Origin of the sequence: Lactobacillus sp. 23-2, assembly GCF_044902225.1 — a bacterium.
Taxonomy (GTDB): domain Bacteria; phylum Bacillota; class Bacilli; order Lactobacillales; family Lactobacillaceae; genus Lactobacillus; species Lactobacillus absianus.
The window spans coordinates 1-45,863 of record NZ_JAOQBX010000008.1 but is presented as its reverse complement, the minus strand read 5'-3'; the positions used below and the strand labels follow the sequence as shown (position 1 = coordinate 45,863).

39 protein-coding genes and 1 pseudogene are annotated in these 45,863 nt (G+C 52.1%); 24 read left to right on the top strand and 16 right to left on the bottom strand.

Annotation, left to right across the window (positions count from 1 at the left end):
- Window positions 1-2,861, top strand: a 2,861-nt coding sequence (locus OCH80_RS04800; protein WP_404538383.1) for a glycoside hydrolase family 70 protein, incomplete at its 5' end; no start/stop codon positions are given.
- A 92-nt stretch (window positions 2,862-2,953) separates the two neighbouring features.
- Here OCH80_RS04800 and OCH80_RS04795 read toward each other — a convergent pair.
- The 5 genes and pseudogenes from OCH80_RS04795 to OCH80_RS04775 all read right to left on the bottom strand — a co-directional run.
- Window positions 2,954-4,148 (bottom strand): annotated as a pseudogene (locus OCH80_RS04795) (ISL3 family transposase); the annotation flags it as partial.
- 374 nt (window positions 4,149-4,522) lie between these two features.
- Window positions 4,523-6,811 (bottom strand): SEC10/PgrA surface exclusion domain-containing protein, encoded by a 2,289-nt coding sequence (locus OCH80_RS04790; RefSeq protein ID WP_404538380.1) that lies wholly within the window; start codon window positions 6,809-6,811, stop codon window positions 4,523-4,525.
- A gap of 142 nt (window positions 6,812-6,953) precedes the next feature.
- The gene (locus OCH80_RS04785) at window positions 6,954-7,640 is read right to left on the bottom strand and encodes a glycerophosphodiester phosphodiesterase (protein ID WP_404538378.1); all 687 of its coding nucleotides are present in this window, start codon (window positions 7,638-7,640) and stop codon (window positions 6,954-6,956) included.
- Window positions 7,641-7,778: 138 nt separating this feature from the next.
- Window positions 7,779-8,432: a histidine phosphatase family protein gene (locus tag OCH80_RS04780; RefSeq protein WP_404538375.1), complete on the bottom strand. Its 654-nt coding sequence runs from the start codon at window positions 8,430-8,432 to the stop codon at window positions 7,779-7,781.
- A gap of 27 nt (window positions 8,433-8,459) precedes the next feature.
- On the bottom strand, window positions 8,460-9,125 hold the full coding sequence (locus OCH80_RS04775) for a matrixin family metalloprotease (protein ID WP_404538372.1): 666 nt from the start codon (window positions 9,123-9,125) through the stop codon (window positions 8,460-8,462).
- Window positions 9,126-9,290: 165 nt separating this feature from the next.
- Here OCH80_RS04775 and helD point away from each other — a divergent pair, with 165 nt between their 5' ends.
- The 4 genes from helD to OCH80_RS04755 all read left to right on the top strand — a co-directional run bounded on the left by helD (window position 9,291) and on the right by OCH80_RS04755 (window position 14,088).
- Window positions 9,291-11,582 (top strand): RNA polymerase recycling motor HelD, encoded by a 2,292-nt coding sequence (gene helD, locus OCH80_RS04770; protein ID WP_404538369.1) that lies wholly within the window; start codon window positions 9,291-9,293, stop codon window positions 11,580-11,582.
- Window positions 11,583-11,970: 388 nt separating this feature from the next.
- On the top strand, window positions 11,971-12,612 hold the full coding sequence (locus OCH80_RS04765) for an amino acid ABC transporter permease (RefSeq protein ID WP_154548543.1): 642 nt from the start codon (window positions 11,971-11,973) through the stop codon (window positions 12,610-12,612).
- Window positions 12,613-12,625: 13 nt separating this feature from the next.
- Window positions 12,626-13,258: an amino acid ABC transporter ATP-binding protein gene (locus tag OCH80_RS04760; RefSeq protein WP_404538366.1), complete on the top strand. Its 633-nt coding sequence runs from the start codon at window positions 12,626-12,628 to the stop codon at window positions 13,256-13,258.
- A gap of 2 nt (window positions 13,259-13,260) precedes the next feature.
- Window positions 13,261-14,088 (top strand): amino acid ABC transporter substrate-binding protein, encoded by an 828-nt coding sequence (locus OCH80_RS04755; RefSeq protein ID WP_154548547.1) that lies wholly within the window; start codon window positions 13,261-13,263, stop codon window positions 14,086-14,088.
- 187 nt (window positions 14,089-14,275) lie between these two features.
- Here the strand turns inward: OCH80_RS04755 and OCH80_RS04750 are convergent, their stop codons facing one another.
- Both OCH80_RS04750 and OCH80_RS04745 read right to left on the bottom strand, forming a co-directional pair.
- The gene (locus OCH80_RS04750; RefSeq protein ID WP_302187437.1) at window positions 14,276-15,028 is read right to left on the bottom strand and encodes a LiaF domain-containing protein; all 753 of its coding nucleotides are present in this window, start codon (window positions 15,026-15,028) and stop codon (window positions 14,276-14,278) included.
- Window positions 15,029-15,116: 88 nt separating this feature from the next.
- A complete protein-coding gene (locus OCH80_RS04745) occupies window positions 15,117-15,689 on the bottom strand; it encodes an SGNH/GDSL hydrolase family protein (RefSeq protein ID WP_302187436.1) in 573 nt (190 codons plus the stop codon).
- Between the two features lie 93 nt (window positions 15,690-15,782).
- Here OCH80_RS04745 and coaA point away from each other — a divergent pair, with 93 nt between their 5' ends.
- A complete protein-coding gene (coaA, locus tag OCH80_RS04740; protein ID WP_206988606.1) occupies window positions 15,783-16,700 on the top strand; it encodes a type I pantothenate kinase in 918 nt (305 codons plus the stop codon).
- 51 nt (window positions 16,701-16,751) lie between these two features.
- On the top strand, window positions 16,752-17,309 hold the full coding sequence (gene efp, locus OCH80_RS04735) for an elongation factor P (protein WP_404538360.1): 558 nt from the start codon (window positions 16,752-16,754) through the stop codon (window positions 17,307-17,309).
- A 61-nt stretch (window positions 17,310-17,370) separates the two neighbouring features.
- Here the strand turns inward: efp and OCH80_RS04730 are convergent, their stop codons facing one another.
- On the bottom strand, window positions 17,371-18,285 hold the full coding sequence (locus OCH80_RS04730) for a proline-specific peptidase family protein (RefSeq protein WP_404538357.1): 915 nt from the start codon (window positions 18,283-18,285) through the stop codon (window positions 17,371-17,373).
- Between the two features lie 50 nt (window positions 18,286-18,335).
- On the bottom strand, window positions 18,336-19,400 hold the full coding sequence (locus OCH80_RS04725; protein WP_404538355.1) for a hypothetical protein: 1,065 nt from the start codon (window positions 19,398-19,400) through the stop codon (window positions 18,336-18,338).
- A 139-nt stretch (window positions 19,401-19,539) separates the two neighbouring features.
- Here OCH80_RS04725 and OCH80_RS04720 point away from each other — a divergent pair, with 139 nt between their 5' ends.
- The gene (locus tag OCH80_RS04720) at window positions 19,540-21,171 is read left to right on the top strand and encodes an ATP-binding cassette domain-containing protein (RefSeq protein WP_404538352.1); all 1,632 of its coding nucleotides are present in this window, start codon (window positions 19,540-19,542) and stop codon (window positions 21,169-21,171) included.
- 240 nt (window positions 21,172-21,411) lie between these two features.
- Complete coding sequence (locus OCH80_RS04715) at window positions 21,412-22,158, top strand: PAS domain-containing protein (protein WP_404538349.1); 747 nt, start codon at window positions 21,412-21,414, stop codon at window positions 22,156-22,158.
- 229 nt (window positions 22,159-22,387) lie between these two features.
- Here the strand turns inward: OCH80_RS04715 and OCH80_RS04710 are convergent, their stop codons facing one another.
- Window positions 22,388-23,218 (bottom strand): aldo/keto reductase, encoded by an 831-nt coding sequence (locus OCH80_RS04710; RefSeq protein WP_404538346.1) that lies wholly within the window; start codon window positions 23,216-23,218, stop codon window positions 22,388-22,390.
- Window positions 23,219-23,363: 145 nt separating this feature from the next.
- Here OCH80_RS04710 and OCH80_RS04705 point away from each other — a divergent pair, with 145 nt between their 5' ends.
- Both OCH80_RS04705 and OCH80_RS04700 read left to right on the top strand, forming a co-directional pair.
- Window positions 23,364-24,254, top strand: coding sequence for a DNA/RNA non-specific endonuclease (locus tag OCH80_RS04705; RefSeq protein ID WP_404538343.1), 891 nt, complete (start codon window positions 23,364-23,366; stop codon window positions 24,252-24,254).
- A gap of 86 nt (window positions 24,255-24,340) precedes the next feature.
- Window positions 24,341-24,868, top strand: coding sequence for a GNAT family N-acetyltransferase (locus OCH80_RS04700; protein ID WP_404538340.1), 528 nt, complete (start codon window positions 24,341-24,343; stop codon window positions 24,866-24,868).
- Here OCH80_RS04700 and pepI read toward each other — a convergent pair.
- Window positions 24,865-25,746 carry a proline iminopeptidase gene (gene pepI, locus OCH80_RS04695; protein ID WP_404538337.1) on the bottom strand — a complete coding sequence of 294 codons (882 nt, stop codon included), beginning with the start codon at window positions 25,744-25,746 and terminating at the stop codon, window positions 24,865-24,867. The two genes, OCH80_RS04700 and pepI, sit on opposite strands and share 4 nt — an antisense overlap.
- Before the next feature lie 81 nt (window positions 25,747-25,827).
- On the opposite strand from pepI, the gene OCH80_RS04690 reads away from it, so the two are divergent.
- Both OCH80_RS04690 and OCH80_RS04685 read left to right on the top strand, forming a co-directional pair.
- Window positions 25,828-26,745 carry a magnesium transporter CorA family protein gene (locus tag OCH80_RS04690; protein WP_404538334.1) on the top strand — a complete coding sequence of 306 codons (918 nt, stop codon included), beginning with the start codon at window positions 25,828-25,830 and terminating at the stop codon, window positions 26,743-26,745.
- 65 nt (window positions 26,746-26,810) lie between these two features.
- Window positions 26,811-27,752 (top strand): serine hydrolase, encoded by a 942-nt coding sequence (locus OCH80_RS04685; RefSeq protein WP_154548596.1) that lies wholly within the window; start codon window positions 26,811-26,813, stop codon window positions 27,750-27,752.
- A 134-nt stretch (window positions 27,753-27,886) separates the two neighbouring features.
- On the opposite strand, the gene OCH80_RS04680 is transcribed toward OCH80_RS04685, so the two are convergent.
- Window positions 27,887-28,120 (bottom strand): hypothetical protein, encoded by a 234-nt coding sequence (locus tag OCH80_RS04680; protein ID WP_404538331.1) that lies wholly within the window; start codon window positions 28,118-28,120, stop codon window positions 27,887-27,889.
- A gap of 157 nt (window positions 28,121-28,277) precedes the next feature.
- On the opposite strand from OCH80_RS04680, the gene OCH80_RS04675 reads away from it, so the two are divergent.
- The 3 genes from OCH80_RS04675 to OCH80_RS04665 all read left to right on the top strand — a co-directional run bounded on the left by OCH80_RS04675 (window position 28,278) and on the right by OCH80_RS04665 (window position 34,770).
- Complete coding sequence (locus tag OCH80_RS04675; RefSeq protein WP_404538328.1) at window positions 28,278-28,856, top strand: TetR/AcrR family transcriptional regulator; 579 nt, start codon at window positions 28,278-28,280, stop codon at window positions 28,854-28,856.
- A 14-nt stretch (window positions 28,857-28,870) separates the two neighbouring features.
- Complete coding sequence (locus tag OCH80_RS04670; RefSeq protein ID WP_404538325.1) at window positions 28,871-33,436, top strand: MMPL family transporter; 4,566 nt, start codon at window positions 28,871-28,873, stop codon at window positions 33,434-33,436.
- Between the two features lie 131 nt (window positions 33,437-33,567).
- Window positions 33,568-34,770: a zinc ribbon domain-containing protein gene (locus OCH80_RS04665; protein WP_404538322.1), complete on the top strand. Its 1,203-nt coding sequence runs from the start codon at window positions 33,568-33,570 to the stop codon at window positions 34,768-34,770.
- An 84-nt stretch (window positions 34,771-34,854) separates the two neighbouring features.
- Here OCH80_RS04665 and OCH80_RS04660 read toward each other — a convergent pair whose 3' ends face one another.
- Window positions 34,855-36,240 (bottom strand): NAD-dependent succinate-semialdehyde dehydrogenase, encoded by a 1,386-nt coding sequence (locus OCH80_RS04660; RefSeq protein ID WP_404538320.1) that lies wholly within the window; start codon window positions 36,238-36,240, stop codon window positions 34,855-34,857.
- Window positions 36,241-36,449: 209 nt separating this feature from the next.
- Here OCH80_RS04660 and OCH80_RS04655 point away from each other — a divergent pair, with 209 nt between their 5' ends.
- Together OCH80_RS04655 and OCH80_RS04650 are read left to right on the top strand one after the other, a co-directional pair.
- On the top strand, window positions 36,450-37,121 hold the full coding sequence (locus OCH80_RS04655; protein ID WP_404538317.1) for a type 1 glutamine amidotransferase: 672 nt from the start codon (window positions 36,450-36,452) through the stop codon (window positions 37,119-37,121).
- Between the two features lie 21 nt (window positions 37,122-37,142).
- Window positions 37,143-37,646 carry a nucleoside 2-deoxyribosyltransferase gene (locus tag OCH80_RS04650; RefSeq protein ID WP_206988576.1) on the top strand — a complete coding sequence of 168 codons (504 nt, stop codon included), beginning with the start codon at window positions 37,143-37,145 and terminating at the stop codon, window positions 37,644-37,646.
- A 124-nt stretch (window positions 37,647-37,770) separates the two neighbouring features.
- Here the strand turns inward: OCH80_RS04650 and OCH80_RS04645 are convergent, their stop codons facing one another.
- Both OCH80_RS04645 and OCH80_RS04640 read right to left on the bottom strand, forming a co-directional pair.
- On the bottom strand, window positions 37,771-38,631 hold the full coding sequence (locus OCH80_RS04645; RefSeq protein WP_404538313.1) for a helix-turn-helix domain-containing protein: 861 nt from the start codon (window positions 38,629-38,631) through the stop codon (window positions 37,771-37,773).
- Window positions 38,632-38,698: 67 nt separating this feature from the next.
- Window positions 38,699-39,487, bottom strand: coding sequence for an alpha/beta hydrolase (locus OCH80_RS04640; RefSeq protein WP_404538310.1), 789 nt, complete (start codon window positions 39,485-39,487; stop codon window positions 38,699-38,701).
- A gap of 236 nt (window positions 39,488-39,723) precedes the next feature.
- Between OCH80_RS04640 and OCH80_RS04635 the strand changes: the two genes are divergently transcribed.
- From OCH80_RS04635 to OCH80_RS04610, 6 genes are all read left to right on the top strand, one after another.
- Window positions 39,724-40,329 carry a TVP38/TMEM64 family protein gene (locus OCH80_RS04635; protein WP_404538307.1) on the top strand — a complete coding sequence of 202 codons (606 nt, stop codon included), beginning with the start codon at window positions 39,724-39,726 and terminating at the stop codon, window positions 40,327-40,329.
- Entirely contained in the window at window positions 40,329-40,841 is a 513-nt protein-coding gene (locus OCH80_RS04630; protein WP_404538463.1) for a GNAT family N-acetyltransferase, read from the top strand. The genes OCH80_RS04635 and OCH80_RS04630 overlap by 1 nt, the downstream gene beginning before the upstream one ends.
- A gap of 242 nt (window positions 40,842-41,083) precedes the next feature.
- Window positions 41,084-42,391, top strand: coding sequence for a serine--tRNA ligase (gene serS / locus OCH80_RS04625; protein WP_404538304.1), 1,308 nt, complete (start codon window positions 41,084-41,086; stop codon window positions 42,389-42,391).
- A 157-nt stretch (window positions 42,392-42,548) separates the two neighbouring features.
- Window positions 42,549-43,100, top strand: coding sequence for an RNA polymerase sigma factor (locus OCH80_RS04620; protein ID WP_404538301.1), 552 nt, complete (start codon window positions 42,549-42,551; stop codon window positions 43,098-43,100).
- 18 nt (window positions 43,101-43,118) lie between these two features.
- On the top strand, window positions 43,119-44,015 hold the full coding sequence (locus tag OCH80_RS04615) for an RsiV family protein (protein ID WP_404538298.1): 897 nt from the start codon (window positions 43,119-43,121) through the stop codon (window positions 44,013-44,015).
- A 186-nt stretch (window positions 44,016-44,201) separates the two neighbouring features.
- Window positions 44,202-44,387: a hypothetical protein gene (locus OCH80_RS04610; protein WP_404538295.1), complete on the top strand. Its 186-nt coding sequence runs from the start codon at window positions 44,202-44,204 to the stop codon at window positions 44,385-44,387.
- A 70-nt stretch (window positions 44,388-44,457) separates the two neighbouring features.
- Here OCH80_RS04610 and OCH80_RS04605 read toward each other — a convergent pair whose 3' ends face one another.
- A complete protein-coding gene (locus OCH80_RS04605) occupies window positions 44,458-45,354 on the bottom strand; it encodes an ROK family protein (protein ID WP_404538292.1) in 897 nt (298 codons plus the stop codon).
- Window positions 45,355-45,863: the final 509 nt, after the last annotated feature.

Genomic DNA, 45,863 nt, shown 5'->3' with positions numbered 1-45,863 from the left:
TTGGCAGCAATGGTGACGCAGTAACTGGCTTACGTCATTACGGCAAGAACAAGCTAGAATATTACGGCGCGGACCACGTTCAATATCGTAACCGGCCTTATCAAGAAGGCAATAAATTCTATTACTTCGGTGGTAACGGTGACGCAAGGGTCACCATCCGTGGGGCAATTGAAAACGGCAAGCTTAATATTTATGATCTGCGGACAAACAAGCTTATTAAGCGCCTCGACGCTGGTACTTGGGATAACTTAGCCTATTCGATGGATGCCAACTCCATTAACAATATTGATGGCTACCTTAGCTACAGTGGTTGGTACCGACCAATTGGAACAAGCCAAGATGGTAAGAAATGGTACAAGACCGGGGCTGGTGACTGGCGGCCAATCTTGATGTATGCATGGCCAAATAAGGATGTTCAGGCACAATTCATTAAGTATTTTGTTAATCATGGTTATGAGAATGCTAAGTATGGATTAACAAAGGCATCGGTAGCAAAGCTTAATAAGGGCACAGATGCAACAGTTCTTAACACGGCAGCACAAAATCTTCGTTACGTAATTGAAAAAAGTATTGCTACTAATAAGGGAACGGGTAAGTTAGCAAATGACATTAATGGTTTTGCAGCTACTATTCCTGAACTATCGGCTTCATCTGAATTATCAGTACAGAGCGTGCCAAATTATAAGCCTAATGAAAGCGGAACTGTAGATGACGATCAAGTAATCTTCGTTAATAATGATTCAAAAGATCAACGTAGAGGTAATACTAGTTACGCTGATAGTAAGTATCGCTTAATGAACCGTACGATCAATAACCAAACTGGTAATGATAATAGCGATAACAGTCCTGAGTTATTGGTCGGAAATGATATTGATAACTCTAATCCGGTGGTACAAGCTGAGAACCTTAACTGGGAATACTTCTTGTTAAATTATGGTAAGCTGATGGGTTATAACCGGGATGGTAATTTTGACGGTTTCCGGATTGATGCTGCTGATAATATTAATGCTGATGTGCTCGACCAGATGGGACAATTAATGAATGATATGTACCATATGAAGGGTAACCCGCAAAATGCTAATAATCACTTAAGCTATAACGAAGGATACCATTCAGGTGCTGCCCGGATGTTGAACAAGAAGGGTAATCCACAATTGTACATGGATTCTGGAGAATTCTATACTTTAGAAAATGTCCTCGGACGTGCTAACAATCGTGATAATATTGGTGCTCTGGTTACTAATAGTATTGTTAACCGGCAAAATGACGTTACGGAAAATGAAGCTACTCCAAACTGGTCATTTGTCACTAACCATGATCAACGCAAGAACTTGATTAATAGGTTAATTATTAAAGACCATCCTGGCATAGCTTACATTATGGGATCAGCATATAAAGCAGAATATGCTAACAAAGCTTGGCAAGAGTTTTATGCTGATCAAAAGAAGACCGATAAGCAGTATGCTCAGTATAACGTTCCAGCACAATATGCAATTCTTCTAAGCAACAAAGATACTGTACCGCAGATTTACTATGGTGATCTTTACAACGAAACTGCACAATATATGCAGGAAAAGTCGATCTACTATGATGCAATTACGACGTTAATGAAGGCACGGAAACAATTTGTTAGCGGCGGACAAACAATGACCAAGCTTAGCGATAACTTAATTGTAAGTGTTCGTTATGGTAAGGGCGTTGCTAATGCTAATAGTGAGGGTACTGATGCTAATAGTGAGGGTACTGATAGTTTGAGTCGAACAAGTGGAATGGCAGTTATCGTTGGTAACAATCCACAAATGGCAGAGCAAACAATTTCTATTAATATGGGTCGTGCCCATGCTAATGAGCGGTATCGTAACTTGCTTGACACAACGGATAATGGTTTAACATATAATGCTGATGGTGCTGAAAATCCAGAGACCTTAACAACTGATGATAATGGTATTTTGAAGGTTACTGTTAAGGGATACAGCAATCCTTATGTAAGTGGATATCTTGGTGTGTGGGTCCCAGTTGTTTCTGGAAATCAGGATGTTACTACTAATGCCGCCACTGTTTCAGCGGATAGTAATAAGATCTTCGAATCTAATGCTGCACTTGATTCTCATATGATCTATGAAGACTTTAGTTTGTATCAACCTGAACCAACAAGTACAGAGAATCATGCATATAATATTATTGCCAAAAACGCTGCGCTCTTTAACAACCTGGGAATCACTGACTTCTGGATGGCCCCTGCTTACACACCGTTTGGTATGAGTCGCTATAACGAAGGTTATTCTATAACTGATCGCTATAACCTAGGGACTAATGCTAATCCAACCAAGTATGGAAGTGGTGAAGAATTAGCAAACGCGATTGCCGCTTTGCATAGCGCTGGCTTAAAGGTTCAGGAAGATATTGTTATGAACCAGATGATTGGCTTTTCCGGTCAAGAAGCAGTAACGGTTACCAGAGCTAACAATCGTGGAACGCAGCTTTACGTCAATGGTAAGACATATGCTAATCAAATCTACTTTGCATACACAGCCGGTGGTGGAAACGGACAGGAAACTTATGGTGGTAAGTATCTGTCAGAGTTACAGTCCAAGTATCCTGACTTGTTCACCACAAGGGCCATTTCTACCGGCGTAGCTCCTGATCCAACTACTCATATTACTAAGTGGTCTGCTAAATACCAAAACGGTACATCAATTCAAAATATTGGAATTGGTTTAGCTGTGAAATTACCTAATGGCTATTACGCTTACCTGGATGGTGGTAATAACGATAAGTTTAAGACGACCCTTCCAGAACAGATGGGATCGAGTGATTACTATGTTCAACAGGAATTAAAAAAGCAGGCTTTCCGAAGCTGATTACGACAATATTACACTACGGAACCTAAAAGAGTGAAAAACTGCAATTTATGGGATTTCTTCGGCTCTTTGTCAAATCTTACTGATGATTGTCAAGGAGTGTAAATAAATTTAATGAGAGTGCTGAACAGCTTCTAGCCGTTTGGCGCTCTTTTTTAGTGAAATGAGATTCTGCTCCAGTCTGATTCGTTTCAGAAGGTGGGTGAAGTTGGAGTAGCCGTATGCCGTGCGCTCAATCTGTTTGATTTTGCGGTTGAGGCCTTCCAGGCAACCGTTCTAGAAAGGCAGCGTAGCGCCATTTAGAGCAGCCCTAAAGCTCCTTCTGAAGCTTCTGATAGTGGTTCTAAGCTGCGGACAGTATTGTCTAGTATTGCCGCTAAGCAATTCTTCTATCTTTTCCGGGTCCTTGTATTTTAACGCGTACATGAAGTCCTGCATGAAGTTGTAGATGTTTTCCAGAGTCTCATCACATTGAAGCCCCTCGCTGACAATCTGGGACTGGGTGTAAGGTGCTCGAAGGCTTCTGTTGTAGACTTGGTTCGTTCCTTCCAACTCTTTGTACTTTTTCAGATAGAGCTTCCAGTGGCTCTTAAGGAGCTTGTATTCTCTAGAAGTCTTATCCATTTCCTTCATGACTTGCACTCTAAAGCCAGTAAAGGATCTGGTCACCATTTGAACCATGTGGAAACGATCAACGACGACCTTAGCGTTTGGAAAGAGCTCTCTGGCAAGGGAGTCGTAATAGCAGTTAAGGTCAGTGCTTACCGTTTTGACGGCCTTTCTGGTCGTTTCTGGGAATTGCTCAAAGTACTTTCTGATAGTGCTCTTAAAGCGGTTCTGCAGAATAACTACGATCGTGTGCTTTTCGCCGTCTTGACAGATGAAGTGCAGCTTTCGGCCGACGCCTCTGAATTCGTCAAAAGCCAGGTGTTCAGGCAGGGAGTCAAATGATGGGGTAAACTGAGCGCTGCACTCGTCCAGACATCTTTGAACAGTGGTGACCGAGACGCTGTTTTCCCTGGCAATACTGGTCATAGAACGGTCTTCGGTAAGCCCGGATATGATTTTGCGCTTGACAGCGTTAGAGATGTGGCAGTGCTTTTCGACAATGTTAGTGGAAAGATAACTGTATTCTTGGCAGTTCTTACAAAAGATGCCGTGCTTTTTGACTTTGATAAAGACGGGTTTGCTTGCATTGGCGGAAATATATGGGATAGTGACGGTCTTGAAGCCATTATAGATAAAGTTGTCGGACTCGCAATTAGGGCAGACGTTGAGCTCAGCCAGGGTCTTCAATATCGAGGAATTCTTTAATATAATTAGTGTTGAGGTTCATAGAGACCAGCTTTCTATACTTATGAGAATTGTGGAAGATGATTTTAAGTTTGATAGCGAGGCCTATGGGCCTCTTTTTTATACTATTAAAACAAAAAATTCTTACCGATGGACAATTGATGTTCACCAGTAAGAAAAATTATAGAGCCTAAAAAATAAGCGCTAGCGCTTTTTAGAGGAGCAACTAAACCAACTATGGCTTAGTTGCTCTTTTTGTTTTAAAAAGCAAAGTCGGTCAGTCAGACTAATGAAAATAAGTAGAGACTAAAAAAACTATTCCATGCGTGGAATAGTTTTTATTTATACAATATCAGCTTTTGAATAGACTAACGGGTCTTGACCGTCTTAGCCTTTGACCAAGCAGAGTAGAAGGTCTTTCCGGAAAGCTTGCGGTAAGAACGAAGCTGTACGTAGTACTTCTTTTTGCTCTTTAAGCGGGAAATCTTAACTTTCGTTGCCTTGGTGCTCTTAGTCTTAGCCTTCTTCATTGATGAAGCCGTGCTATAGCGGATTTGGTAGCCAGAAACGGACTTGGCTTTTTTCCAGCTGCCTACAAAGGCCTTCTTGCTGCCCTTGAGGCTGGTGAACTTGCTGCTTGCGACAACTACTTTCTTAGACTTTTTAGCCTTCTTGATCGTTTTCTTAGGTGCCTTGGCTTTCTTAGTTGGCTTCTTAGTAGTAGCCTTCTTGCTTTGAGCAAGAGCTAAAACAGCCTTAGCGTGGGCCAGTTGCTTCTTTTCGTAGGCAAGCTTCTTGCTGAGTGATGCAACCGATGCAGTCAGCTTTTCTTGCTTCTTCTTTGCTTCATTGTATGCCTTCTGAGCAGTTTGGAGCTTTTGTTGTGCACTGCTTGCGTCAGCCTTTACCTTATCCCAGTTGCTTTGGGTATTTGCTGCTTCTTTCTGAGCCGCTGCTAATGCGGTCTTGCAGTCATTCAGTTTGCTTTGAGTAGTTTTAACCTTCTCATTTGCTGCTTGCAGAGCAGCTTGCTTTGCCGGCAACGAGTCCTTGGTTTCCTTGATCTGTGACTGAAGCTTTGCCGTGTCAGTAAGCTGTTTCTGCAAGGATGCAACAGCGCCTTGATCGTCACTGATCTTCTTTTGCAGATCACTGATTTGATGACTGAGTTTTTGATTTTCAGTTTGCGTTTGATCAAACGCGCTTTGAGCACTTTTGACGTCTTTGTTGGCTTGGTCTGAATCAGCTTGAGCCTTTTGAGCAGCTGCTGCAAGTTCATCTTGGCTCGGCTTGACAACTTCCTTGGTGTTAAAGCGACTTGGAACGTTAGTAGGGTTGATTGTCAAAAGGCAGACGTAGAACTTGTCATCCTGGGTGGTTACAGCAACTGAGAAGTAACCATTGTTGTTGATGATGTTGTTATAATCAGTTGGATTAGCCAGTTCCTGTGTTACCAAGTCAAAAGCTGCCTTGGCAATTTCGCTCATCTTGGTTGTCCCGAATTCATATGAGTTATATACGTATCCATTGATAATCGAAATGGACCGACTAGTAACTTGTCTGTTGGCAGCAATGTCATATCCAGTGACAGCATACTCATCAAGGCCCATGATGCTTGAGGCTGACTTGATTGCGTTGTACTTTCTAAAGACATAATTGCTGCTTTGGTATTCTTGCGTGTAACGCTTAGCAAATTCAAGTGAACCGTCAGTGATAGTCAGCTTGCTGGTTGATCCAACTTGAGACTTGACGGAATCAATTAAGCTCTTTACGTAGAAATCCAAACGCTTTTGATCTGTTTCGGATAAGGCAGCAGGATCATCGTAAACGGTATCGTTTTCATCACCATCAGCAAATGGATAAGTGTGGCTGTTTACTACATCTTGCAGGTCCTTTTTGGCAGTATCCCAGTCAGTTGACTTGCCAGTAACGTAGTCAATGTAGCTTTGCGGAAGGGCCAAGCTTTCATTAGTGCTGATTGCTGAACCCAGATCTTTTTTAGCCGTTTGCAAGGCCTGTGAGGCACTATCAGCCTTCTGCTTCTTTTCAGCAAGATTATTTTGCGCGGATGAAAGCTTAGCGTCAGATTTGCTCTTTTCTTGTTGCAAGCCGGACAAAGTCTTCTGGTTGTCGCTGATCTCATTGTTCTTGTCAGTAACTTTTTGCTTGATGTCGTTATTGTTCTTTTCGCCATCAGTAAGTTGCTTTTCGAGATTAGTTACTTTGTTTTGTGAATCAGTTAAGTCCTTTTGCTTGTCGGTACTATCCTTAACAGCGTTTTGGTAGTTGCTGTTTGCGGAATCAGTGGCTGCTTGAGCTTGCTTGAGAGCGGACTGAGCCTCATCATTGCTCTTATTCGGAGCTGCTACCTTACCATTAGCTGCTTCGGTTGCACTTTTAGCATTTGCCAAATCCGTCTCTTTTTGAGTCAGATCCTTGTTAACGGTATTCAAATCATTTTGCGCCTTGGTTAACTTGCTTTGAGTTTGGTTAACACTATTTTGCGCGCTCTTAACCTTGGCTTGGTCGTTAGCCACAGTAGTTTTCTTGCTAGTGTTGCTTGCGGCAAACACTGGGTGGGTAGCGGTCACCGCAAAAGCGGAGCTGGCCAAGCCAACAGATGATATGAGCAGAATGTTTTTGGAAATTTTCCGCATATTACTTTTCCTTCCTTTAACATCACATATGAGACATGTCGATTTTAGCACTTGGTGAAACCGAATACAATCTGCTTATGTTGAAAATTACCGCGTAAAAAAAGAGCTGTCAGTCGAGACAACTCTTTTAATTGATCTTCTATTAGTAATTGGCAACTTCCTTGCGCAAGTCCATCATATCTTCGAACTTGTTGGTAAAGAAGCCGGCAGCGCCGTATTGGATGATCTTCTTGGCCCGGGCCTTGCTGTCGACGGTCCAGATTCTTTCAACGGCCGTGGTGTCAACCAAGTGCTCTGGGTGAATGCCGCTGAAGCCGTGCTCCTTGATGAACTGTACTGGGTTCTTGATTTCCTTGTCAGTCAGGAAGTTGTAGTTCTGGTTGGGGCGGACCTCCTTGGCGTGCACCAGGGTTTGCAGGTTAAATGATGAGTAGATGATTTCTTGCTTGAACTTGAAGTGGTCAGCCAGGTCAAAAACTTTCTCTGGCAGGCCAGGGTAGTCAAACTTGTTGGTCTTCATTTCCAGGTTGAGCTGGCCGTCGTAGTCTTCAGCCAGTTCAAACAGGTCGCGCAGGCGGGGAATCCGCTCGCCGTTGGCCAGGTGGAATTGATCCAATTCCCGCAAGGTGTAGTCCTTGATCAAGCCTTTGCCGTTGGTCGTGCGCTTGATGTCTTCGTCATGCATGATGACCGGGACTCCGTCCTTGGTCAGGTGCACGTCGAATTCAATCCCTTCAGCCCCATGCTTGAAGCAGTAGTCAAACCCTTCCAGGGAGTTCTCAGCAAACTTGGCAGGGTAGCCGCGGTGACCAAAAATCTTAGTTCTCATATATTTAATTGCGCTCCGTTTTAATAATTAGGAATGGAATAAAAAAGAAAAAGCAACTGGCTTTTTCTTTTGCTGGCACATATTATAGAGCGTCTGGTTAAACTTGCAAGGCTTTTGCCTGTAAAAAACTGGTAAAAATTATAGATGCAGCTGATTGTAGCTGGTCATCCGCAATTGCCCCTGGTCGTCCATCACCAAAGTGGAGATGGAGGCGTTTCTTGGGTGGACCGTCGTGTCAATTCCGCTGACCGCGAATCGCTGGGCCAGGGACTTGATGGCAAAGCCGTGGCTGACCAGCAGGATGTTTTCGGCCCCGTCCAGCTGGCTGATCAGGTCAAAGCCCTTCTGCCAGCGGGCCCAAAATTCCGTGCTGTCTTCAGCGTCATGGTAGGGGTCAGCTTCCTTGGTCCAGTCGGCAATCTGGTCGCAGGTCGCGTTCTTGGCCAAATCAGCCGCGCTGGTGAAGCCATGGGCCGCGCCGACCATCCGCCAGGCCACGTCATTGTCCATCCCCTCAAAGTAGCCATAGAAGTGTTCTCTGAAGTAAGGATAGGCCAGGTGCTGGAGCAGGTCCTTGTTGCAGTTCTTCTGCATGATGATCTCACAGGTCTCGCTGGCCCGCAGGGTGTTGCTGGACAGGGCAATGTCCAAAGGCAGGTCCTTTAAGGCCTCAGCGGCCTGCTCGGCGCCTTCGCGCCCTTCTGCCGTCAATGGGGTGTCGCACCAGCCCTGCATCTTGTTGTACTTGTTGATAAAAGTCTTCCCGTGCCGGATCAAATAAATGCGTTTCATGTCTGCCTCTGTTTCTGTTTGCTTCAGCTAAAATTTCTTGCCCTTGTAGATCTTCTTGACCAAGGCAATGTCCTTCGGCTGGATCGTGTACAAAGACCCGGTCGGGTACATGACCGAGACCCCATTGCGGTGGTCCAAGCCGATGGCGTGGCCCAGCTCGTGCTCAACCGTGTTGACGATCCGGGCTTGGGAGTAGTTGTAGTAGCTGCTGTCCAAATAGTAGGTGTTCAGGGATACCTTGGCCGAGTAGAGCCGGCGTTTGCGGCTGGAGTACTTATAGGTGGTCAGGCCGGCGGCTCCGTCTGACTTGTAGGCGGAGACGACGACAATCTGGGCCTTCTTCTTGCTGGAAGTCTGCTTAAAGCGGAAGGCCCCGGTCTGGTTCCAAGCGGCCATGGCGTTGATCGTCGCGTTGTAAAGGTCAACCTGGCTGGACCGCTTTAAGTCGATGTAGACGGTCGCGGTCTTCTTGGACCAGGTGTAGCCGGTCGTGTTCTTGATGGTGGACTTGGAATTCTCCGAGATGGTCTTCTCGGCCAGGTCGGCCGTGCTGAGGCTGTCTGGCAGGTAGCCGGCAAGCTTGCTGCCCCAGTCAGCCGCGACGTCCTTGATCTGGTCCTGGTAGGTCCAAGCGACCCCAATTAGGCAGGTCAGGACCAGCAGGTTCTTTAAGAAGTTGAAAAATTTTCTCATGAAGGCCTCCTTCTAGCTAGTATATTATAGTTTTTTTCCAGGGCTCTGCCTAGCAAAATACTTGCCTTTTCTCATGGATCCGCTTGCGGGCGAGAGACGGAAAAGTACCGGTCGGGCTGAAAAGATGGTACAATATTATGCAAGATTTTTAGAAAAGGTGTTTGCATGGCAGAAATTTCAGAACGCAACAAAGAACAGGCCCACTTGGATTCGATCCTGGGCCAGATTGACCAGCAAGGAGATGAGCTGGCCCGCCAAATCGCCAAAGACAAGGCTGAAGCCAAGGATATCTCCGCCCACTTCTATGACGACATCCGTCTGGACTTTGACGACTACTCAACCTCCATGGATACCGCCCTGTCGATCCAGCAGCAGCAGCAAATGCTGAAAGAACGCGACAATGCCTGGCAGGTCAACGCCCGTGAGCTTTCCACGCTCAAGCGCCTGCACGAGCACCCCTACTTCGCCCGGGTCGACTTCCAGGAAGAAGGGGAGGATCCGGAAACCATCTACATCGGCCTGGCCTCCTTCATGGACAAGGACAAGAACCTGCTGATCTACGACTGGCGGGCCCCGATCTCCTCGATCTACTACGACGGCAAGATCGGCCACGTGACCTATGAATCCCCAGACGGGCCAGTTTCCGTGGAAATGTCCAAGAAGCGCCAGTTCATGATCGAAGACGGCACCATCGTCAACATGTTTGATACGGACGAGACCATCGGCGACCAGATGCTGATGGAGGTCTTGTCTGAGAAGTCCTCCATCCAGATGAAGTCGATCGTCAAGACCATCCAAAGAGAGCAGAACAAGATCATCCGCGACACCAAGAGCGACCTGCTGTTTGTTCAGGGGGCTGCTGGGTCGGGCAAGACCAGTGCCATCCTCCAGCGGATTGCCTTCCTGCTCTACCGCTACCGGGGCAACCTGAAGAGCGGGAACGTCATCATGTTCAGCCCGAACCAACTGTTCAACGACTACATCGAGAACGTTCTCCCGGAAATGGGCGAGCAGAACATGGTCCAAATGACCTACTGGCAGTTCATTAACCGCCGCTTGCCGAAGATGCACGTCCAGAACCTTTTTGAGCAGTTCGAGGACAGCCTGGCCGACACGGCGATCGGCCGCTTCAAGGACTCGCTGGCCTTCTTCAAGCTGGTGACCAAGTATGGCCAGCACTTGAACAAGTCCGGGATGATTTTTAAAAACATCTACTTCCGGACCAAGAAGAAGCCTTTCTTCAGCAAGGAAGAAATCAAGGAGCTCTACTACTCTTTCAATGAAAACTACAAGCTGGGCAACCGGATCGACGCTACCCGCGAGGAATTGATCCACCGCCTGAACCGGAAGATCGCGCCTGAAATCCGCAAGGCCTGGGTGACCAAGGAAATCGAAAGCCTGAGCCACGAGCAGATGCTGAGCATGTACGACCGGCCAGACCAGGAATTTCCGTCAGAAGAGGCTGAGCGCAAGTTCCTGGGCCGCAAAATCGTCGTCAAGCACTTGGCCAAGGTGGCTAAAGGGATCAACCGCAACCACTTCCTGAACGTCCGGGCCCAGTACCTGGCCTTCTTGCGGGCCGTGCCAAAGATGACCAAGCTGGAAAAGTACGGCATCAGTGAAAGCGAATGGGCTGAGCACGTCGAGGGCGTCAAGGAAAAGTTCAAGCAGCGCGAAATCGAGATGCGGGACGCTTCCGCCTACTTGTACCTCTACGACTTGATCGTTGCCCGCCAGACCAACATCGAGATGCGCTACTGCTTCATCGATGAAATCCAGGACTACTCAGCCTTCCAGCTGGCCTACCTGCGCTACAACTTCCCACGGGCCAAGTTCACCATGCTGGGCGACTTGAACCAAGCCATTTTTACCAAGGACGAGAGCTCAACTTTGCTGAAGCAGATCTCTGGCTTGTTTGATCCGGAAAAGACCAAGGTGGTCCAATTGACTAAGTCCTACCGGTCAACCAAGCAGCTGACCGACTTTACCAAGCAGATTCTCCGCCACGGGGAGAAGATCGAAAGCTTCAACCGCCAAGGACCCCGCCCGCAAGTTTGGGGCCGCGAGAGCAAGGAAGAGGCTGGGGAGGCCATGCTGGCGGCTATCAAGGCCAATGACGCCCAGAAGATGACCACTGCCGTGATTGCCAAGGACCTGGCCAGCGCCCAGGAAGCCGCTGCCTGGCTCAAGGAGCACGGGGCTAAGGCCACCTTGATCCGCGACGCCAACCAGCGCCTGGTTGAAGGGGACCTGGTCTTGCCGTCTTACCTGGCCAAGGGGCTGGAATTCGACGCGGTCGTCATGTGGGATGCCTCAAAGGCGGCCTACCACGAAGATGATGAGACCCAGCTGGTCTACACGATTGCCTCCCGGGCCATGTACAAGCTGGACATCGTCTACGCCGGTGAAAAGAGCCCCTTGCTGGCAGTTGATCCGGCAACTTACGAAAATAAGTAAATTTTTTCAAAAAAGTGTTGACGGATTTTTAATATTAGCTTAATATTGCAATCAAACCAATCGATTTGCGAAGAACAGAAGAAGTAGGCCGCGCGCGGGACACGCAGAGACTCCCCGCTGATGGAAACGGGAGCAGGGCGGCGGCTGAACACACATCTGTGAGCAGGAGGGGCGAACCGCAGTAGCTTCTTCCGGGACGGCCCGTTACAGCCGCGAGTTTATGAACGCGTAAACTTGGTGAGGCCAGCTGCCGTGAGGGGCTGGCGAACGCGAGGTGGAATCACGATTATTTGTCGTCCTCTTGGCCCATGGGCCAGGGGGACTTTTTTTGTTTTTCAGAAAATCGGCCGGCAGATTGATTAAGCAGAAATAGAAAGTGTGGGTAAGCATGAAATACGTTTTTGAAATTTTGCCGTCGCTCTTCAGCGGAGCGGGCATGACCTTGCAGATCTTCTTTGAGACCCTGGTCATCTCCCTCCCGCTGGGGATGATCGTCTCCTTTGGCTTAAGCAGCCGCTTTGCCCCCCTGAAATGGCTACTCAACTTTTACGTGTGGATCATGCGGGGGACGCCGCTGCTCTTGCAGCTGATCTTTGTCTTCTATGGCTTGCCCATCATTCATATCACCTTCCCGCGCTATCTGGCGGCGCTTGTGGCCTTCGTCATGAACTACGCGGCCTACTTCGCGGAAATCTTCCGCGGCGGCAACCAGGCTGTCGACAGGGGGCAGTTTGAGGCGGCCAAGGTCCTGCAATTGACTTACGGGCAGACCTTGCGCAAGATCATTATTCCCCAGGTGACCAAGATCGTCTTGCCATCAATCGGCAACGAAGTGATCAACCTGGTCAAGGACTCATCCCTGGTCTACGTAATCGGCTTGGGCGATTTGCTCCGTGCCGGCAACCTGGCCACCTCAAGAGACGTGACTTTGGTGCCGCTGGTCCTGGTTGGCCTGATCTACCTGATCCTGATCGGCTTGTGCACTTTGCTTCTGCGCCGCTTGGAAAAGCACTTCGCTTACTACAGATAGGAGGGACTGAACAATGCTGAAGATTGAAAATTTGGCCAAGAGCTTTGGCCCAAGACAGATTTTAAAAGACGTTAATCTCGAGCTGGACGATGGGCAGGTTCTGACGATCGTTGGTCCTTCCGGGGCCGGGAAGACGACCCTCTTGCGGATCATCGCCGGCCTGGAGACGGCCGACCAAGGGCAGATGCAGCTGGACAGCGAGCGCTACGACCTTAGCGGCGAAGAGCGGGGCGCGATCGGGGTCGTCTTCCAGGACTACAAGCTGTTTCCAAACATGTCCGTTTTGGACAACATTACCCTGGCCCCGCAATTGGCCTTGAAAGAAGACAAGGCGACCGCGGAAGCTGAAGCCCAGGACCTGCTGGGCAAATTGGAGATGGCTGACAAGAGCCAGCTGTATCCTTACCAGCTTTCAGGCGGGCAAAAGCAGCGGGTAGCCATCGCCCGGGCCTTGGCCATGAAGCCCAAGATCCTCTGCTATGACGAGCCGACCAGTGCCCTGGACCCGGCCATGCGGGACCAGGTGGCGGAATTGATTTTAGGCTTTAAGGAAACCGGCTTGACCCAATTGATCATTACCCACGACATGGATTTTGCCAAAAAGGTGGCCGACCAGGTCTTTGAAGTCAAGCCATTGGAGGGATGAGCATGAAGCAGCTGAAGAAAGTGCTGGTCATCTTGGCCGCGGCCGTCAGCCTGTTCGTGGCGGCTGGCTGCTCCAACCTGACCAAAGAGGCCAATACCAAGGACACCTGGTCCCGGATCCAGCGGCGCAAGAGCGTCATCATTGGCTTGGATGACACCTTCGTGCCCATGGACTTCCGCCAAAAGGACGGAAAGCTGGTCGGCTATGACGTTGACCTGGCCAAGGCCGTCCTTAAGGAACTGGGCTTGCGGGCAGACTTTCAGACCATCGACTGGTCCATGAAGGAAACCGAGCTGCGCAACGGGACGATCGACGTCTTATGGAATGGCTACAGCGTGACCAGCCAGCGGAAGAAGAAGGTCAATTTCAGCAAGGCCTACTTAAGAAACCGCCAGGTCTTGGTCGTCAAGAAGGCCAGCGGGATCAAGTCCTTCAAGCAGATGACCGGCAAGGTCGTCGGGGCCCAAAGCGGGTCAACGGCGGAGATCTGGCTGGATGGCAAGCAGCAGTCGCTTAAGGCCAAGAGCAAGGTCTTGTACGATACGATTCCCAGTGCCTTTTTGGATTTGAACGCTGGACGGATCCAGGGGATCCTGCTGGATGAAACCTACGCGGACTACTACATCAAGCACGAGGCTGATTCCAGCTCCTATCAGGTCATCATCAACAAGGGCGTGCCGGAAGACTTGTTTGCCGTGGGGATGCGCAAGGGCGACAAGACCCTGCAAAAGAAGATCAACTGGGCCCTGAAGCGCCTGCAGCAAAACGGCAAGCTGCGGCAGATCAACCAGAAGTGGTTTGGGACCAATTCCAACTATTTACAAAAGTAAGCATGCAAAAAGACCAGCGACGAGCGTCGCTGGTCTTTTTGCAAATTGGTTCCCGAAAAGTGCCCAACTGGGGCGGTGTGGCACAAAAAGAGAGCTTCAGCAGCTCTCTGCTGTGAATAAAAAGGCTTCCAGAAGTTTTATCACTTCTAGAAGCCTTTTATATTCATTTGAGTTTTTTCCAGGCATGTCATACCCGGACGATGCGGACGCGGCTGAAGACCGTGTCGCCGTCTACTTTGAGCACTGGAGCATCAGGAGCGGCATCTTCAGCTCCGAAAGTCTCCAGGCTGGCCAAAAAGCTGGGCATGTCGACTGAAACGTGCCATTCCTTTGGCACGTACAAGGTGACTTCCCCGCAGAAGCAGTCCAGGTCCACCTTGGCCTCGTTGTCTTTAAGCTGGGCGTCGTCGAGGTAGACGGACAGCTGGCCCATCACGCAGTCGATTGACAGCTTGTGCAGGTTGCGGCTGTGCAGGCGCCGCCGGGTCCGGCCCATGACCAAGTCGATCGCGACCCGCTCTTTGTCCAAAGAGGACCGGGTCCGGCTGGTGACCGGCTCAACGTCGACCTTGTCGCCGTCGCTGTCGGTTGCTGAAAAGACGAACTCATCATCGCTTTCATAGCTGCTGCCATGCTTGTCCAGAAGCTGGACCCCAATGGCCAGCAGGATCAGCCCCAAAGTCAGGTAGCCGGTCCAGTGAAACCAGCCAAAGGCATCGCTAAAGATCATGACAATGAAGCCGCCGGCCAGGACGCTTAAGAAGGCGACCCGGCCCTTGAGTGATTTATAGAGGACCCAGGCCAGGATTACTAGCCAGAAAACCTGGCCCCAGGAAAAGACGAAAATCCGGCTGAAGCCGGGAACCAATTGACTCAGGATCACCAGGCAGGCGGCAGCCAGGAAGATGATCCCCCAGGTAATATTGCTGCGTTTGCGCATAATTCTCCCCTCATTTTCATCTACTATGGGAAATAGCTTCTTCTAGCTAAATTATACTGAAAAAATTATATTTTGCCTTGCTTTTTCCTTAGTCCATCTTTGAGACTTCACCGGCGACCACGTCGGCCAGCCAGGAGATCCCTTTCTCGCTGTAGTGCTGGCCGTCAGCAGTCAGGAAGGATGGCAGGTCCTGCAGCCGTTCCATCTTGTGGGTCAGGTCAAAGAAGAAGGAGTTGGTCTTGCCAGCATCGCGCTGGGCGGCTTCAGAATACTGGTCCAAATCGTCCAGGGAGTAGGAAGAAGCGATCTTTGGGTTCTTGAAGTCCGGCATTGACGGGGACAGCACCAGGGTATTGGCGGCCCCGGTTACCTTCTGGGCCTTCTTGAGCAGGCTCTCCAGCCCTTCTTGGTAGTCATAGAGGCTGATCCCCCAGTCCTTGGAGGAGTCGTTGGTTCCGTATTCCACAACCAGAATGTCGCACTTGGGCAGGGAGTCCACGCGTGGCAGGACGTCATTGACGGTTGCCCCGCTTGTGGAAATGTTTTCCACCTGGTAGTCTGGCCCCAGGCGCTTTCTCATGGCCGCCGCGAAGCGGTCAGTGTCGCGGGTGCCGTCGTAAGCATTGAAAATTGAGTCACCGAACAGAATAACTTTTTTCATGATTTTCACCTGTTTTCTTTACAAAAGCACTTTTGCGTGTTGTGAATGTTTTCCCTTATAATAGTGTAAGATCGAAAAAAGGACAAATATAAAATGCAAAACTATACAGAATTTAACCGGCAAGAATGGGCCAAGCTGACCCCGCACGTCAAGCTCCAGGTCACTGACGAGGAACTGGCCCAGGTCAAGTCCCTGGGCGATGAGCTGGACGTCAAGGACGTTGATGAAATTTATGAAACGCTGCTGAACTACATTCATCTGGCTTACAGCTTTAAGAAAGAGGCCAGTGAAAAAAGGGCGCGCTTTTTGCACATCGACCCCATCGTGCACCCGTACATCATCGGGATCTCCGGCTCCGTTGCCGTGGGCAAGTCAACGACGGCCCGTCTCCTGCAGCTCTTGTTGACGCGCTACTTTCCGGATTTGCAGACCCAAATGATGACCACGGACGGCTTTATCTACCCCAACTCCATCCTGGAACAAAGAGGGCTCATGCCCCGCAAGGGCTTCCCGGAAAGCTACAATATGCAGATGCTGAGCGACTTTTTGCGCGACGTGGCCAGCGGCAAGAAGGCTGACGTGGTCTATCCCCTGTATTCCCAGGAACTGAGCGACATCGTGCCGGGCAAGTACGGGCACATCGAGCAACCGGACATTTTGATCATCGAAGGGATCAACACCCTGCAATTGCCGGAAAGCGGGCAGGTCGTGACGTCCGACTTTTTCGACTTCTCCATCTACATCGATGCCGACGAGGACCTGATCGAGGAATGGTACATGCAGCGCTTTAAGAAGATCATGAAGCTGAAGAAGAACGACCCAAACAACTTCTACTACAAATTGGCCAATGGGCCCCTGGACGTGGCTGAGCGCCTGGCGGAAGAAACCTGGCAGATGGTCGACCTGGTCAACCTGCGCCAGTACATCGCGCCGACCAAGCAACGGGCCAACTTGATCCTGCACAAGGTTGAGGGACATTTGATTGATAAAATTTACCTCCGCTGTTATTAAATGCTATAATGAAAAACGGCACATTTACTTGAACTAAGGAGAGCAAAATTAATGCAAGCTATTGAATTGAAAAAGGGCATGATTTTTGACGAAGACGGCAAGCTGATGCTGGTTCTGTCAGCCAACCACCACAAGCCAGGCAAGGGCAACACCGTGATGCAGATGGACCTGCGCGATGTTCGCGCCGGCTCAGTCATCCACAAGACCATGCGGCCAAGCGAAAAGGTTGAGCTGGTGGAAGTCGTTAAGAAGAACGCTCAGTACCTGTACGCTGAAGGCGACAGCTACAACTTCATGGACAGCGAAACCTACGAGCAATACGCGATTTCAGCTGACCAGCTTGGCGACGACGTAAAGTACCTGATGCCAAACATCGAAGTCATCCTGGAATTCACTGAAGAAGGCGAATTGCTGGCCGTTCAGCTGCCAGCCACCGTCAACATGAAGGTCAAGGAAACCCAGCCAGGCATCAAGGGTGCCACGGCTGCTTCAGGCGGTAAGCCAGCTACGATGGAAACCGGCCTGGTCGTTACCGTTCCTGACTTCATCAACGAAGGCGACGAACTGGTCATCAACACCGAAACTGGTGCCTACAAGGGCCGCGCTTAAAAAGCAATCCGAAAAATAAGAAGCAAAAATGCATCTCCAGCAATGGAGATGCATTTTTGCTTTATTCGCCCTTGAAAGTTCCGGCTTCGACTTCTTTGATAAAGTCGGCCAGGTGCTTGTAGTAGACGTCCGGGTTGTCGACCATGTGGTGGTGACCGCCGTTTGGCGTGGTTACCAGGCGGGAGTTCGGAATCAGCTTCTGCATGGTTCTGGCCGTGTCCAGCGGCATGGTTTCGCATTCGCCGAAGGTGAGCAAGGTTGGAACCTTGATCTTTGGCAATTCGCTTCTGAAGTGCCAGTCTTTGAGCTTGCCCGTGATGACGAATTCGTTGTCGCCTTGGAAGGCGTTGTAGACGGCGGTGCCGCCCAGATCCTTCAAGTGGTAGAGCTTGGAAGGCTGCTTGCGGTCAACGAAGTTGATGTTCAAAATCTGCACGTCGTCTTGGTAGCGCTGGTTGGCGTAGTCGTTCTTGGCCTCGCACTCGCGCATGAAGTCGATTTCGGTCTGCGGCAGGACTTCTTGCCGGCGGCGGTTGACGGAGGCCACGTATTCGTCGATGTCGTCAACCATGGAGGAGATGATGGCCCCCTTCAGGTGGTCGCCGTACTTGACGGCGTATTCCTGGACCAAGAGCCCGCCCCAGCTTTGCCCGATCAGGTAGAACTGGTCGATGCCCAGCTTTTGGCGGACTTCTTCGACTTCATCCAGGAAGTATTCGTAGGTCAAGTACTTCTTGGCTACTTCCGGGTCAGAGTAGTCGGGCTGGTCTGAATAAAGCGAGCCCAATTGGTCGTACATGTGCACTTGCACGTCCAGGCCCTGCTTCTGCAGCTGCTCAGCCGTGTCTTCCCAGTATTCATGGTTGCCGCCTGGCCCCCCGTGCAGGCAGAGCAGGTGAATGGTGCCCGTGCCCTGGGTATTGGTCCACAAGTGGTAGCCGTTGTCGAGCGTGATAATCGTAGTTCCTTGCTTCATAACGTTTTCTCTACTTTCTAAAAAACTTTCCTCCCAATTCTACCGCTAAATCAGCGCTTCTGCGCGGCCAGGTACTCGTGCATTTTTTCCAGTTCCACGCTGGCCAGGTCGATGGTGCAGACGTTGTGGTAGGGGTGGTCGGTCTCTTCGCCTGTCAAGGCATCCTTGATCGTGAAGCCGTATTCGTCGGTATGGGTCACGTAGCCCAGGTTTTCCCCGTCGAACTCGTAGTCGTCGATGTTGACCAGGTGCTTGCCTGCGGTCAGAATCACCTCGCGCGTGGTAGGGATGTGGTGCAGGCTCTTGGCCAGCTTGGAGAAGTTGTTGGGGTCAAACAGGCCCTGCTCCTGGTTGCGCTTGATCAGGTAGTTGGTGTAGGAAATAGCCGGAGAAGCGTCGGTTTCATGGACGATGTCGGCCCGGTTGACCAGGCAGATCGACTCCAGCTGCCCGTACTTGCTGACGCTTTCCAAAAGGAGGTAGTGGTCATTTTGGGCAATGACGTGGCCCAGCAGGCAGCCGCCGAAGCGGTCGTCGTCCACCCAGTCCAGGTAAAGCTCACACAAGCCGTAGTCAAAGGCCGGCTCGCTTTTGCGGGCCGCGTACCACTCCTGCCACAGCTTGCCGGAAGCGGCGTTGATCTCCAGGCTGGAAATCTGCTTGGTCGGCACGGCCAGGTAGAGCCGGTCCAGGCTGTAGTCGTCATTGATCTGGCGGATGCGGATTTCGCTGAGTGTGCTCTGGATGACGATGCCCTCGTAGACTTCGCCGTTGTTCAAGGTGATGGTCAAGGGCATGTCTTCAAGCAGGGCGGCTTCGGCTGCCTGGTAAAGCTGACTGAAGGGCCGCTTCAAAAGCTGCTGGTTGCGCGGCATCAAGTCAAAGGGGTCGCGCGACTGCCCTTCATCGATCAAGCGCTGGACGTAGGCGATGCTTGGCGACTCTTCCACGGCCCCCAAGAGGTCATCGTTGTTCAGGACCATCACGCCGCTGGCGTTGGCGTCATCATCTAAAGCAATCAGGACGGTCACCGCGTCATTCTGGTAGACCAGATAGCCCAGGTAGTAGCCGTCAGTCTGCTGCTCGGCCTTGGTATGCACTTCAACAAGTTTCATGATAAGTCCCTCATTTCTATTTGTGCTTTTAAGCTGCTGGGACCAGCTTAAAATCTTATGTTTTAGTTTAATTATAGCAATGCTTTCCAGAAAAATTCGAAAGATTGCTATAATGGACTATAAAGAGGGGGTACTTGCTATGAGTCTCAAATATGCGCGCAAGAGCCAAGTCATGCTGTTCACGCTCTTGTCAGCGATCAAGGCCTGCAACGTCTTGTTCGTCGCCTACATGCTGAAAGTCATGCTGAACATTGCCTCGTCAGGCAAAGGCGACTACATGCGGCTGGTCGGCTTCGCGGCTTTGACGGCCGGGGGTCAGCTGCTCTTCATGTGCAGCAACTTCTTGTACGAAACGACCAAGATGAACATCATCAGAAGCGTCAACATGGCCCTGAAGAGCGCCAACCTGCGCTACCTGGTCGACCAGAACACGCTGGACACCAAAGACGGCCTGAGCTTTATGACCAACGATCTCAAGCAGATCGAAACCAACCGGGTGACGGCCCAATTGGACATCATCTACCAGTCCTTGACCTTTGCCGGCTCCTTGCTGTTTGCTTTTTACAATTCTTGGGAAATGACCCTGGTCTTCATTGTCGCCACGATCGCGCCGGCCATCGTGCAGATTCTGACCAGCCGGATCATCACCAAGAAGGCCAAGGTTTGGACGGAAAAAAACGCCATTTACACCCAGTACGTGTCTGATACCCTTAACGGGGCTCAATCCGCCCGCCTGTACAACGTCCGCAGCAATGTCGTGACCCGGGCCATCGGCGCGGCCCAGGGGATGGAGGATGCCCTGCGGAACATGACCCTGACCCAGGCCTGGGCACTGGAACTGATCTATTCATCCGCCGAGCTTTTCTGCTTCATCATTCCGTGCACGATTGGCGGGATCTTGATGATGAAGGGGCGCTTGGCGGTCGGGACCCTGGTGATGATGGTCGACTTGGCGATCAACTTTATCACGCCAGTCGTTACCCTGTTCAACGAATTCAACCAGGTCAAGTCCACGGTTCCAATGTGGCAGCGCACCCAGAAGGCTTTGAACTACGTCCAGCAGGCTGACATCTATGAGGTTGGCGACTTCAACGGGATGATCATCAAGGACTTGGCCTACGTGACCCGCCACAGCAAGCGGCAGATCTTCAAGGACGTGAACATCACGGTCAAGCCGGGCGAGAAGATCCTGCTCATGGCCCCGTCCGGCTGGGGCAAGACCACGCTTTTGCGCCTGATGCTGGGGATCTACAAGCCAAGCCAGGGCAAGATCATGATCAATGGGGAAGACGTTACCGGCAACTGGTACAAGGCCCATAACTTTTATTCCTACGTCAACCAGAAGCCGTTCATGTTCAACGATACTTTGCGCTTTAACGTGACTTTAGGGCGCAAGGTGTCTGAGGACCAGCTGCTTATGGCCTGTCATGAGGCGGGCTTGGACAGCCTGATTGCGGAAAACGGCCTGGACTACCAGGTCGGGGAAAATGGGAACAACCTGTCCGGTGGGCAGATTCAGCGGGTGGAAATCGCCCGGGCCCTGTTGTCCGGCCGGCCAATTCTGCTGGCCGATGAAGCAACCAGCGCGCTGGACCCGCGCCTGTCTTTGGAAATCCATGAGACCCTTTTGGGCAATCCAAAGATCGCGGTCGTGGAAGTGGCCCACAAGATTACGGATATTGAAAAGGCCATGTTCGACCAAATTATCGTCCTCGACAAGGTCAAGGACAAGAACGCCGCGGAACGGGAAATTCTGCAGGCGACCAAATAGGAAATTAGCTAACGTGAAGTCTGGCAGCCAGCTGCCCAGGCTTTTCTTTTTGGCAAAAATGGGCCGGAAGAGCGGACGATATTTACTAAAATATATAATAGCATTTGCTTTTATGACTATAATATATTGATATTTAAATATCGAGCCTTGCGTTGCAAATGCTTTCACGATATAATGAAGGACGTAATTAAGTAAGTGATAGATAGATCAGCTGTTTGAGAAATCGAAGGAGAAATCAAGATGGCAGAACCAAAATGGCTTCAGGACATGAACCCTGAAGAATATTTGCAGGAAGACTTTGAAGCAACTGGCCACAGCCGCTACACGGTTGACGGCTTGGAAAAGAACGACCCGGAATGGCTGGACAAGGCAGCTGCCAAGGTTGGCGCCGCTGAAGGCGATGACTACGTTAAGCTGGATGCCGGCCTGCTCACGGTCAACCAGCTCAACTGGATGCTGCGCAACACTTTTGGCGAAATGACCTTTGTTGACGACAACAACCAATTCCTGTGGTACAACCGTCCACAAGACCCGAACTACAAGATGAAGGCTGGCCGGACGCCTGACCAAGTCGGTGACACTATGGGCGCGGTTCACCCTGATATCCGCGACGTGATCCCAACCGCCAAGAAGGTCGTTCACGCTTTGCGCACCAAGGAAGGCGGCCACGATGCCGTTTGGATGCCTGTGCCAACTGGCAATTTGACTAAGCTCGTTTTGCACTACTACAAGCGCGTTGAAGACGAAGAAGGCAACTACATGGGGATCTACGAGTGGGTCCAAGACATCTATCCATTCGTGAAGTACTTCTGTGAAGCAACTGGCCAAAAGCTCGTTGTCGACACCGATGCTGCAACTGGCGCGACCTACCGCCGCAACTCTGACCCAGACGCCACGACTGGTCCTTCAACCAAGGCAGCCGCTGCCAAGGAAGAAGCAGCGAAGAAGCCGGAAGCAGACGCAACTAGCGGTGCTTCCCACCACTAATAAAGAACTGAGTTGACAATAAATTCTTTGTTACCTCATTAAGACATTATTTTTCTTTACACAAAAGTACCATATTATCTCGTTCAGACCAGCCAACCGGCTGGTCTTTTTGGTCAGCTGGGACAAAAGCTCAAGGTGACAGAGATTGGCTTCAGTAGGGTACTTTTTTCAATAATTCAAGCAAAACAAAACCCCGCCACCGGCGGTGGCGAGGGTTGAGTTCGACAGCTTAGAATTCCTGGTGCTGGTTAGGATTGCGGTCAGCGCGGCGGCCGTCGGCTTTGTCCAGTCCGGTCAAAGCTGCCACTTCGTCCTGGGTCAGTTTAAAGTCAAAAATGTCCAGGTTGCTCAGCTGGTGCTGGCTGGAAGAAGCCTTTGGAATCGGCACGACGCCCAGCTGGGTTTCCCAGCGCAGGATGACTTGGGCCGGAGTCTTGCCATACTTGGCGGCTAATTTTTGCAGCAAGTCTTCCTTGAAGACCTCACCGCCGCGCAGGAGCGGGCTCCAAGCTTCAGTAATGATTCCATGGGCATCATCATATTCGCGGACTTTCTTGCTTGACCAGTAAGGGTGCAGCTCGACTTGGTTGACGGCCGGAGTCACGCCAGTCTCTTTGATGATCCGGTCAATGTGCTCTGGCTCAAAGTTGGAAACCCCGATTGACCGCACCAGACCGAAACGGCGCGCGTCAATCAAGGCCTGCCAGGCTTCAACGTAGTGGTCTTCCAGCGGATTTGGCCAGTGAATCAGATACAGGTCGAAGTAGTCCAAACCGCTTCTAAGCAAGCTTTCTTCAATTTCGTTGATCGCTGCTTGGTATTCGTGGTTTGACCCTGGCAATTTTGAAGTGACGAACAGCTGGCTTCTAGCAACCGAGCTGTTTCTGATCGCCTTGCCCAGAGCCCCTTCATTTTCATAGCGGACGGCTGAGTCCAGCAGGCGGTAGCCGTTCTCGATTGCCTGGGTGATGGCCTGCACTCCCGGAAAGCCTTGCACCTTGTAGGTCCCGAAGCCTAAGGCTGGGATCAAATTGCCGTCATTTAAGCTGAAATGTTCCATGATATATTTCTCCTTGCTCTTTTTGCTGTTAAAAATATTGTAAACCAGTTCAAAAATTTTGGCCCGGGAAACGCAAATCAGCTAAAATGGATGAGAACATATTTTCTAGCAGCAAGCACGAATAAGAAACAGAGAGGGATAACTTATGGCAAAAAAGCGCCGGCGTTCCAAGAAGCGCCAAAATACCAGCCTGCTCACGGCCGCCATCGCGGCCATCGCGGTCTTGTGGGGAATCTACACCCAAGGCGGACAGACGGTCAACCCGCAGACCAGTCCGGCCACTAGCGGCTCAGCGTCATCCAGCCAGACCGTCAGCAAGGCCCAGACGGCCGGCAAGGTCTACGGCGGTCTGGCCCAAAGCGACTACCGCAAGCTGGCCCAGCTCAATTTCAAGTCCGGCGGCAAGAGCTACGTCTATGTGAACGGCAACCACTCGACCCTGGTCAAGAACGCCTGGCAGGTCAACCGGGTCATCTACTCCAACCTGGATTCTCTGAACCGAACTTCCAGCTCCAACACGGGCTTTTTGGAAAAAAGAAACGTGGCCAATGACTCTTTAAGAGTAAGACAATACATCCAGCCAACCGGCTGGCACTACAACAGCCGCAATGGCACCCAGCTTTACAACCGCGGCCACTTGATTGCCTATTCCGTGTCAGCCGGGATCGACCAGGACGGCAATTACAACCCCAAGAACCAGTCCGGAGACCAGAACAATCCTAAGAACCTCTTCACCCAGTCGGCCTACTCCAACCAGAAGATCCAGACGATTTTTGAAAGCAAGGTGCGGACGGCCCTGCGGCAGAACAAGAAGGTCATCTACCAGGCTACTCCAATTTTCCGGGGACAGGAATTGATGGCACGGGGGATCAACCTCCAGGCCGTTGCTACCGACGGCAGCCTGGACTTCAACGTCTATTTGTTCAACGTCCAGCCCGGCTACGCCTTTGACTACGCGACGGGGCGGGCCAAGGTTGACCGGTCTTTGACGGTCAATGACGGCTTTGAACTAAACAGCAGGGCAAATCTGCATTAAAATATAATTCAGTAGGCCAAGCAGCCTGCAACAGGCTGGCAAACTGCTAAAGAACTGAGTTATATATTGCAAGAGAGGTAACAAAAGTGGGAAAACTGACAATCGAGCAAGTTCAGCCCGATCAAATCGATGAGCTGGTCGCGCTCAGCCGCGAGACTTTCAAAGCCACGTTTGAGGACTCCAATACTGAAGAAAACATGCAGAAATTTCTTGACGATCACTACAACCGTGACCGCCTTCTGCGGGAGCTGGAAACGCCCGGCAGCTTCTTCTACTTCGTCTACGAAGACGGGCAGCTGGCTGGCTACATGAAGCTCAACGTCAACACGGCCCAAAGCGAGCGCGTGGACGACAACGGGCTGGAAGTCGAGCGCATTTACTTGAAGAAGGACTTCCAAGGCCGGGGGATCGGCAGCCGGCTGCTGGACCACGCCGAAGCCCAAGCCAGAAAGTGGCACAAGCACGCCATTTGGCTGGGCGTTTGGGAGCATAATGAAAAAGCCAAGGACGTTTACGCTCATAAAGGCTACCAAAAGATTGGCCAGCATGAGTTCGTCGTTGGCGATGATCATCAAATCGATTACTTATTGAAAAAGAATCTGCTGCTGGGCTAGTCATGCTGGACCAGCCAGTCGGTCAGGATTTTCCGGTACTTTTCGTTTTCCTGGACGAAGGGCATGTGCCCGCAGCCCGCGAAAAGCTCCCACTTGGCAGCTGGCAAATGGTCAAACATGGTCTTGGCCACCAAAGGCGTGCACAGGTCATCCGTGCCGCTGGTAATCAGGACCGGCAGCTGCATTTTGGACAAGTCATCCGTGTACTCATAGTCATGGAGATTGCCGATTGGCGTGTATTCGTTGGGACCCCATCCAGTGAGGTAGGCAACGGTGCCGCCTTTTTTCTTGCGCAAAACCGCCTCTGGCATGTCCGGGGTCAGCTTGATCGCGTGCTGCTCCATAAAGTGGGCGTTGGCGGCTTGGTAGGCGGGCGCGGAGAAGTCGCCGCTTTCTTCCGCCTGCTGGATGGCCGCCTGTTCCTTTTCCGGCAGGTACTTGATCCAGCGGTGCAGCTCCTGGCTCCACAGCTTGGCTGAAGACAGGGTAGAGGAGAGGATGACGGATTTAACGCCCTTGGGCTGATAGTCGCACATGTAGATGATGGCCAGCATCCCGCCCCAGCTTTGGCCCAGCAGGTGGATCTGGTCCAATCCCAGCTGCTCTCTGACGTTTTCCAGCTCTTTGACCCAAGTCCGGGCGTTGTAGACCGCGGGCGTGTCGTCAGGGATGGATGACTCGCCGCAGCCCAGCTGGTCGTACATGATGACTTGCCGTCCGCTGGTCTGGGCTACCTGGTCCAGGACTTCAAAGTAGTTGTGGCTGGAACCCGGCCCTCCGTGCAGGAGCAGCAGCGGCGCTTTAGCCGTTTTTTCGCCGACGATCCGGCAATATGTCTGGTATTTGCCAAACGGCAGGTGCTTTTCTAAAATTTGCATATTTTTAACCTTCTTTAAGCACAATATATTTTGTAAAAAATGGTAACATTAATGAAGAAATAATTGAAGGTGGGGAAAGTCATGATTAAACAAAAAAATTTTCCAATTGATACCGACTACAGCTGGTACGACATCAGCGGCCTGAGCCAGGATGACAGCCGGCAATTGCAATCGGAATTCTATTTTACGCCGGAAATCATTTCCTACGTATCCGACCGGCATGAGCGGCCCCACTATGACTATGACAAGTACACCGACACGCACCTGCTGGTCTACGACGTGCCTGTCTGGCCAACGGCTGCCAGCAAGCACTTCATTTCCCGGCCGATTACCTTTTTGCTGCAGGACAAGAACCTGTTTACCTTCCACACGGTCGAGACCAGCTACGTTTTTGACGAATTCAACGATCCGCAGATGCTGCGGCGTCTTTCCCATGCCCAGGACGTGACCGAATTGCTGGTGACCTTCTTGATGTTTGCCTCCCAGTACTTCCAGCGGGCCGTTACCCAGCTGGACGCGGAAAGAAACGATTTGGACGCCAAGCTGAGCGACGACATCAACAACCAGGACCTGGTTGAATTGTCCAATATCGAGAAGTCCCTGGTCTACCTGTCCAGCTCCATTCAGACCGACCAGATGATGCTGAACAGCCTGCAGCACTCCCAGCTGACTTTTTCCAAGCCAGCCAAGGAAAGACTGGACGACGTCCTGATTGAATCCAGCCAGTCTTCAGAAATGGTCCAGATTTCCCGTCAGGTAACCAAGACCCTGTCCTCAACTTCCAACAACATGATGAACAACAACCTGAACGACACGATGCAGTTCCTGACCGTCTGGTCCCTGGTTTTGACCATCCCGACCATCCTGACCGGCTTTTACGGGATGAACGTCAAGCTGCCGATTTTTAACGCGGCTTACGACTGGATCGTGATCGTCATCTTGATGGTCGCCCTCATGGTCTGGCTGATCCTCTTGATGCGCAAGCACCATTTCTTCTAAGATCCTTATGTTTATAAAAAGCTGACAGCAAAAGTAATTCAAGAAAAGTAGGTAATCTGCAAAGCATGAATAATCGCATTTTGTTAGGGGCCGGGATTGCGACCCTGTTTGCCTTTGGTCTCTATACATCCAGCCAGCGGGCCGCTGAAAACCGGGAGCTGACCGTGATCCAGGTCAAGAAGAAGGGGAAGGTGACCAAGCAGGTCGCTGCCCCTTCCAGCTCCGGGGGCAAGGAGCCAAACGTCGGGTCAATTGAGTACAGCAACCACATCTATACCAGGTCCGGCTCAAACAAGGATCTGGCCAAGCAAGTGAAGAAGGTCATGGGGGAAGATGCCAACTACCAGGTTGAAGTCCAGTCCCTGACCAAGGCCAAGACCTTCGCGGGCCTGCGCAACACCAAAGAAGCCCACGCGACCAGCAAGATTTTTGAATTGTACCTTTTGATTGCCCTTTATGCCCAGGAAAAGGCCGGCAAGCTGGGGGCATCAACGGCCATCAAGATTGAAAAGAGCGACGTGGCCGGCAAGGAGGCCGGGGTAGCCAAGGGCATCAGCTATGGGCCCAGCTACCTGCGCCAGCAGATGCTGCAGGGGAGCAAGACAGCGGCCAATGCCTTGCTGCGCAAGATCGGCAAGGACCAAGTCACGGCCTGCCTGAAGCAAATGGGGGCCAGCCAGACCAGCATCAGCGGCAATTTCTCTGGCAAGTCCGTGGGCAAGACCACGGCCGCGGACATGCGGGCCGTGATGGTCTCCCTCTACCAGGGCAAGGTGGTCGGCAGCTACAATCAAAGCATCCTGACGGCCCTGTCCACCAGCAGGCAGAAGAGCCCGCTGGTCAAGTCCATCAGCGGGACGGTCTACCAGATTGGGGATGACGATTCAGCCGTAGCCCTGGTCAACAACGGCTCCAGCAGCTACGTCGTCAGCGTTTGGGCCTCAAAGAATGATAAATTCGCGGCCTTAGGCAAGACCGTCAGTGCCTGGATGAGCAAAAATAAATAAAAACATAAGAAAAAGGAGATTCGCGTGAATCTCCTTTTTCTTATGTCGTTATAGTGTGTTGTTATTGTGTTGCTTTTAAAGAGCCAATAGTTGGCACAGAACTTTTTCAGCGGGGTTCTGTTTGCTGATAGGAATTAAAATTTCAAGTTGCGCTTGTGGCGGCGCTTGAAGATGAAAGTCTTTCCCGTCAGCCACATGTACCAGGCAAATTGAAATTCTGAAATCAATGTAATAACCGAGACCAAGACGATAGTCGCCGCGGCTCCGTTGATCATGGAGCCGTCTTCAGCCCGGTAAGTGAAGAGCTGGTAAGCCAGAAAGGCTACCATTATCAGCCAATATGCATTGGCAATCCACCATTTTTTCATTGTTTTCATCTCCTATCGCTTACGATTATAGCGCTTACAGAAGCCGCTTACAAGAGAGAATTGCAAAATTTTCAAGAACAATCTACAAATTGTAGATTGTAATCTTCATTGCGTAGTTATATAATTTGGTAGTTGAAAGGAAAAAGTGGTAGCAATTATGACTCAAAAGAGAACTTTGGATTTAGACAAGGTGATCGCAGCGGCGACTGAGTTGATTGAAAACCAGGGACTGCCTGAAACCACGATGCCAAATCTGGCCAAGGCCCTTGGGGTGCGAAGCCAATCGCTTTATTACTACGTGAAGAACCGGGCTCAGCTGCTTTCTTTAGTCGCGGCTAGCAGAATCCGTCTGCTCTACCAAGCCCTGGTTGACCAGCTGATCGGCCTGTCCGGTCAGGATGCCCTGCTCAAGTTCGCGGACATCGTCCGCGACTGGCTGCGGCATGACCAGGCCCTGTCGGTGCTCCTGTATCATCTGAATGAATTTCCTGATGATTCAGCCATCGTGCAGGAGGTTATGAGCATATTGGAACTAGGTGACAAGCTGCACCTGAGAACGGAGCACATTGCTTCTCAGCACGCCTTGGTGGGCGCGGTACTGGGCTACGTCTTTCTGGACCGGATGTCCAAGGACGCGGAGACGCCAGAAGAAGCAGACCGGAACTATCACGACATGATTTTGCGACTTGTCAATCCAAGCACGGAAAGTCAATTACAGACCAGTGTTAGCAACTAGAAAGGAAAAGTAAGTTGAAGAAGCTATTCAAGAATCATCTAGGCGCCCTGATCGCCTGGATCCTCATTCTGGGAATTTCTTTGTTCGCTTTGCCAAACGTTGACGCCTTGACGCGGGCACACAGTGACATCACTTTGCCAAGCAGCGTGGAAAGCGAAGCGGCCAAGCTGATTCAAAACAACTGGGGCAGCAAGAAGAAGAATACCTATGAGGTTGCTGTAGTTTTCAATAAGAAGACTGGCAAATTGACCGAGACCGACAAGGACAACATCCAAGCGTCGATCGATCGTGTCACCAGCAACAAGAAGAAGTACGGGATCAAGGACTACCTGGCCCCGCAACAGAACATCGCGACCAAGAAGATGCTGAAGTCCAAGGACGGCACGACTTGGGTAATGCAGATGAACATCACTAAGAAGCATGGGACCATCTCTCAGATCTATGATGAGATCAATAAAGCCACTAAGACTAGCGGCGTGGACACTTATGTCACCGGTGCCGACGTCCTTAGCAATGACTTTACCAGTTCGATTCAGGAAGGGATCAAGAAGACGGAATTGATCACGGTCGTGTTCATTTTCATCGTTCTGGTGCTGGTCTTCAGATCACCAGTCGTCCCATTGGTCTCCCTGCTGACGGTTGGGGTTTCCTTCATGGTTGCCTTCTCAATCGTCACCAACTTGGTCAACCGGGCCAACTTCCCATTCTCAAACTTTACGCAGGTCTTCATGGTCATCGTCTTGTTCGGGATCGGGACCGACTACAACATCCTGCTCTATAACCACTTTAAAGAGGACTTAGGTGGCGGCATGGATGTGGCCGCGGCTACCAAGGACTCCATCAAGAAGGCCGGGCGGACTATCCTTTACTCTGGCTCCTCCATCTTGATCGGCTTTAGTGCCTTGGGCTTGGCTAAGTTCTCCGTTTACCGGTCAGCCTCTGGCGTGGCCGTGGGCGTCTTGGTCCTGCTGATCGTTTTGCTGACCTTGAACCCATTCTTTATGATGACTTTGGGCCGGAACATGTTCTGGCCAAGCAAGAAGTTTGACGCGGAAAACCCAAGCAAGTTATGGCACGGGATTTCTGCCCAGACCTTGAAGCGGCCGGTCACCTTCCTGGCCGCAGTAGCCGTTGTCGTCGCGCCGGCATTTTTGACTTACTCAAACGTGCTGAACTACGACAACTCAGCGGAAGTAGCTGACTCAGTTCCTTCAAAGAAGGGGCTGAACATCGTCGAGAAGCACTTTTCAAAGGGGATGGCGATGCCATCATACCTGTACATTGAAAGCAAGCACAAGCTCGACAATGAAAAGGACTTGAAGCTGATTGACGAATTGACCCGCAAGCTGCGCAAGTCAGAAGGGGTCGACAAAGTCATCTCAGTTACTGAGCCATACAACCAAAAGATCAAGCTGCTCTACGTGAAGAAGCAGCTGAAGACGGTCACCGACGGGACCAAGAAGCTGGAAAACGGGGTCACCAAGCTGACCAAGGGCAGCGAAAAGGTCACTAACGGGGCCAAGAAGCTGTCCAGCGGGGCTGATGCCCTGCACGAAGGGACTGGCACCTTGAGCGACGGGGCCAAGGACCTGTACGTCGGGACGGTTAAGCTGTACAACGGCTCAATTGCCCTTTACGACGGGGCCGGCAGCCTTTACAACGGGTCACAGACCCTGGCCGTTGGGGCCAACACCCTGTACAGCGGGACCAAGAAGCTGGCCAATGGGGCCGGCCAACTGGCTAACGGCGCTGGCACTTTGAAGAACGGGACCCAGACTTTGGCCAATGGGACGCAATCCTTAGCCAGCGGGTCCAAGACTTTGGCTAGCGGGACCGGTTCTTTGGCAACCGGGGCCCAAACCCTGAAGAACGGTGCCGGCACTTTGAAGAGCGGTACTGCCAGCCTGTACGCTGGCGCTGGCACTTTGAAGAATGGTACCGCCAGCCTCTACACTGGTGCCGGCACTTTGAAGAACGGCATCAGCACGGCTTACACTGGCGCCGGTACTTTGAAGAACGGCATCAGCAGCCTGTACACTGGCGCTGGCACTTTGAAGACTGGCATTGGCAGTCTTTACACTGGTGCTGGCACCTTGAGAAACGGCACTGCCCAGCTGGTAACTGGCAGCTCCAGCCTGAAGGATGGGACTGACTCTTTGGCAACTGGCGCAAGCAGCCTGTACACTGGCACCCAGACCTTGACTAGCGGCGCCAAGGACCTGACGGCCAACATGAACACTTTGGTAGCCGGCCTTGACCAGCTGAAGAGCCAGCTGTCAGAAAACGCCAGCTCATTGAACGCTGATCAGCTTGATCAGCTGTCCCAGGGCTTGACTGAACTGAACAACGGCTTGCAGCAGCTGAATGGCAAGGTCAGCCAGATTCAAGTGCCAAACATCGACACTTCCAAGATCTCCAACCTGGTCAGCGGCTTGCAAAGCCTGCAAGGGCAAGTTGGCTCTCTGCAAAAGGGCTTGACTGATGTTGAGGCTGGCTTGAAGAGTGCTGGCGGCGGCTTAGGTGCTGCCGGCTCAGCAGCCGGCAGTCTGGCAGGCTCAATCAGCAAGGTTTCAGACCCAACTGTGAAGGCAGAACTGCAAAAGGAACTCGAAGCTCTGAACTCTGGCCTGTCTTCTACTAAGTCTGGCTTGGGTACCGCAAGCAGCGGCTTAAGCACTGCTGGTGGTGCAGCCAACAGCATGAAGGGTGCCGCTTCAGGCATTCAAAGTGCCGCCGGGAGTCTGGGCAGCAGTACTTCTTCAGCTTCAACGGCTGACTTGAGTACTGAAGTTCAACAGCTGCAGGCAGCCGTTGCCCAGCTGGCTAACGGCTCAAGCACTTTGAACACGCAAGCCGCCAGCGGAATTGCCAGCTTGAAGTCTGGCTTGGGCAAGATCGGCGAGATGCAGTCGGCGGTTGACGCGCTGGCTACTGGCGCCCACAAGCTCTACACCGGCTCAAATTCACTTTACAGCGGCTTGAGCAAGGGGATGGCTGGGGCCTTGGCCCTGTCACAAGGCGCAAACAAGCTGAACTCCGGTGCTGCTTCCCTGTATGACGGGATCAGCAGGGTCGACTCCGGTGCCGCCAGCCTTTACGCTGGCGCGGGCCAAGCCAACACTGGCGTGGCCAGCCTCTATGATGGCGCTGGCCAATTGAACGCTGGTGCCGCCAAGCTTTACGCTGGTGCCGGTCAATTGAACACTGGTGCTGCCAGCCTTTACGCTGGTGCCGGCAAGGTCAACTCCGGTGCCGCCAGCCTCTACTCTGGCGCTGGCAAGCTGAACAACGGTGCCGCCAGTCTTTACACTGGCACGGGCACTCTGGTCAGCGGCGCCAACAAGGTCAACAGCGGGGCGATTGCTGTCGCCAGCGGTGCTGACAAGGTCAACTCCGGTGCCGGTCAACTGAACTCCGGCGCTGGTACCCTGCAAAGCGGGGCCAATGCTCTGGCCAGCGGTCTTAACGCTGGTCTCAGCGGTGCTGGCCAACTGGCTAATGGCGCCGGCCGTCTGGCTAATGGTGCCGGCCAGCTGCAAAGCGGTGCGGGTCAATTGAAGAACGGCTTGAGCCAAGGCGCTTCCGGTGCCAGCCAACTGTCTGCCGGTGCTGAAAAGCTCGACAACGGGACTCAGCAATTGGCGGATGGTGCCGGCGAACTGGCTGACAAGACGCCGCAGATCACCAACGGCTTGACTACTGTCAACAACGGGCTGGTTTCAGCTGGCTCATACCTGAATGACTTGAGAACTTCACCAGCTTCAGACACCTTCTATGTCCCAAGCTACGTTTTGAAGCACAACAAGGACTTCAAGAAGTCCATGAGCGTCCTGCTCAGCCCAGACAAGAAGAGCGCGATGATCATCATCATCCTGGACAGCAACCCAAGTTCTGAAAGTGCCGCTGAGCACTCACAAGAACTGAGTGCCATGGCCCGCAAGTCCCTGAAGGGGACCGACCTGGGCAAGGCCAAGGTGGCCATGGGCGGTCAAAGCTCAATCATTGAAGACACCAAGAACACGGCTAGCCAGGACTTCGCGAGAACGGTTGCGATCATGCTGGTCGGGATCGGCATCGCTTTGATCTTCGTAACGCACAGTCTGCTGCAGCCAGTCTACATTTTGGGGACTTTGGTTCTGGCATACTTCTGCTCACTGTCAATCACCCGCTGGTTCGTTACCTCAATCATGCACAGAGACATGATGGCTTGGAATGTTCCATTCTTCACCTTCATCATGCTGATTGCCCTGGGCGTTGACTACAGCATCTTCGTGATGATGCGCTACCGCGATGGGGATGCATCGCGCTTGCCTAGCGAGCGGATCTTGGAAGCATGTACCGTCATCGGTACGGTTGTCATCTCCGCTGCCATCATCTTGGGTGGTACCTTCGCCGCTTTGATTCCATCAGGCGTGCCAACCTTGATCGAAGTTGCGATCGGCGTCATCATCGGCCTGCTGATTCTGGTCTTCCTGATGCCAATCAACTTGTCTGCTTCAACTAAGCTGACCTACGAAGGGTTCACTTTGTTCAAGAGAAGAGCTGGCAAGCACAGCTTCAAGTTCGGCAAGAACAATTAAATTGAAAAACTGCGTTAACAGCGCAAAGAGGACTCACCTGACCGTGGGTCCTCTTTTATTATGTTTTTTGGTAAAAAATGGCTATGATATAATATAAGGATACCTGAAGAGAACGGGAAGAAGGGATTCGCATGAACAAGTGTCCGAACTGCAGCCAGCCAGTGACTGACCAAGACGCCTACTGCCGCACTTGCGGCTTCAACCTGGCCAAGTACCGGCGCGACTACTTTACTGGCGAAGAACCAGAAGCAGCAAGCAATGATTCGCTGCAAGAGACGCAAGAAACAAAGCAAGCGGCGCCGCAGTCATCCTGGCTGGACGACGAGGAGGCAAAGCCGGCTGAGCCGGCCGAGCCAACTGAGCCTCCCAAAAGGGAACTGACCCGGCGGTCCTACCAGTCCCAAGAACGGGCGGAAAAGTCCAAGAGCGCGGTCAACGCGACGGCCGAGCGCATGTTCCAGTGGATGCGGGAGAACACGACCATTGCCTTCTGCGTTGGCGTAGCCTTGCTGGTCATCATGAGCTTCAGCCGGGAGATCGGCTGGACGGCTTTTGCCGTTTCCATGATCGCCCTCTGGTGGGTCTGCCGGAACAAGGAAGTCAGCCAATACGAGGCCGACAAGAACCTGACTGATGAATTCAAGCAGACTACCAGCAAGGTCTTTGATTCCTTTGACGACCGGGAAAGCGAGCTGGAAGAGAAGAAGCAGCATTTTGCCAGCAAGCATCCCAAGGTTCACGTTAAGGTTGAGCAGCACAAGACTAAGCTCAAGCCGGCCAAAAAGGCCCGCAAGCACGACTTTGGCTGGGTCCAGATCGCCGCGGTGATGACGGCGGCCATTGCCTTGATCTTGCTGTTTGCCGGCTACGGCTTCACGGCCGGCAGCGGCAGCCGCATGACCATTGCCAGCGTCTTTTTTGAGACGGGGAATGCCCTGATGCAGAGCGGGCAATACGTGCCGGCGGCAATCATCTACGCGGTCCTGGCCGCTTGGATCATCCTGCCAATCTTTACCTTGCTGGCCATCGTCCAAAATACCAAGGGCAGCCGGGTCAAGGCCTTCTTCCTGTCCTTGCTGGAAACGGTCCTGGTCATCTACGTGACCTACCACCTGCCAGCCGGGCGGGTGGTCAATACCCAGTTCATCTACTCGGTCTTCAGCGGCCTGCACAGCTACGCGGTTGCCTTGAATGCCTCCGCTTGGCTGCTGATCTTTGACTCCCTGCTCACGACTGGCCTGACAGGCTACAGCATGTTTGAGCCTCTGGCCCAAAAGCAGCGGGCTAAAAAGCAGGAGCAAGCAGAAAAGAAGGACCAAGAACCCGAAGAATAAGCAAATTATCAACATTTTGTGCACAGGAAAAGCCGGACTTGAATTTCAAGTCCGGCTTTTTTAGTGGATAAATTTAACTGGCAATTACTGTTGGTTCTGCTGGCTGAAGTCGACCACGAGGTGCTCGTTGACGAAGGCATAGAGGCCCAGCGGGCTTAATTCACGCCCGTAGCCTGACTTCTTGACCCCGCCGAAGGGCAGGGCTGCGTCAGTGATCCAGCGGCCGTTGATCACGGTCATCCCGGTTTCGATTCTGGCCGCGACGGCTTGCGCGTGGGCCACGTCGCTGGAGATGACGGATGAGCCCAAGCCGTAGCTGGAGTCGTTGGCTAAGGCAACGGCTTCGTCTTCATCCTTGACCTTGAAGACCTCGCAGACCGGGCCAAAGAGCTCTTGGTCAAAAATCGAGTTGTCCTTGGCGATGTCCGTTAAAATTACCGGGCTGAAGAAGGCCCCCTGAGAGTCGATCTCCGGGTACTGGTAGTAGACCTTGGCCCCGCCAGCGACGGCGTCTTTGACTGCCTTGGCCAGTTTTTGCTTGGTGCCTTCTGAGTTCAAAGGCGGCAGGGTGGTGGTCCGGTCCAGCGGGTCGCCCCACTTCAAGCCTTCATAGATCTCCTTCATGTCGTCCAGCACTTCCTGGTAGCGGGACTCCACGACGATCATCCGCTTGGAGGAGGTGCAGACCTGGCCGTTGTTGTAGGTTCTGGCGTCGCTCAAGGCCTTCTTCAAGACGGCTGGATCAGCGTCATCCAAGACGATGAAGGCGTCATTGCCGCCCAGTTCCATGGTGGACTTCTTCAAGTGCTTGCCGGCATTTTCGGCCACGGAGACCCCGCCGCGTTCTGAGCCGGTCAGGGCCACGCCCGCGATTCTTGGGTCAGCAATGATCTGGTCCAATTGCTCATATGACAAAAACAGGTTCAGCAGGCAGCCTTCCGGAGCCCCGCTGCGCTTGACCAGTTTGGCGATCAGGTTGGCGCTTGAAGGCACGTTGTGGGCGTGCTTCAGGATGATCGGGTTGCCGACCAGGTAGTTGGGCGCGAAGACGCGGATTACCTGATAAAGCGGGAAGTTCCACGGCTCACAGGCAACGATTACCCCGGTTGCCTGCTTGAGGCAGTAGGCGTGGCCAAAAGGATTCGGGTACTCTTCCGGCTTAAGCAGGTCCGGGCCCTTGTCAGCGTAATAGTTCAAGATGCCGATGCAGATGTCGACCTCTTCTTCGGATTCGCTGATCTTCTTGCCCATTTCCAGGGTCATGAGCTTGGCCATTTCCGCCCTCTTCTCGCCGAGCATTTCCGCGATCTTGGCCAGCTGCCGGGCTCTGACGCTTGGCTCCTCGTGGCGCCACTTCTTGTAAAGGGCGTGGGCCAGGTTGATTGAATCGCTGATCTGGTCGGCCGTGGCATTTTCATAGGTCGCGAAGACCTCATTGGTATAGGGGTTGACTGATTGGTACTTGGACATAGTCTGTTGCTTCCTTTCACTTTGTGGATAAGCTGCAATTAAAATTCACAAATCGCTACATTTAGATTATAATCCGCTTTCGACCATTTGGTCTAACTAAATGGCCCTTGCGCGCCAAGGCCATTTTTGGCAGATTTTTCCGATAATTTTCGAAAATGATTAAAAATCATGCTAAAATTATTTGAAAAAACTGGAAAGGACCAACGAATATGCGGATCAATATTTTGCAGCATGCGTCAAATGAAGGGCCTGGCGCCGTCAAGGAATGGGCAGATGAACGCGGACACGCGGTTTACGTCTACCACCCAAGCGACTTCGGCATCTTGCCTAAGGTGGATGAAACCGACATGCTGGTTGTTTTGGGCGGACCAATGAGCCCGAATGATGGCTATGCCTGGCTGGAAGCTGAGCGCGAGCTGATCAGGGACTGCATGGGCAGCCACGTGCCGATCCTGGGCGTCTGCCTGGGGGCCCAGCAGATTGCGGTCGCCTTGGGGGCCAGCGTTCACGCGGCTCCTCATAAGGAGGTCGGCTGGGCCAACGTCTACCGGCAAAGCGACGCTTTGCCAGGCTTGCCGGAGAAATTGCTGGCTCTTCACTGGCACCAGGACATGTTTGAGCTGCCAGCCGGCAGCAGTCTGCTCTACTCCAGCGACTTGGTCGCCAACCAGGGCTTCCTGGTCATGGGGAACGTGGTCGGTCTCCAGTTTCACTTGGAGACCCTGACGGACAATGTGCGCGAGATCGCCATCAACGACGGGGCCTATGCCAAGGAAGGCAATGACTTGCGGCAGACGCCAGAGCAGATCATGCGCCAAGCCGTGCCGCCGGAAAACCGGCAGGCGGTCTACACGATACTCGACTATTTGAGCGTACACTAATTTTTAGGGGGAACAAGCAATATGTCACAAGCAGCAATCGCCCGGATCTACTTGGGCTGCTCATTTTTAAACGAAGTGCAAAGAGAACGCGCCAAGCAGGCCAGAGAATACCTGGCCCAGAACCCAACCGTGGAGCACGTGCACTTCCCATTTGACCAGCAGGTCGTGGATCCGGCCGAAAGTCCGCAGGTCAAGCTGGGGGACGAGCGGAGCCTGCTCTGGCAAAGCCAGACCTACCAAAACGATCTGGCCGGCATCCAGATGGCCAACTGCGGCGTCTTCTTGTACGACATGGACTTGATCGACGACGGCTGCGCCTTTGAAATTGGCTTTATGCGCGCCCAGCACAAGCCGGTCATGCTCTTGCCGTTTACGGAAGAGCCGGAAAAGAAGCGGGTCATGAACCTGATGCTGGCCCAAGGGGCTACGGCCTTCTACGATGGCAATACGGAGCTGGAAATCCTGAAGACTTATGACTTCAACGCCAACCCAGCCAAGCCGATGACTGGCTACGGGATTATTTAAGCAAGAAAAACTCAGTGTCATTAAGTTAAGACATTGACTTAGGACAAGCGAAAAAGGCTTCCAGAAGTTTTATCACTTCTAGAAGCCTTTTTTATTCGTTAGAGTTTCCCAGATTATATGCTTATTATCCGGCTTGCAGCTGGTCCAGGAGCTCGCGTCCTTTTTCCAGGACGACCTCATTATGGTTCAAGCGGGCAAAAGCCATGGCGTCGCTGGCGTGCTGCCTGGCCAGCTGCTTGGGCCGCCCCTGGGCCAGGTCGTTGACGGCCAGCTGCAGCAGGACGCGGGCCACGAAGTAGACGGCGTGGTGGCCGGAGGCAACTTGGTAGGCGTAGTTCAGGAGGTCGTCAGCGTGACTGTACTGCTTGATATTCCCATAGAATTCGCCAGCGGCCGTCAAAACCGACATGACCTGCAATTGGGTCAGGCTGTCCTTGATCTCGACTTTCTTGATCTGGGGCAGGATCTGGTCAAAGTAGTAGGAGGCCTTGTCCAGGTCATTCTGGCTGGCGTAGACCTGGCTGCAGCCCTTCAGGGCTAGCAGGCGGTAAATGTTGTTGGCCTTAAGGTTGGGCGTGGTCAAAATGGCATTGAAGTAGTAGAGGGCGGACACGTCGTCGTGGTCGCCGTCCAAGGCCAGCTGCCCGGCCAGGTAGTTGTAGTGGAGCTCATCTTGGCGGTCGGCCAGCTTCTTGGGGTTGACCTGCTTGAGCAGCTTGCGGATCTGCTCGTAGTCGTAGGTGATGAAGCAGAAGTCGGCGTCGAACATCTTTTGGGCCATGGCGCTTTCCTTGCTGGTCATCATGATGTCGGCAATGGAGATGTTCATCCGGTCGCAGAGCTGCTTGAGGATTTTAAATGAAGGCACCTGGCCGTTGTTTTCAAACTTGCTTAAGGTTGACTGGGTGCAGACGCCGTGGCAAAGGTCGGTTTGGGAAAGACCCAGGCTTTTGCGGGTCTTGATGAATTTTTCGATGTTGATCATATTGGCAGATTCTCTTTGATTCTTCGCTGGTATTTTGGTTTGACGCTTGCTGATATTTGGGGCTGCCTTAAAGGTCGATCGCCCGGCTGAGGTAGATGATGCTTTCCTTCAAGTAGTCGCGCCCATAGTCCATGGCGTGGCCGTGTCCCGGCAGGATGGCCAAGTCGACCTGGTGGCCCGCGCCAGCCAGGAATTCGCTGAACTCATAAACGCTGTCCAAGCTGGTCAATTCCGCCACTGAATTGAACATGAGCAGCTTGCCTAAGGCGTCATAGTCATAGCTGGCAGCGTCCATTTTTTCCAAGACGGCTGGATCCTGCGTGCCGGCATAGGTCAGGACAAAGTACTTGTAAAAAGCATCATTGATCGCCTGGGGCTTGGTCAAGCCCAATTCTTCCTTGGCATGGAAGGATGGGGTGACGTCCGGGTGCTTGGCCATCCAACTGGAGTAGTCAAGCGGGGCTGACCAAGTGATGGTCGGAAAGCCGTACAGGCCTGCCAATTTCAAGGCCATCGTCCCGCCAACGCTGGACCCGATCTGGGCGATGTGCTGCTGGTCGTCTTCATCCGTGTATTCTGATTCAAGGAGCCACTGGACGAAGTGAACCGCGTCGTCATGAGCGGCTGGGAAGTGGCTGGCCGGCGCCAGGCTGTAGTCAGGCACGAAAGTCATGAAGCCGGCATTGGCCAGGTCGATCCCCACGTCACGGACGCTGTCCTTGCTGCCGCGGAACCAGCCGCCTCCGTGCCAGAAGATCAAGATCTTGGTCTGGGAGCTGGTATCGTTGGGATAGTAGATGTCTGTTTTCAGGCCCTTTTGCGAGTCATAAAGCACGTTTTTTCTAGTGACTACCATTGTTATCGATCCTTTCCTTGAACTTATTTTTCTGTAAATTATTATATACTAAATTTCATAAAAGCACGGCCCTGAATGTGGTTATTTTTCCTTGCGGCAAAAAGGAAGATTTGGTTAAGAATTGGCTAAAAAGCCCGTGGATAGTAAGTTTCTGCTAAAATTCCTTTTAAGAAAAACGGGCATCAGTGTGCTATATTATCATTGAATAGCCAAAAGCAAGCAGAAGGGGGATGCCTATGCGCCTGTCAAACCAACAGACCCGGAAATTGATCAATATTTTGACCGTGGTCTCCTCAATCATCATCGTGATCCTGTGCATCTACTGGTACAAGCTGGGCATTTTTTCCAGCGAGGCCAAGATGGAGGCCTACCTGGCCGATAAGAAAGTCGTGGGTCCGGTCGTCTTCATTTTGATCCAGATCATCCAGGTCGTGGTCCCGATCATCCCCGGCGGCATCTCCCTTTTGGGCGGGGTGGTCTTCTTCGGCGCGATTCCCGGCTTCATCTACAACTACATCGGGATCGTCATCGGCTCCTTGATCAACTTCTTTCTGGCCCGCTACTACGGGAAGGCTTTTATCCTCCATATCGTGAGCCAAGAGAGCCTGGACAAGTACGCCAAGTGGACCAAGAACCAAAAGCAGTTCAACTGGTTCTTCGCGATTGCCATCCTGGCCCCGGTCGCGCCGGATGACCTCTTGTGCCTTTTGGCGGGCTTGACGGAGATGAAGCCTTGGACTTACTTTTGGATTATCGTCCTGTGCAAGCCCTGGACCATCGCGGCCTACAGCCTGGGCCTGGTCTACGGCTCGCGCTGGCTGCTGAAGCTGGTGGGCAAATGATGATGCAAGGAGAAAGGGTGTACCTGCGCCCCTTTAAAGACAGCGACGCGGCCAAGCTTTTGGAATGGGGGCAAAATTCCCGCTACCACGACCTGGCTGGCTTTGCCCAGTACCAGAACCTGGGCCAGGCCAAGCAGGCCGTGCGCCAGTACCAGTGCCGGCCTTATTCCTATGCCATCTGCAAGAACGGCAGCGACCGGCCAATTGGCTTGATTGAGCTCTACCAAAGAGATCTGGTCTCCATGGAAGTAGGCTTTCTGCTGGATGAGAAAGCAGAAGGGCAGGGCTACATGACGGAGAGCCTGGACCTGATTCTGCGCTTTGCCTTTGCCGACCTGCACTTGCAGGAAGTTTGGGCGGGCTGCTACGACGGCAACCTCAAGCCGCAGAAATTATTGCGGAAATTTGGCTTCACTGAAAAATATGAAGTCGACTACCGGAAAATACCACCTTTTTTTAATTTTTCCGCCAAGTATTATTTGCTAAAAGCAACGCAATGGCATAGAATATAGACAAACACGAAATCCTAAGACCACTGACAGAGAGTCCGCGCAGGCTGAGAGCGGATGACGGTCGCTTCCAGATTTCATTTAGTGTGGGCAATTAATAGTTGCACGGCCGCGGCACCGTTATCGCCGGTCAAAGTGCGGTCCGCGCCTGGCGCGGGCTGAAACTGGGTGGTACCGCGAACCGTGCGCCGATTCGTCCCAAGCAAGGGACGAGTCGGCTTTTTTTATTTATCGGAGGTTATTAAATGCTGGATATTAAGGTCATCAGAGAAAATCTTGACTGGGCAAAGAAAAAGCTGGCTACGCGTGGCATTAAGCCAGAAGAATTGGACGAAGTCGTTGCTATCGACGCCAAGCGCCGTGACGCGATGGTGCAAAGTGAAAACTTGAAGGCAGAAAGAAACAATGTCTCAAAGAAGATCGCTGAAGCCAAGCGCAACAAGGAAGACGCCAGCGAGGCAATCGCCAGCATGCGTGAAGTCGGGGCTAAGATCAAGCAGCTTGACGCGGAAATCGAAGACCTGGCTAAAAAGCAAGAATACATCATGCTGCGCCTGCCAAACTTCCCAGCTGACTCAGACCCAATCGGTCCTGATGACAGCTACAACGAAGAAGTTCGCCGCTGGGGCGAGCCAAGAAAGTTTGACTTCGCGCCAAAGGCACACTGGGACTTGGGGGCAGATTTGAACATCTTGGACTGGGATGCTGCCGCTAAGGTCTCAGCTGCCCGCTTCGTCTACTACAAGGGGGCCGGCGCCCTGCTTGAACGGGCCGTTTACAACTACTTCCTGGATGAGAACACTGCCGAAGGCTACACGGAAGTGATTCCGCCAACTTTGGTCAACAACGACTCAATGCAAGGGACTGGCCAATTCCCGAAGTTTACTGAAGACGTCTACACCATCGTTGAAAACGACGACCCAGAAGTGCCACGGAACCTGACCTTGATCCCAACCGCTGAAGTGCCATTGGTCAACTACTTCAGAGGCGACATCATTGACGGCAAGCAATTGCCAATCAACGTGACTGCCTTGTCACCAGCCTTCAGATCAGAAGCCGGCTCAGCTGGCCGTGACACCCGGGGCTTGATCAGAATGCACGAATTCCGCAAGGTTGAAATGGTCAAGGTCGTTAAGCCAGAAGAATCATGGAAGGAATTGGAAAAGCTGACCCACAACGCTGAACACCTGCTGCAAAAGCTGGGTCTGCCATACCGCGTCGTTGCCTTGTCAACTGGCGACGCTTCCTTCACTTCAGCCAAGACCTACGACCTGGAAGTCTGGCTGCCATACCAAGACACTTACCGTGAAATCTCATCATGCTCCAACTGTACCGACTTCCAAGCCCGCCGCGCGCAAATCCGCTACCGCGACGAAGACGGCAAGGTCAAGCTGACCCACACTTTGAACGGGTCAGGTCTGGCTGTTGGGCGGACGGTTGCCGCTATCTTGGAAAACTACCAAAACGAAGACGGCACGATTACCGTTCCAGACGCTTTGGTACCTTACATGCACGGCATGAAGAAGATCACTCCAGAAGTCAAGTGGCACTAATTTGCCAACGATGCAAATATCAAAGAAGAGGACTTAGGTCCTCTTTTTTTGTGCCCTTTGAAAATTTTTCGCAAAAAGCGTAACCTTTCCGAAAAAATGTTGTCTATATTGGTAGAGGACGAAAAAAGCCTCTAAATCATGAAAAGGATGGATTGACATGCAAGAGACGGAGATAATCAGCTTGTTCTTTGCCAGAGACGAGCGGGCCCTGGCAAAGAGCGAGGCGGAATACGGCGCTTATTGCGCCGCGATTGCCCGCAATATCCTGGGGGATGCCGAAGACGTCAAGGAGTGCGTCAACGACACCTGGCTCAAGGCCTGGGATACGATCCCGCCGCAAAAGCCCCGCAGCCTCCTGGCCTACTTGGGCAAGATCACCAGAAACGGGGCGATCAACATGCTGCGGGCCGCTGGCCGGCAAAAGCGGGCGGGGGCCAAGTACGCCCTGGCCTTGGATGAGCTGGAGGACATGGCTGACCCGCAGGCTGAGGTCAAAATTGAGGCCAGCGAGCTCACGGCCACGATCAATGACTTTTTGGCCCAATTGCCAAAGGACAAGCGGATTATCTTCGTTCGCCGGTATTTTTACATGGACGCGATCGCGGATATCGCGGCCGCCAATGGTGCTACGGAGTCCAGCATCAAGACGGCCCTTTACCGGATGCGGCAGAAACTGGGAACAGAGTTGAAAAAGAAAAAGTATTTATAAAAGTTGAGGAAACAGACCATGAACAAGCAAGACTTAATGGACGCAATGAGCGGAATCAAGCCGGAATTTATCGCTGAGGCCCAGGAGCAAAGAGGCAAAAAGCTCCCAGCCAAGCCGCTGCCGCTTTACAAGAAGCCGGGCTTCCGGCGCAATTTCGTCAGCGTAATCGGTGCCTTGGCCGCCCTGGCCATGCTCAGCGTGGCGCTGCCAAACAGTTCGCCGCAAGTGGCGCGGGCAATGGCGAAGATTCCAGGGATTGGAGCCTACTTCAAGCTGGTGACCTTCCGCGACTATTCCTATCACGGGAAGAAGCAGGAAGCCAAGATTTCCGCCTCGCATGTGGAGGTGACGGGGACGGAAAACGACCAAGCCCAAAAGCAGGCCAACAAGGCCGCCAAGAGCATCAACCGGGAGATTACGGCGGAAACGGACAAACTGGTGAGCCAGTTCAAGCAGTCCTTAAAGTCCAAGGGCTACAAGTCAGTTACGGTCAAGACCAGCGTGGTGGCCAACACGAAGAAGTGGTACACGGTGCGCCTGACGGCTGCGGAAATTCAGGCTGATTCAGCTGAGGTGAACAAGTACTACGTCTTGAGCAAGCAGACCGGCAAGCGGGTCGAGCTGGAAGATTTGTTTAAGGCAGGCAGCCACTGGCAACAGGCAATCAGCGAGAACATCATTTCCCAGATGCGGGCAGCCATGAAGAAGGACAAGAACAAGTCCTACTTCATCAAGGCTGACGGCGATCCGGACGGCTTCAGCCGGATCAAGGACAAGCAGCAGTTCTACTTCAACCAGCAGGACCAGCTGGTGATTGCTTTTGACCAAGGGGTTGTTGCGCCAATGTCCATGGGCAGCCTGAAGTTCGTAATTCCGAATTCAGTGGTCAAGGATCTGTACCAGACAGGCAAGTAAAATAGCCAAAACGGGGGAATGGACTCAGACCAGCAACGAAGAGCCAGAGGGAAAACAGAATTAAATATAGATATTGAATAAGTTGGATATAGAAAAATAAATAAAAGTCAGCGTATAGATAACTAATACAAGATGAAAAGCGTATACTAGAGCTAGAGCAAAAGTGTTAACTATGGAGAGTGGGAAATGGCATTGATTGCGATAGCTTTGGTCGTCGTGTCGGTTATCGGCCTGATTTTGGCCTCGAGCGACAAGGCTTTGAAGAAACGAAAAGGTGGCAAGCTGCTGAAGGTCGTCTCTTGGACCGGCCTCCTGGTGGGGGCGGGACTCCTCAGCCTGGGGATGTACTTGATCTTGCAACTGAATGTCTAATGGAGCAGACAGAAGAAAAATAAAAAGATAAAAGAAAGGCAGCCAGCTCGCGTGAGCTGGCTGCTTTTTGTCATTTAGTGGCGAGCAGCAGATTGTACACGGCCCCGTAAAGGTTGGCGTCATTGCCAAACTTGGCCAGGGCAAAGCGCGGCTTGGTCAGGGTCTTTTCGATGATGGGGCTGCTCTTTACCAATTGGTCGTATTGGCGCTGGATGCTGGGCAGCAGGGCCGGCTGGGCACTGATCCCGCCGCCGAAGACGTAGTCTGACAGGTCAACGACCGACTGGATGTTCAGCACCATCTTAGCGAGGTCGCTGCAGTAGCGGTCGAAAATTTCCGTGGCTTGGGCGTTGCCGGCGTTGATCTTGGCAAAAGCGGCCAGCCCGTCGGTCAGGTCTTCCGCCCCGCAGGCTTCATTGACCTGGCGGATCATGCCGACTGCGGAGCAGACCACCCCATTCATGGTTGGCTGATCGCGCGCGGCCAGCATGAAGCTGAGCTCGCCGGCTTGAAAGTGGGTGCCGTGGAGCAATTGCCCGTTTAAAATGATCCCGCCGCCAACGCCGGTGCCCAGGATCAGGGCCGCACAGTTCTTTTTGCCAGCCAGGTTGCCCATCCAGTATTCAGCCAAAGCCGCGGCCTTGCCGTCGTTTTCAATTGCCACGGCCAGGTTCGGGAAGTCTTCATGAACGCGGCCGGCAACGTTCAACCCATCCAAAAATGGCAGGGCCCCACCAAAGTGGACCGTGCAGGTCTTGAGGTCGATCTTGCCTGGCGCGGCGAAGGCCACGCCGCGGATCTGCCCTTGGTACTTGGCAATGATGGCCCGCACCGCCTGCCAAAAGTCATCCAAATTGCTGCTTGGCGTTGCCTCCTTGTCATGCTCCAGCAGCTGGCCCGTCCGGTCAAGCAGGCCGTACTTCAGGTTGGTGCCGCCAATGTCAATTGCCAAATACTTGTCGCTCATGTTGCTTCCCTTGCTTTCTGTCTATTTCTGTAAGCGGTTAAACTGCCCTTATTGTAACCAAGCCCGCCGCAAAATTCTAGGCCAGCTCTTGGCCGAAAAGCGGCATTTTTTGATCTTGCCGGATTTTTTTGTAAAAAATTTGCCGTTTTTTAATCCGCTTTTTAACCTTTTTTCCGAACTATTTTACAGAAAAAGCACCAGACTATGGGAGAAAGTTTAACAAATCCAGGTCTGCCCCAGGCACTCGCGAACACAACGCTTCCTGGCGTATACTCACTGATCCGAATGAAATCGCAAATTTGACGAACGCAAGATCATGAGTATACTAATATTTGTTGCCGCGCGAGACACGAAGCTCTCACGGAGGCACGAAAAAACAAATCAAAAAACTTGTTGACAAATTCTTAACAAGCGAGTAAGATATAAAACGTTGCGTCGCCGAAAGGCAAGCAATAAGTTGGTACTTTGAAAACTGAACAAAGTTTCGCAGTGTGCGGGTTCAATATTTG

What these genes read in the sequence shown, in the direction of transcription:
- OCH80_RS04790 (WP_404538380.1), bottom strand. Translation starts at nt 6,811, where the DNA reads ATGCGGAAAATTTCCAAAAACATTCTGCTCATATCATCTGTTGGCTTG.
- OCH80_RS04785 (WP_404538378.1), bottom strand. Translation starts at nt 7,640, where the DNA reads ATGAGAACTAAGATTTTTGGTCACCGCGGCTACCCTGCCAAGTTTGCT.
- OCH80_RS04780 (WP_404538375.1), bottom strand. Translation starts at nt 8,432, where the DNA reads ATGAAACGCATTTATTTGATCCGGCACGGGAAGACTTTTATCAACAAG.
- OCH80_RS04775 (WP_404538372.1), bottom strand. Translation starts at nt 9,125, where the DNA reads ATGAGAAAATTTTTCAACTTCTTAAAGAACCTGCTGGTCCTGACCTGC.
- helD (WP_404538369.1), top strand. Translation starts at nt 9,291, where the DNA reads ATGGCAGAAATTTCAGAACGCAACAAAGAACAGGCCCACTTGGATTCG.
- OCH80_RS04765 (WP_154548543.1), top strand. Translation starts at nt 11,971, where the DNA reads ATGAAATACGTTTTTGAAATTTTGCCGTCGCTCTTCAGCGGAGCGGGC.
- OCH80_RS04760 (WP_404538366.1), top strand. Translation starts at nt 12,626, where the DNA reads ATGCTGAAGATTGAAAATTTGGCCAAGAGCTTTGGCCCAAGACAGATT.
- OCH80_RS04755 (WP_154548547.1), top strand. Translation starts at nt 13,261, where the DNA reads ATGAAGCAGCTGAAGAAAGTGCTGGTCATCTTGGCCGCGGCCGTCAGC.
- OCH80_RS04750 (WP_302187437.1), bottom strand. Translation starts at nt 15,028, where the DNA reads ATGCGCAAACGCAGCAATATTACCTGGGGGATCATCTTCCTGGCTGCC.
- OCH80_RS04745 (WP_302187436.1), bottom strand. Translation starts at nt 15,689, where the DNA reads ATGAAAAAAGTTATTCTGTTCGGTGACTCAATTTTCAATGCTTACGAC.
- coaA (WP_206988606.1), top strand. Translation starts at nt 15,783, where the DNA reads ATGCAAAACTATACAGAATTTAACCGGCAAGAATGGGCCAAGCTGACC.
- efp (WP_404538360.1), top strand. Translation starts at nt 16,752, where the DNA reads ATGCAAGCTATTGAATTGAAAAAGGGCATGATTTTTGACGAAGACGGC.
- OCH80_RS04730 (WP_404538357.1), bottom strand. Translation starts at nt 18,285, where the DNA reads ATGAAGCAAGGAACTACGATTATCACGCTCGACAACGGCTACCACTTG.
- OCH80_RS04725 (WP_404538355.1), bottom strand. Translation starts at nt 19,400, where the DNA reads ATGAAACTTGTTGAAGTGCATACCAAGGCCGAGCAGCAGACTGACGGC.
- OCH80_RS04720 (WP_404538352.1), top strand. Translation starts at nt 19,540, where the DNA reads ATGAGTCTCAAATATGCGCGCAAGAGCCAAGTCATGCTGTTCACGCTC.
- OCH80_RS04715 (WP_404538349.1), top strand. Translation starts at nt 21,412, where the DNA reads ATGGCAGAACCAAAATGGCTTCAGGACATGAACCCTGAAGAATATTTG.
- OCH80_RS04710 (WP_404538346.1), bottom strand. Translation starts at nt 23,218, where the DNA reads ATGGAACATTTCAGCTTAAATGACGGCAATTTGATCCCAGCCTTAGGC.
- OCH80_RS04705 (WP_404538343.1), top strand. Translation starts at nt 23,364, where the DNA reads ATGGCAAAAAAGCGCCGGCGTTCCAAGAAGCGCCAAAATACCAGCCTG.
- pepI (WP_404538337.1), bottom strand. Translation starts at nt 25,746, where the DNA reads ATGCAAATTTTAGAAAAGCACCTGCCGTTTGGCAAATACCAGACATAT.
- OCH80_RS04690 (WP_404538334.1), top strand. Translation starts at nt 25,828, where the DNA reads ATGATTAAACAAAAAAATTTTCCAATTGATACCGACTACAGCTGGTAC.
- OCH80_RS04685 (WP_154548596.1), top strand. Translation starts at nt 26,811, where the DNA reads ATGAATAATCGCATTTTGTTAGGGGCCGGGATTGCGACCCTGTTTGCC.
- OCH80_RS04680 (WP_404538331.1), bottom strand. Translation starts at nt 28,120, where the DNA reads ATGAAAAAATGGTGGATTGCCAATGCATATTGGCTGATAATGGTAGCC.
- OCH80_RS04675 (WP_404538328.1), top strand. Translation starts at nt 28,278, where the DNA reads ATGACTCAAAAGAGAACTTTGGATTTAGACAAGGTGATCGCAGCGGCG.
- OCH80_RS04665 (WP_404538322.1), top strand. Translation starts at nt 33,568, where the DNA reads ATGAACAAGTGTCCGAACTGCAGCCAGCCAGTGACTGACCAAGACGCC.
- OCH80_RS04660 (WP_404538320.1), bottom strand. Translation starts at nt 36,240, where the DNA reads ATGTCCAAGTACCAATCAGTCAACCCCTATACCAATGAGGTCTTCGCG.
- OCH80_RS04655 (WP_404538317.1), top strand. Translation starts at nt 36,450, where the DNA reads ATGCGGATCAATATTTTGCAGCATGCGTCAAATGAAGGGCCTGGCGCC.
- OCH80_RS04650 (WP_206988576.1), top strand. Translation starts at nt 37,143, where the DNA reads ATGTCACAAGCAGCAATCGCCCGGATCTACTTGGGCTGCTCATTTTTA.
- OCH80_RS04645 (WP_404538313.1), bottom strand. Translation starts at nt 38,631, where the DNA reads ATGATCAACATCGAAAAATTCATCAAGACCCGCAAAAGCCTGGGTCTT.
- OCH80_RS04640 (WP_404538310.1), bottom strand. Translation starts at nt 39,487, where the DNA reads ATGGTAGTCACTAGAAAAAACGTGCTTTATGACTCGCAAAAGGGCCTG.
- OCH80_RS04635 (WP_404538307.1), top strand. Translation starts at nt 39,724, where the DNA reads ATGCGCCTGTCAAACCAACAGACCCGGAAATTGATCAATATTTTGACC.
- OCH80_RS04630 (WP_404538463.1), top strand. Translation starts at nt 40,329, where the DNA reads ATGATGCAAGGAGAAAGGGTGTACCTGCGCCCCTTTAAAGACAGCGAC.
- serS (WP_404538304.1), top strand. Translation starts at nt 41,084, where the DNA reads ATGCTGGATATTAAGGTCATCAGAGAAAATCTTGACTGGGCAAAGAAA.
- OCH80_RS04620 (WP_404538301.1), top strand. Translation starts at nt 42,549, where the DNA reads ATGCAAGAGACGGAGATAATCAGCTTGTTCTTTGCCAGAGACGAGCGG.
- OCH80_RS04615 (WP_404538298.1), top strand. Translation starts at nt 43,119, where the DNA reads ATGAACAAGCAAGACTTAATGGACGCAATGAGCGGAATCAAGCCGGAA.
- OCH80_RS04610 (WP_404538295.1), top strand. Translation starts at nt 44,202, where the DNA reads ATGGCATTGATTGCGATAGCTTTGGTCGTCGTGTCGGTTATCGGCCTG.
- OCH80_RS04605 (WP_404538292.1), bottom strand. Translation starts at nt 45,354, where the DNA reads ATGAGCGACAAGTATTTGGCAATTGACATTGGCGGCACCAACCTGAAG.